This is a genomic window from Xenorhabdus innexi, assembly GCF_002632485.1.
GTDB lineage: Bacteria > Pseudomonadota > Gammaproteobacteria > Enterobacterales > Enterobacteriaceae > Xenorhabdus > Xenorhabdus innexi.
In genome coordinates this window covers 115,344-173,014 of record NZ_NIBU01000001.1, presented here as the reverse complement: position 1 = coordinate 173,014, position 57,671 = coordinate 115,344, and the positions used below count along the sequence as shown (strand labels likewise).

The following is a 57,671-nucleotide window of genomic DNA, read 5'->3' as shown; positions in this document are numbered from 1 at the left end:
ACACAACAAACTAAAAAACATTCATTATTAAAAACAAAAATTGATTTAAATCAATTTAATTTGTTCAGCATAGAGCCAATAATCGAAAATTCATTTATATCATTATTAAAATCACAAACAAAAAAACCTGTTCTTTTATTATATTTCTCTCTGGTTTTTTATATTTTACATCTATAGAGGTGCTCTAATGAATAAAGGATGTGTGTGGTTAGTCGGTGCAGGTCCCGGTGATGCGGGTTTAATTACAGTCAAAGGTTTGCAGTGTATTCAGGCTGCGGATGTCATTGTTCATGATCGGCTTGTCAATCCTGAACTTATTGCTCAGATACCGGATTGCTGTGAAATTATTAATGTCGGTAAAGAACACGATTATCACCCTATTCCACAAAACACCATTAACCAAATTCTGATAAAACAGGCACTGGCCGGAAAACAGGTTGTGCGTCTGAAAGGCGGCGATCCTTATGTTTTCGGCCGTGGGGGAGAAGAAGCAGAAGTACTGGCACAATATGGCATTAAATTTGAAATTGTTCCCGGGATCAGTTCCTCAATTGGCGGTTTAGCTTACGCTGGTATTCCAGTCACTCACCGCAATTACGCATCAGGCTTTCATATTGTGACCGGCCACACTTCTCAGGAAAACAAGCAACAAAACTGGAAAATACTCGCTCAGTTGGAAGGAACACTTATTATTTTGATGGGCATGACCCGACTGGCAGAGATCTGTCAACAATTAGTTCAGCATGGCAAACCCGCTACAACACCGGCAGCAGTGGTCATGTATGCCAGTCATGCCGAGCAAGAAAGCGTTATCGGGACATTGGAAACGCTGGCAGTAAAAACAGCAGAAAGAGAATTGCATGCTCCCGCACTGATTGTGATCGGCGATGTGGTTAATTTAAGTGAAAAACTTTGCTTTTCACCTTCTTACTGTGATCTCCCTTCACTTTTCCCTATGTCAGAGAATTACATTGATGGAGCAATATCATGAGTGAACATGGCGGCAATATTATTGGTATTTCTCAGCAATATGGTATTTCAGCCAGTGAGTTAATTGATTTCAGTGCCAATATTAATCCGCTGGGACCACCAGAACGCGTTAAGATTTTGATAAAAAATAGTCTGGCTGATATTGAAAAGTATCCCGATGTGGACTATCGCTATTTACATCGGGCAATTGCAAAAGCTCATCAATGTGATACGACACAGGTCATCGCAGGTAATGGTGCGACAGAGCTTATTTATGCTGTTGTCCGTTATCTTAAACCAAAACGCGCTTTGCTCCTTACGCCGGGGTTTGCCGAGTATCGACGGGCTTTGCAACAGTTCGGAACAAAAATTATCGATTATTCATTAACGGAGGAAAGCGGATTTCAACCTGATTTACGCCTGCTGGATGCACTTACTACGATTAAACCCGATTGTTTGTTTATCGCCACCCCCAATAATCCCACCGGATTAATGCCGGATAATCAATTTATGCAAGCGCTGGTGGAATATTGTGAGAAAAATAGAATTTCTCTGATTGTGGATGAATCTTTTATTGATTTTTTACCTGATAACCGGGGACTGATCCCTCAATGCTCCGCCACAAAACATCTTTATATACTGCGTTCCATGACTAAATTTTTTGCTATCGCCGGGTTACGTCTGGGTTATTTAATCAGTGGCAATACAACGGCCATTGCAGAAATGAAAAATCGACGTGAACCGTGGTCAATTAATACTTTCGCGGCGAGAGTTGGTGAGATTTTATTTGATGAACATGATTATATTGCTGCGACACATCAATGGCTGAAATCACAGCAACATTATTTATGGAGCCAACTTTCAGCCTTCCCTGAACTGGTGCTCTGGCAACCATCAGCCAATTTTTTATTCTTCCGTAACAATCAGCCTGATGTCGATTTATGGCACTCCTTGTTGAAACATAAGATATTAATCCGTCATTGTAAAAATTATGCCGGATTAGATGAACGCTACTATCGAATAGCTGTGCGCAGTGAGTGGGAAAATAAACGCCTAATTGCAGCTATGCAGCAAATTTTTGTTTATAAAGTTTTTTGATGTGCAACTATCTATAGCGAAAATTTTCCACGCAACCCTATCAGGTTTCCGAATGGGTCTTCTAACTGACACATTCCTAAACCATTTTCTATTATCATTGGCCCCCGATATAGCTTTGCACCTATTCCCTGAAATGTCTGGATAGCTGTTTTAAGGCAAGGAACTAACCAATACATAACCGTGCCATTTTTCCCCGCATAAACTTTTTCATCCGCCTGCACTATTTCCAGAATAAAACCTCCTATTTTTAGAATAGTGAAGTTAAATTCTTCTAAATAGATACTTTTTGCATCAGGAAATGCCTGTTTATACCATTCTAATCCTTGAGTAACATCAGGTACAGGAATCAAAAGTGTGGCTGGTTTTATCATGAGAATCCTATTATTAGTCATATAGTATTATTTTTAGATAATTAATCGCTAATTCGATATGGTTTCCATATACCATAAAAAATCTATCAATTTATCCATATTTTTTCTAAAGTATACCTCTCATGATTTACCTCAATCTCAAAATAACTCCTTATGATTAATTGTTGACATGCAGGAATAAATTCATGTGGATAAAATTTTCTTAAAATTATCTTTTTATCAAATTGTTAGACTCATTCTCAAAACTTAAACATCTCTCTTTTCATTATCACGATCAAAGAACTTCTTAATTTCTTGCTTGACTAAAGATAAATAACTTTCTCTAATTAATAGTTGAAAGGAAAAACTAGTTAACGATTGGTAAAAGGGGACGACTATGATTGTTTTTGTGACTGGAGCAACAGCTGGATTTGGTGAAGCAATTGCACGGAAATTTATTGAACATGGTTCCATCGTTATTGCTACCGGGCGTCGTAAAGAGCGTCTGGATAAACTAAAGGAGGAATTGGGTGAAAGCTTTTATCCTATACAACTGGATGTCAGGGATCGCACCGCAATTGAGAAAGTAATGCGGGAGCTGCCTGATAACTTACGTAATATTGATATTCTCGTGAATAATGCCGGTCTTGCATTGGGACTGGAGCCAGCTCATCAGGCTAACCTTGATGACTGGGAAACCATGATTGATACCAATACAAAAGGTTTAGTGAATATGACCCGTGCTTTATTGCCTAACATGGTGAAAATGAATCATGGTCATATTATTAATATTGGTTCAGTCGCCGCAAATTGGCCATATGCAGGTGGTAATGTCTACGGTGCCACTAAAGCATTTGTAAAGCAGTTCAGTCTGGGACTTAGAGCTGATTTACAAGGGAAAAAAGTCCGTGTTACCGATATTGAACCGGGTCTGGTCGGAGGAACAGAGTTTTCTCAGGTTCGCTTTAAAGGTGATGGGGAAAAAGTGAATAGAATTTATGAAGGTGCTGATGCTCTGACTGCTGATGATATTGCAGACGCCGTATTTTGGGTTGCTAACCTACCGGGGCGCGTCAATATTAATACATTAGAAATGATGCCGGTTTGCCAGACATTTGCGGGCCTTAGTATACATAGAGATTAAAAATTTAAGCTGTTAACCAATTAGTAATGCTATAAATGTTATTTTATACCCGAAATAAGACAGCTCCCTGAAAGAGGTATCAGTTATTTCGGGTATCATTCAGTGAATACTTTGTGAGTGAGGTCAAACATGAATATTCATCGTCTTTTAACAGCCATTACCCTTCCTGCTATTGCCCTTCTGTTACCCCTGTTCTGGCAGACTCCTGCGTTTTCCACCCCTTGTACATCTGATAACTGCGTCATTATCAATGGTGGCGGGGAAAATTCTATGACCAGAGAAACCGCAAGACAGGATAAGGAGATGTGGAACGAACAACGCTCTCTGCGTGAGAAGATGACTCAGCGCAGAGAAAAGAAATTTGAAGAACATGAAAATGACGTTGACAATAAGGATGCTTGTTTGAAAAACTCTAACCTGAATGCTTATTGGGAGCCAAGTACAAAGCGCTGTCTGGATGTTAATACAGGCCGCCCTATTAATCCTGAATAGGCTACACTCGTATCGATAAAACAAAGGAGACAAGGTGAGAAAATTCTTACTGACCGGAGCCATGTTAATTACTGCCGCTTCATCTTTCGCAGTTCAGGCATCACAAGATCAGACTCCACAGTCTAATGTAGTGACAAATAAAGTCGTGGCATGTGACGCACTGAAAGAACAAATAGCACAGAAAATCATTAACAACGGTGTTAAACAAGCCGACTTTAAACTTGAAGTTATCGATAATGATCAGGCAGTTAATGACGGTGAGAAAGTCGTTGGGAGCTGTAATCGTGGCAAACAGAAAATTATTTATACCCGCCTTTCTCACTCTAATGATGAAAGCCAATCCACTCAGTAATGCAATCACATCACAAGAAGGGAGTGAATACAGCAACTCCCTTCTTGCTCTTACAGATGATCCAATTTCGATATAACGTTGCTATCCAGATAATGAGATAACTCCCGCTCTTCTGGCCTTAAAAGATAAGGAATTTCTCCTAATTGAGGCGCCGGTATGTGACAACGTAACATTTCCAGCACTTCAGCGTAATGTGCTAATCCGGGATTGATACGATTGGCTATCCAACCAAGCAATGGTACGCCATCACTGATTATTGATTGTGCAGTCAAAATAGCATGATTAACACACCCGGCCTGAATACCCACAACTAAAATAACAGGCAGTTTTTCTTTCACAACCCAGTCAGAATAGAAAACATTATCTTGCAGTAACGCCCGCCAGCCACCCTTTCCGTCAACAATCACACGGTCTGCTTTATGACTTAGCTCATTGAGACAATCCGTCATCTGAGCAAAATCAATCAAAGTCCCTTCCCCTGTTATAGGTTCATACCCTACAGCAATGTTTTCTTCATGATTGAAAAATTGCAGTAATGCGCGGGTAACAACCGTTTTACCGATATTGGTATCCGTGCCTGTAACAAATAAGCGCGTTAACATAAATTTATTTCCGTGATAACAGATTAGACTGGTTACTCTTTGCTGTAACTAGAGAACTGAGTTGAAGTGTAGGGGATGTGCTTGAGGTAGGGATTGCGTTAGCTCAATGTTTTGCCTGATGTGCGCTATCCCTGCATAATTTCGAGCAGTAACTGACCACTGTACAGAGATTGCTTAATCAACGATGCCGCGGGCAAAGTTCCTGAGTTGGCAAATGCTGTCGCGGCTATATCCACTTTTTCGCTGTATCCGGGGAGAGAAAGTTGAGTTATTTTTTGTTGAATGACAGGGTAAAGAATATGTTTCGCTTCGTTCAACGGAGAACCTATCAGTATCTTATCGGGATTGAAGATATTGACCATAATCGCCATGATATGCCCTATTCTTTCCCCGACATCACGGATGATTTCTGTTGCCAGCAGATCACCCTGATTAGCAGCCTGACAAAAAAACTCCACTGTCAGAGATGTTGTTGTAGATATTAATGAATCGGGGTGTTGTCTGGCTGATTTTTGAGCTTTCAGCAAAATATTTTTAATACCAACAACAGTTTCCAGACAGCCTGTGTTACCACAATAGCAACGTTCACCATCAGGATCGACCTGAGTATGGCCTATTTCAACAACACTCTGATTTCCTGCATGAAGTATTTTTCCTGCGGTCATAATTCCGACACCAACATTGTCATCAATCACAACCTGAATGATGTTTTGACTTCCTTTCCCAGCACCATATAAAGATTCGGCAATTGTCCACGCGGTAATGCCATGCTGCAAAAAAATCGGCACACCGACTCGCTGGTATAGAAATGAACAGAGGGAAAGATTCTGGATATCGTAATATGGAGAGTGATGAATGATTCCATTAACGGGATCAATAATCGCATTCGTGGTAACGCTGACGGCAGTTAAACGTTCAAGAAGAGATTGATAGCGGAATAAAAAATTATCCACCAATTCAATGAGATAATCCAGAAAATGCTGATTTTCAGAAACCGGAAACAGTAACTCATCTTCAACAATAAGGTGATTGCTTAAATCCCTAAGCCCGAATACAACACTTCCTTTGTCAATACGTACACACAGGAATTGCCACCCTTTACTATCCAATTTCAGTCCGATGGCCGGACGACCACGAAACCCCAGTTCGGGGAATTCGACTTCTTTTACTAAATGAGCTTCGATCAATTCCCGCGTGATTTTAGTAATACTGGCAGGAGCCAACTGCGCTTTTTTAGAGAGTGCAATACGTGAAATAGGCCCATACTGATCAATCAGGCGGTAAACCAGACCAATATTAATCTGCTTAATCTGGTCAACATGGCTTGGTTGTACATCTACACTCACTTCGCCCTCACGATTTAATTTACCCCTCTAAATAATTAATAACGATTATGTCGCCGTTTAAATTAGAAGATATCCGTTTGAGGCAAAAATGTGATCTTTCACACGAAGTTCTCGTGATTGTTATTGTTGTTTAACAATTATTTGAGAGCAACAGTGTAATTAGACGCTCTGCTGCCGGACTGTTCTGGATATTTTTATGATTAACCAGCCATACTTCAGAATAAGCGGGCGCATTAGCTAACGGGATATACCGGACGCCATCAATTTTCATCGGTGTAAATGACTCAGTAACAATACTGATCCCTAAACCTGCGGCGACTAAACCAAGTATGGTCATCGCTTCTCCCGCTTCCTGTGAGATCATGGGAGATACGCCAGCACTGGCAAACAAGGCGATGATTTCATCGTATAAAGCAGTGCCCACATCCCGTTCAAAAAATACCAATGGATAATCAGACAACATTTCTACGGTTATTCCCTGATTGGTATACTCCAGCAACGGGTGCCCGTCATATACAGCAAGCATAAAACGTTCACGGAACAACAACCGATGTTCCAAATTATCAGGTAATAACGTGTTGCGCATAATTCCTATATCAATCCTGCCTGTCTGCAATGGTGCAATCTGTTTTTTGGTATTCATCTGATGCATGTGAACCAAAACATCAGGGTAAGACTCCCGGAATTGCCGCAAACTGAGAGCTACTTTATGCATAAAAGGCGTGGTAGATGTGAAACCGATAGAAATTTCACCTAATTCACCCTGCTGCATTCTGGCTGCTTTAGTTGCCGCAGCATCAACCTGAGACAATATTTGATATGCCTCCTTGAGAAACATATGACCTGCTGCGGTCAGGGCAACTGTACGATTATTACGAGCCAACAATCTGGCTTTAATATTTGTTTCCAGAGACTGAATCTGCTGGCTTAACGGAGGCTGTGAAATGTTCAATCGCTCTGCTGCACGCCCAAAATGCAGCTCTTCTGCGACTGCAATAAAATAACGTAAGTGCCTTAATTCTATGTTAATAGTCATCATTCACCATCAATTGATATTTTTAAAGTATTATTTATTATCATTAATATATTAGACAAAATATTTACAACTTCCTACTCTTGTTCCAGAACAAAATCTTAACGTTTTTTTAGCCTCTTTGTATAAATCCTGCCAAGCGGATTTTAAGGAAGTAAAATGGGTACAATCTCAGAGATCAGTGGAACTTCAGTGGGTGCTGGTGTTCCACGAGATACTGAAAAAAAAGTTCGTAATAGGGAATACACTGGCTACATACAGCGCAATGATCCTGCATACTTACGTGTTACTCTGTCATTTTTTACAGTCGGGTTAGCAACTTTTGCCCTGCTTTACTTCATCCAACCTATACTGCCTATCTTATCGAAAGAATTTTCAGTTTCACCTGCTAACAGTAGTTTAGCCCTATCCTTATCCACAGGTATGCTGTCATTGGGATTATTGATCACAGGCCCTTTATCTGACGCAATTGGCCGCAAAAATGTGATTGTTATCTCTCTGATTTTCGCTTCCTTACTGACGCTGTTGAGTAGTATTACTACCAGCTGGCATGGTTTTTTAATTATCCGGGCATTGGTCGGGTTGTCCTTAAGCGGCGTAGCCGCAGTTGCAATGACCTATCTGAGCGAAGAAATCCATCCTGGCTGTGTTGCCTTATCCATCGGGCTTTATATCAGTGGGAATTCATTTGGCGGAATGAGCGGGCGATTAATAACTGGCGTAATAGCAGATGATTATTCCTGGCATCTGGCGGTCATTTTATTAGGTTCATTTTCACTTATTGCCGCCCTCGTATTTTGGATGATGCTTCCTCCCTCCAAACATTTCAAATCATGCTCTCTCAAACCTAAGGCATTATTTATTAATCTGAAATTACATTTCCGTGATCAGGGGCTACCTCTTTTATTTGCTGAAGCTTTCTTGCTGATGGGAGGCTTTGTCACAATGTTTAACTACATTGGCTATCGATTATTAGATGCTCCCTATCATCTGAGCCAGACAGTTGTGGGGCTATTATCTGTTGTTTATCTGACCGGTGTTTACAGTGCTGCAAAAGCCGGAGCATCGATTAGTCATTATGGACGGGGAAAAGTATTATTAATTGCAATCAGTATGATGCTGATTGGTAATTTGATCATGATTTTCTCTTATCTCTGGGCTCTGTTCTTTGGTCTGACAATTTTGACAATGGGTTTCTTTGCTGCTCATACCGTAGCCAGTGGTTGGATAGGAGCGAGAACCAAACGAGCCAAAGCACAGGCTTCATCACTTTATCTGTTCTGTTATTATGCAGGCTCAAGTATATCTGGAACATTAGGTGGGATATTTTGGTCTTATTATCAATGGAACGGTGTCGCGGCTTTTATTTCATTATTAATGATTGCTGCTTTTTATATAGGTATAAAGCTTAATAAATTAACATAATAATAAAGTATATATATTCATAGATTTTGAGAGGCAGAAGCCTCTCATTAATCTTAAGAGTATAAATAATCGCATGTTGATAAAAGTAATCACCAAAATGGATGAATTACAGATAACAAAGAAGCAACTCAATACAGCAGGTATCATGATTAATAATAGGATTCTGTTGGTAAAGAAACAACTTTCACTAAATAACCATCAATAATTTCAATATCTTTGTTTTTTTTAAGAGAAGATAATATGCGCTGAATACAACTGCGAGATAGTGTACATCGCTGTTCTATGTATTTGATAGCTGATATATTTTCTCTGAATTCATCGGGTAATGTGATAAGACGGGATAATAAGCTACATACTATATCTTTAGCGCCATGGCGGAATATACTGATATCTCTGGCATATAAGAACGCCATTTTATATGAAATAACCCTCATCCACTCTCTATAAAGATCATTCTTTTTTATGGCATTCAACGCATTAATGCGAGGAAGTTGATACATCTTACAATCAGGTCCAAGTTCGATAGAGTAATAGGTTTCTGAACCTGAATAAAAAGATAACCCCAAGATATAGGGAGAAAAAACGGTGGCAATAATTAAATTATCTCCTATTCTGCGTATGTTTACATATCCTTTTACTAATAAAAAGAATTTAGCAAATTCATCTTCAATTTTAATTAATGAGCCTTGTGTTGGTAAATCTGGGAAAACGATTTCAGAATAAGGCAATAATGTATCGATAATTTTACTGAAAGAATTCACTGGTTTAATTAATTTATTCATACCAACCACCCATGAACAAAATTCACACTACCAAAAAATTTTCTCATTTGTTTACGAAATGAAGAAAGTTTTACTCTCCTGATAAAAAACACCCTTAAGAGAAAGGTTATCTTAAAGACAGTAGTTATCTGGTTTAGCTTTTATCATAACGTAAAAATAATTGGCAATAACTAATTTAAAATATAATGTGCTATGAACTCCCCTATCGGGCTTTATTTTCTTTTGTTCTCGATGTTTGCACTGGTTTTTTTGTTCTCTTATAAGTATGTTGTAACTAAAATAAAGAAAAGGCACTGAATGAAAAAGTGGGACTACAAAATATGAATAAATTATTTTCAATAGAGTCACTTACCTCTTGTTTTAAAAAACAGGAAGCTAAATTAGCTGAATTAGTTGAACTGTTAATGAAATACCCTCTTATTGATGCACGAGTATTTCAATTGCCGCAAATTGAAAAAGGTGAAGAGCATGAACAGGTTACTGAAATTGAGGTTAGTCCATTACAGGGAGAAGAAGCGCTTAACTTAGGGTTACGGTTTTATCAGAAGCTATTTATACACCATAACCATCCCAATATCAGCAGCAAAGCCGCAAGCCGATTACCGGGAGCATTGTGCTTTTCAGTCAGCCAGCAGCAATATAAAGCAGCAATGATTATTATTAGTGAAATCAACCAGTTAAAAACAGAACTGGAAAATATAGTTACTAAGGAATCTGGCGTCAGCAAAGAACAACGATTTGAGTTCGTTCATGATCATTTGCGTGGTTTAATTACCTTAAATGCCTACCGGACGATTACTCCACTCATAGATCCAGATACTATCAACTTTGGCTGGGCCAATAAAAACATCATCAATAAAGTAACAAAGCAACAAATTCTGGAAAGGCTGGAAAAAAGTTATAATGCCGGGCGGGCAGTCCCTCCCTACTCCAGTGAGCAGTGGACAACGCTTGTCGGATTGGAAATCACTGATATCAAGAAATTGCCGGATGATGTGATATTGAAAATTAAACGACCAGTAAAAGTACAACCTATTGCACGCGTCTGGTATTCAGAAATACAAAAACAGGTTCAATATGCCTGCCCTCTTCCTATCATCGCTTTTTATACAAACGATAGTGGTATAACTCCCAAGGTAGGTTCGCTGCCAAATTACAACGCTAATACAATTAAATACCGCCACAGACCCAAAGCTAAACCGCTTGAGTTGGTAATCCCTCGTTTACATCTTTATCGGGAAATATAAGAAGAAAACCGGAGGAAAAACCTCCGGTTCACATCAACCCATCAACTATTGAGAATGGGGAGTGTTACTTCATACTGCCAACCATATCTTCCGGGCGTACCCAAGCATCAAATTCAGCTTCCGTCAGGTAGCCCAACTGCATTGCTGACTGCTTCAGCGTCAGACCTTCTTTATGTGCTTTCTTAGCAATTTCTGCTGCTTTGTCATAACCAATATGGGTATTCAGAGCTGTAACCAGCATCAGAGATTCATTCAGCAATTGAGTAATACGATCACGATTAGGCTCAATTCCGATGGCACAATGTTCATTGAAGCTGCGCATACCATCAGCTAACAGACGGACGGACTGCAAGAAATTATGAATTACCATCGGACGGAATACGTTCAGCTCAAAGTTACCGGATGCCCCACCAATATTGACAGCAACATCGTTACCCATAACTTGAGCGCACAGCATAGTCATAGCTTCACACTGAGTCGGGTTTACTTTGCCCGGCATAATGGAGCTACCCGGCTCATTTTCAGGGATAGAAATTTCACCGATACCACAACGAGGGCCGGAAGCCAGCCAACGAACATCGTTCGCAATTTTCATCAGTGATGAAGCCAGACCTTTCAGTGCGCCATGGGAATGAACCAGTGCATCACAAGTGCCTAATGCTTCAAATTTGTTTGGTGAAGTGATAAAAGGCTGACCGGATAATTCAGCGATTTTTTTCGCAACGCGAACCGCATACTCAGGATGCGTATTCAGGCCGGTACCAACCGCCGTTCCGCCCAGAGCCAGTTCACAAACATGAGGGATGCTGTTTTCAATATGTTTCAGGTTATGAGCCAGCATTGCTGCCCAACCTGAAATTTCCTGACCTAAAGTCAGTGGAGTTGCATCCTGTAGGTGAGTACGGCCAATTTTTACGATATCTCTGAATGCTTCTGCTTTGTCTGCCAGTGTTTTTTGCAGTATTTTCAGCTCAGGCAACAGATGTTCACGTAATGCGATAACCGCCGCAACATGCATTGCTGTCGGGAAGACGTCATTCGAGCTTTGGCTCTTGTTAACATCATCATTAGGGTGGATCAGGCGTTCATTACCTCTTTGACCACCGAGGATCTCACTACCACGGTTCGCCAGCACTTCATTCATGTTCATATTGCTTTGAGTGCCTGAACCCGTCTGCCAGATAGCAAGAGGGAATTCTGTCGGGTGTTTATCTTCCAACACCTCTTTCGCCGCAGCGATAATTGCATCACCGCGTTCCTTAGGTAAAAGGCCCAGATCCATATTGACACTGGCCGCGGCCTGCTTGGTTAACGCAAGAGCATGAATCAATGCAACAGGCATTTTTTCCTGAGAAATGCGGAAATGCTCCAGTGAACGCTGAGTTTGCGCTCCCCATAATTGGTCAGCAGGTACTTCGATAGGTCCCATTGAGTCTTTTTCAATGCGAGTGGCTGCCATTACTATCTCCTTAGCACACAGAATAATTGAATACGCCGGATCCAACTGTTTTTAACTCACCCAACAGTGCAGATAAATTAATCGGCATCTCTTTATAATGCCATAAATTTATTATCGATAATGCGACCTAATCGTGTTTATTGTATTGTTGTCATATAAAGTTGTTGTATAACTACGTTTTTTTATTACAGGAAAATCCCGCCATGCTGAAAATGACCAACCAAATCCAACATTATGATTGGGGAAGTAAAACCGCACTGACCGATATTTATGGTATCGAGAATCCGGGTAATCAGCCTATGGCAGAGCTATGGATGGGCGCGCATCCCAAATGCAGTTCTCAGGTAATTGATCCTGAAACGGGCAACACGGTTGCCCTTAATCAGCTTATTGCTAAAAATCCAGAAAAATATCTGGGTCAAAAAGTTGCTACTCAGTTCGGACGGCTGCCATTTTTATTTAAGGTATTGTGTGCCGCTCAGCCGCTTTCTATTCAGGTTCATCCGGATAAATTATCGGCAGAAAAAGGTTTTGCCAGAGAAAATGCAGCGGGCATTCCACTGAATTCTCCACAACGTAATTATAAAGACGATAATCATAAACCTGAATTAGTCTATGCTCTGACACCTTTCCGAGCGATGAATGCTTTCAGGCCATTATCAGAAATTATCGAGCTACTTAGTTATGTTTCGAACGCACATCCCGATATTCAGCCATTTATTCAGAACGCTACCGAGCAGGGTTTGTCATTCCTTTTTTCTCAGTTGTTGAGTATGCAGGGTAAGCAAAAAAGTTTAGCTATTGCGGTATTAAAATCTGCATTGAATAGTCGGCAGGGAGAACCCTGGGATACTATTAAAAAAATGACCGAATTTTACCCTGAAGATAATGGTCTGTTTACCCCTCTCCTGCTTAATATTGTGGAACTACAGCCGGGTCAGGCTATGTTTCTCTATGCCCGTACTCCTCATGCTTATCTTGAAGGTGTTGCATTGGAAGTGATGGCAAATTCAGATAATGTCCTGCGTGCCGGATTAACCAGTAAACATATGGATGTGCCTGAATTAATGTCAAATCTGGAGTTTATCTCTAAACCAGCTACTACACTGCTGACTATCCCAACACAAGAAAAAGAAGCTCTGAATTACCCTGTTCCTGTCAACGATTTTAATTTTTCTATTTATGCTGTTTCAGAGCAGCCGATAACGCTGGAAAATGATTCAGCATCAGTTCTTTTTTGTTTTAACGGTCAGTTGACAATCAAATCTTCTGAACAGGAATTGAAACTGCACGCAGGTGAATCAATCTTTTTATCGGCGGTAGAGAAAACAGTAACTCTTTACGGTAATGGAAAATTTGCTGTAGTGTCTAATAAATAATTTATGATTCATATAGTTAAAATGTTAATCATCTATTACCAATCACACTTTTATTGAAAAATGATTAAAAGTTCGTTGGTTAATCTATACAATTAACAACTATTTTTTACACAAAGACATATCGTCTATGGCAATCAATAATGTCATCGACGTAAAAAAGGATAAATTCCCACATGAAAAAATCGCTAGTAGCTGTAGGTGTTATTGTTGCTTTAGGTGCTGTGTGGACAGGTGCATCCTGGTACACAGGGAAGCAGGTTGAAGTCCGTATGGATAAGTTGGTTAAAAACACAAACGAAATGCTTACAGATGCTTTCCCTAATAGTGGCCTTGTAGTACAAGTCAAAAATTTCCAGCGTGGAATTTTCAGTTCTGATGCCAACTTCACCCTGAGCACAAAAAATACTGAAGGCTCGAAAACAGACGACGAAATCATTTTCAAATCGCATATCGATCATGGGCCATTCCCGGCTTCTGCCCTGAAAGGCTTCAGTTTCATCCCTGCATTAGCTTCTGCGCATACAGAAATTGAACAAAACGATGCCACAAAAAAACTGTTTGAAATTACTGATGGTAAATCTCTGTTTAATATTGATGCCAGAATCGGTTATAGCGGTAACATATCTTCTGATATCGAGATTATCCCAGTTGAGCATACTGATAAAGACGGGGTTAAAGTTTCCTTCTCTGGCGCCCAAATCAACACTGATGTTAACCGTGATTTAAGTGTATTTTCTTTTACGGCCAAAAGTGATGACCTGACCGTAAATATACCTTCAGAGAAAAGAGAAATAACCCTAAAAGGGGTTGATTTTAAGGCAGATTATAGTAAGGGTAAATTCGGTGTTTATCTTGGGGATCACAACTATACCATTGGCGAAATAGCTTCCAGAAATGCAGGTCAAGATGATGTTCTGATCAAGAATATCAAAATGACCGCCAAAAGAAGTGAAAATAGTCAGGTTGTAAACGCGAACGAAACTTATGACATTGGTGCACTAAAACTGGGTAATATGGATTTCGGCTCTGGTCAGCTTGCTTTTAATGCAAATGATCTGGATGGTAAATCTGTTCATGAATTTTTGCAAACCACCGATACTATTTTAGCAAAATCATTATTCGGCAATAAACTGGCACAGTTGCCAGAAGATACTATGGCTGAGTTATACAGCAAACTGCCACTGTTGTTGAAAGGCAACCCTAAATTCAGTATCACGCCATTCAGCTGGAAAAACAGCCAAGGTGAAAGCAGCATAGACTTTAGTATTGCTCTACAGAATATACCAGAAGATCTGAGCAGTATTATCCATATGGGAACAGAAGAACAGATCCGCACTCTGCTTCAATCTCTGTCACTGAATGTTAATCTGTCTAAGCCAATGCTGATTGAACAGATCACTAAAACTGCTGAATATTCAGGTGAAGATAAAAACAACGCAGAAGCTACCGCAAAGATGCAGGTTCAGTTTTTCGGTGCTCAGGGTGCGGCACTTAACATCGTGACTAACACAGATGATGCCATTGACCTCCATCTTCACTACGCTGATGACAAAGTCAAATTTAACGGTAAGGAATCCAGCTTACATCAATTCCTGCTTGATAATCGCCTCATCGACTCCTATGATGGTGCAAATGAGCAAAGTCAGCATGATGAAACTGAACTTCCTGCTGCTGAGTAATCAAACAGAACCTATATGAAGAAAGTACATGCTGAGGTTAAAATAACCTAATAAGCAAAAACATCGTAAAAAACCGATCTATAGTGCTTTCATTGCCAGTCAATGCGTTGACTGGCTTTTTTGTATATTTTTTTGATAACTATATAAAATAAGAAGGATAAAAAATGATTGATACACAGCTTCCGCTGACCGATTTACACCGTCACCTTGATGGTAATATTCGCCCCGAAACCATTTTGGATCTTGGTCGTCAGCACAATATTGCCCTCCCCGCTTATGAACTGGAAGCACTGCGTCCTCATGTGCAAATCATTGAAAGTGAGCCAGACCTCATCAGTTTCCTGCAAAAACTGGATTGGGGTGTTGCTGTTCTGGCTGATTTGGATGCCTGCCGCAGGGTTGCTGTAGAAAACGTCGAAGATGTGGTTAACGCCGGGCTGGATTACGCTGAACTGCGTTTCTCACCTTATTATATGGCAATGAAACACCAGCTTCCTGTTGAGGGTGTTGTGGAAGCCGTCATTGATGGTATTCATTCCGCCAGCAAGCAGCACGATATCCAAATCCGCCTGATCGGTATTCTGAGCAGAACATTCGGAGAAAAAGCCTGTTCCGAGGAATTGGCGGGTCTGCTCGCTCATAAACAACATATTACTGCAATGGATTTAGCGGGTGATGAACTGGGCTTCCCCGGCCATTTGTTTGAACAGCACTTTATTCAGGCTCGTGATGCAGGCTGGAATATCAGTGTACACGCCGGAGAAGCCGCTGGCGCGGAAAGCATCTGGCACGCTATTCGTGAACTGGGAGCAACCCGTATCGGTCATGGTGTTAAAGCAATTACCGATCCGGCACTAATGGATTATTTGGCAGAGCACCGTATCGGTATTGAATCCTGCCTGACATCAAACCTGCAAACCAGTACTGTCAGCTCTTTATCAGCTCACCCACTGAAAAAGTTCCTTGAGCACGGCATTCTGGCATCCATCAACACTGATGACCCTGCCGTTGAAGGAATTGAAATCCGCAATGAGTACAATATTGCCGCGCCTGCCGCAGGTTTATCATCAGAGCAAATCCGACTGGCACAGATCAATGGACTGGAAACCGCATTCCTCAGCGAAGCAGAAAAACAGGCATTAAGAATTAAAGTTGCCAACCGTTAACAGGCAATTTCATCTTATAGCAACTTAAAATATAAGATTATGAAGGCAGAAATTACTCTGCCTTTTTTGAGCGTCTGGCATATCGATTCGCAAGCACAGCGCAAACCATCAGCTGGATTTGATGAAATATCATCAGCGGCAACAGCATAATGCCTACCATTGCAGCCGGAAATAAAACATTTGCCATCGGTACACCATTGGCAAGGCTTTTCTTCGAACCACAAAAAACTATCGTGATTTCGTCTTCTTTGCTGAATCCCAATAAGCGTGAGCTGTATATATTGATGGTTAATACCACTGCGAGCAGAATACAGCAGACAATACCTATCATTATTAATGAGTAAGCATCAATTTTATGCCAAATCCCTTCAACAACGGCTTCGCTGAATGCAACGTAAACCACCAGCAAAATAGATGAGCGATCAGTGGTATTAACGAGTTTTTTATGCTTTTCGACCCAATGAGCGATCAATGGACGTGACAGATGACCAACGATAAAAGGCACCATTAATTGCAGGATAATGTCTTTTATCGCCTGCCACGTATCAGGCTGGTTTCCGCCATCATGTGTCTGGATAAGGTAACCGACAAGTAGTGGTGAGAGAAATATCCCCAGTATGCTGGATGCAGAAGCACTGCATATAGCCGCAGCAACATTCCCTTTGGCGACAGAGGTAAAAGCAATGGCTGATTGAACGGTGGCTGGTAAAGCACAAAGATACAGAAACCCCATATAAACAGATGGTGACATCCATTCCGGTACAATAAAATGTAACCCCATTCCCAATACAGGAAATAAAACAAAAGTACTCAGAAAGATAACCAGATGCAAACGCCAGTGCCCCATTCCCGCCAGAATCGCATCACGAGAAAGTTTGGCTCCATGCATAAAAAATAACAGTGCAATAGCGGCTGTAGTCAGGTACTGAAACCCTGTTTTCACTTCCCCTTCACAGGGAAAAAACGATGCAATCATGACGACAGTAAGCAATGTCAGCAGAAAAGGATCTATTTTTAATTTTTGCCACCAACTCATCAGTACCATTCCTCTTACCTTTGGATTAATTCATCACCAAGTCAGTCAATAACGACAGTGCGTTGCTCTTTCGCTGACTTTTCACCTGCTTCAATCAGCTTCATAACCAAGATAGCTTCCTCCGCAGTCACTGGATTTGGTTTCCCCGCCAGAATCGCATCACGGACAGCAGCATAATACGCACCATAGTTACCCGGTAAATTAGGAATAGCCTGCGTAACCAGATTATCGCCTTGTGACACTGTCACATGACCATCACGTGCGTCATATCCCCAATCCTTCTGTGTCAGGCTTTCCCCTGCTTTCAGCCGCTCTTCCTGTGTATCCAAACCATATTTTACATAACTGCCGGACATACCATGTAAGGTATAAATAGGCGATTCTGTAGCGACAAGCATTGATGCATGTAATACAACTTTTAACGCAGGGTATTTGAGCTGAGTATGGAAATAATCCGCTGTTTCAGCATTTGGGCGTATTATTCCCAAATCTGTTGTAATGGCCTGAGGTTTCCCGAACAACTGCAATGCCTGATCCAGCAAATGAGGGCCTAAATCATACCAAATCCCGCTACCTGCTCCTGCGGCTTCTCTCCAGCGTTGACGCACAGCCGGACGATAACGGTCAAAATGAGATTCGTAATACTTTAATTCACCCAATACATTTTCTTTAAGTAGTGACTGAACTGTCAGAAAACCAGAATCCCAGCGACGATTATGAAATACCGATAATAATAAATTAGCCTCTTCTGCCTGCTGCTTGAGAGATTCAGCTTCTGCTACAGTAATTGTGAAAGGCTTATCAACCACAACATGTTTTCCGGCAGACAGGGCTTTTTGCGCTAATGGGAAATGCGTATCGTTAGGCGTCGGAATAACAATAAGGTCAATGTCAGAATCACTGAATAACGCATCTGGAGAAGAGACAACATTTATAGTCGGCCAGTCTTTCTTGACTTTTTCCGCATCGCTGCTGGAAATAGCAGCTAAATCGACATTCGGGGTTCCTGTAATTAATGGCGCATGAAACGTTTTACTGGCATAACCATAACCAACCAGACCAACTTTCAGAACACGACTCATAATGACCTCTCAACATTTACAAAAGGATAAGAAAATATCACCAGCACTGACTCATTAGCAAATAATCCTGCTTCCTGTGTTACTATCTTTTTATATCTGAATACCCATCATGGAGAGAATGTTTTTTATGTATCAATCCAATGATTATTATCGTATCAGTGGTTGGTTATTGGCACCTGCTGCTTATTTAATGATGACATTTATCGCTGCCAGTACAATGTTAGTTTTATATGGCATGACCTATTCCGAGAAAAGTATATTAATCCACCAAATAGGTGGTGATTTCGTAGCTCAGTGGTATATATCTGTATTAACCACGGCTATTATGTGGTGTTTCACGCTTTGGGTATTAAAATTACTTTTCATTCGTTCAAAAAGATTTCCACGTATTTTTATCATCTGGCTGACACTTTCTGTGCTTATTGCGGTCAAAACTTTTGCGTTCTCTCCCATTTCTGACGACCGTGCAGTCAGTTCATTACTTTGGTCACTATTAGCTGCTGCGATTTTTGTTCCTTATATTAAACGCTCTTATCGAGTAAAAATGACTTTCACACAAGATCGATAACATCCCCCACAATTGATTGTTATCATTGCCCCCGCTTGCCTCACCGTAAAGTGGGGAATTTCTGTCACTTTCATGACTATATTATTTCATCAAATAATCTTATTTTTCAGGTATAGCAATGACTGAATACCTCTTGTTATTTATTGGCACGGTTCTGGTCAATAACTTCGTTTTGGTGAAGTTTTTGGGCCTATGTCCGTTTATGGGTGTTTCCAAAAAGCTTGAAACCGCTATTGGTATGGGAATGGCGACCACATTTGTTCTGACGCTGGCTTCCATCAGTTCATGGCTGGTAAATTCTTATATTCTTATCCCGTTGGATTTGGTTTATTTACGCACGTTAAGTTTCATTCTTGTTATTGCTGTTGTCGTTCAGTTCACGGAGTTAGCCGTCCGTAAAACCAGCCCTTCACTCTACCGTCTATTAGGCATTTTTCTGCCTTTGATAACAACAAACTGTGCTGTACTCGGTGTGGCTCTGCTGAATGTCAATCAATCACATGATTTTTTACAGTCTGCTGTATATGGTTTCGGCGCTGCTGCCGGGTTTTCGCTTGTAATGGTACTGTTTGCTGCCATTCGTGAACGTCTGGCTGTTGCCAATATACCGGCCCCTTTTCGTGGTTCATCGATAGGGCTTATCACTGCGGGGTTAATGTCCCTTGCATTTATGGGCTTTAGTGGTTTGGTGAAATTCTGATGATATCTTTATGGATTGCTGTCGGAGTACTGGGTGTACTCGGGTTAATTTTTGGGTTAATTCTCGGTTTTGCAGCCCGTCGTTTTAAAGTGGAAGAAGACCCGATCGTTGAGAAGGTTGATAATCTACTGCCACAAAGCCAGTGCGGGCAATGTGGTTATCCGGGGTGCCGCCCTTATGCAGAGGCGGTTATCAACAATGGAGAGATGATCAACAAATGTGCCCCTGGCGGAGAGCAGGTAATGCTCAAAATGTCTGAATTACTGGGGGTTGATCCACAGCCGTTGGACGGTGATGAAAGCATACAAAATCCCGCCAGAAAAGTTGCTTTTATTGATGAAGAAAACTGCATCGGCTGTACGAAATGCATTCAGGCCTGCCCTGTTGATGCCATTATCGGTGCAAACCGGGCTATGCATACCGTCGTTGAAGATCTCTGCACTGGCTGCGACTTATGTGTCGCTCCGTGCCCGACTGATTGTATTACGATGATCCCTGTGGCAACGACGACAGCCAACTGGAAATGGGATTTGAATTCAATTCCGGTCAAAAATATTCCTGTTGAACCAAGCCCTCTGTTTATGTCATCGGCTAAGCCTGTTGAGGTTAAAGTCAATGTTTAACCTATTCAATTTGCTTACCAATAAAAACAAAATATGGGATTTTGATGGCGGCATTCATCCACCAGAAATGAAGCTGCAATCCAGTCAGACACCATTGCGCTATGCTCCGTTACCAGAAGAATTAATTATTCCGCTCCAGCAACATATTGGCCCGGAAGGCGAGCTACTGGTGAAAGCCGGAGACAAGGTACTGAAAGGCCAGCCACTGACGCGAGGTTCCGGTAGAACCGTTCCTGTCCATGCCTCGACTTCCGGTATGATTACAGCAATTGAGCCACACGTTACAGCTCACCCATCGGGTCTTAAAGAGCTGTGCATCCGCCTGCTGCCGGATGGCAAAGACCAATGGTGTGAACAGGTTAAAACCGCAGATTACTCATCCCTTGATGCTGACACTTTACTGCAACGTATTCATGCCGCAGGGATAGCAGGTCTTGGTGGTGCAGGTTTTCCGACAGCAGCAAAACTAAGAGGTGGCGGGCATATCAACACCTTGATCATCAATGCCGCTGAGTGTGAACCTTATATCACAGCAGATGACCGTCTGATGCAGGAACATGCCGGTGAGATCATTGAAGGCATCCGCATTCTGGTACATCTGCTCAAGCCGAAACAGGTTCTGATTGGTATCGAAGATAATAAACCAGAGGCGATCCAGGCTCTGAACCTTGCCTTGCTAGGTGATAAATCGATAACCGTGCGTGTCATCCCGACAAAGTACCCCTCAGGTGGTGCAAAACAGTTAACCAAGATACTGACGGGCAAAGAAGTCCCGTCTGGTGGGCGCTCTTCCGATATTGGTATCCTGATGCAGAATATCGGCACTGTGATGGCTATCAAACGGGCCATTATTGATGGGGAACCATTAATTGAACGCGTTGTTACCTTAACAGGAGAAGCCATTTCTTCACCCGGTAATTTCTGGGCACGTTTAGGGACACCCGTTAATTTTCTGTTGCAACAGGCTGGTTTTATTCCTCAGTCAGAACAGATGGTCGTTATGGGTGGCCCATTAATGGGCTTTACCCTGCCTGACTTGAATGTACCCATCGTCAAAATCAGCAACTGTATACTTGCTCCCTCCGTGCAGGAAATGGAACCAAAAACCGCTGAAGAAGCCTGTATCCGTTGTGGTCTATGTGTTGATGCCTGCCCTGCCGGGCTATTGCCTCAGCAACTTTACTGGTTCAGTCGGGGACAGGAACACGAAAAAGCCAGAAATCATAACTTATTTGACTGCATTGAATGCGGAGCCTGTGCTTATGTCTGTCCCAGTAATATTCCGCTTGTTCAATACTATCGGCAGGAAAAAGCCGAAATACGAACCATTGATGCTGAAAACCGTCGGGCTGCCGAAGCTAAGTTGAGGTTTGAAGCCAAACAAGCACGTATGGATCGCGAAAAACTGGCTCGCGAAGAGCGACATAAAAAAGCCGCCGTTCAGGTGGGCAGTGAGGATAAAAGTGCGGTACAGGCAGCTCTGGCTCGTGCGAAGGAAAAACAATCCTCCGCCGGAGAAACAATCACCGTACAAGCTGGTCAGTTACCTGATAATGCAGCGGCGATTGCGGCTCGTAAAGCAAGAAAAGAGCAATTACGCGCCCGTCAGGCAGAAAAACAGCCCGCGAATACCATTACTCCAGCAGACGCAACACCTGTAGAAAACGCAGAAGATCCGCGCAAAGCTGCTTTAGCCGCTGCCATTGCCCGGGCTAAAGCGAAAAAAGCCGCTCAGGCTCAGCCGGAACCTGCTCCTGTGCAAGAGGCACCGCCTGCGGTTTCGGAAGAGGCTGATCCGCGCAAAGCTGCTGTTGCCGCTGCGATTGCCCGTGTAAAGGCGAAGAAAGCGGCTCAGGAAAAACAAGAAACTCTAACAGAATAGTGACATTTATCGATGAAATTTAGGCCAGTCAACACTGACAACAACCTGTTAAAAGTCGCCAGTTCGCCTTTTACACACAGTAAAAAAAATACCAGCCAGATTATGTTATGGGTGGTTTTTGCTGCTATACCCGGCATCGCCTTACAAACTTACTTTTTCGGTTATGGAACCCTGTTCCAGATCTTATTGGCAGTCATTACAGCCCTGCTAGCAGAATCCGCAGCTATCACATTAAAAAAACAGTTGGTTATTCCTTATCTGAAAGATAACTCGGCATTAGTCACCGGATTACTGCTCGGGATTAGCCTGCCACCACTGGCACCGTGGTGGCTTATCGTGCTGGGTACGTTCTTCGCCATTATCATTGCCAAACATCTCTATGGCGGTCTGGGGCAAAACCCATTTAATCCGGCGATGGTCGGTTATGTGGTTCTGCTTATCTCATTTCCGGTACAAATGACCAGTTGGATGGCACCCGTTTCCTTACAGACCGTTACATTAGCGCCCTGGGATTGTCTGATGGTCATTTTCACAGGGCATACACCTGATGGCTCTACTCTGTTACAACTTCTACAGGGAGTTGACGGGTTAAGTCAGGCCACACCACTGGATAGCTTCAAAACCGGCAGACTGACGCACGATATAAGTGAAGTATTACAGCAGCCCATCTTACAAGGCACTCTGGCAGGCGTTGGCTGGCAGTGGATTAATGTGGCTTATCTGGTAGGCGGATTAATTATGCTGAACCGCAAAGTCATTAGCTGGCATATCCCGACTGCATTTCTTCTGGTACTGGGAAGCTGCGCCCTGATTAGCTGGCTACTTGATCCCGGTCGTTACTCGCCGCCTCTATTACAGCTTTTCTCTGGAGCAACGATGTTGGGTGCCTTTTTTATCGCAACCGATCCGGTCAGCGCATCCACAACACCAAAAGGACGTCTGATTTATGGTGCCATTATTGGTTTGCTAATTTGGGTTATCCGCGTTTATGGCGGTTACCCGGATGCTGTGGCTTTTGCGGTTTTACTGGCAAATATTTGTGTACCACTGATCGACAATTACACACAGCCTCGTGCTTACGGTCATAAATAAGGGAGTGACTATGTTAGACACAATGCGGCGTCACGGTATTACCCTCGCCATTTTTGCCGCCTGCACGACAGGGTTAACTGCGGTTGTCTACTCTTTAACAAAAGACAGGATTGCAGAGCAGGCCGCATTACAACATAAAATATTACTGGATCAGGTTGTTCCACCAGCACTCTATAACAACGATATGCCCAATGAATGTTATCTGGTAACAGCCGATGCTCTGGGCAGCCAACAATCTCACCGCCTCTACCTCGCTCGTAAAAATGGCACTCCGGTTGCTGCCGCACTGGAAAGTACGGCTCCCGATGGCTATTCAGGGGCTATTCAATTGCTGATCGGAGCAGATTTTTCCGGCAAAGTTTTTGGTGTTCGTGTGACTGAACATCATGAAACACCGGGATTGGGAGATAAAATTGATACCCGTATTTCCAATTGGATTTATGCTTTTTCCGGCAAAAAAATTACCTCTCCCAGCGATCCTGACTGGGCAGTGAAAAAAGATGGCGGAGAATTTGACCAGTTTACCGGAGCGACCATTACCCCGCGTGCTGTTGTCAATGCGGTAAAACGCACCGCGCTTTATATGGAAACCATCCCGTCACAACTCTCTTCATTACCGACATGTGGAGCTAAATAAATGAGTGAAACCAAAAACCTATTTTTTCAGGGATTATGGAAAAACAACTCTGCATTAGTACAGCTTTTGGGGCTTTGCCCCCTTCTGGCGGTCTCTTCCACTGCCACTAACGCATTAGGGTTGGGGTTGGCAACAACGTTGGTACTGTTGAGTACCAATATTGCCGTCTCCGCCTTACGTCGCTGGGTTCCTCATGAAATCCGTATTCCAATTTATGTGATGATCATTGCATCTGTCGTCAGTGCCGTTCAGATGCTAATCAACGCTTTCGCATTCGGATTATATGAATCACTGGGTATTTTCATTCCACTTATTGTGACTAACTGTATCGTTATTGGTCGTGCAGAGGCCTACGCATCAAAAAACTCCGTTTATCACTCCGCAATGGATGGGGTTGCTATGGGATTAGGTGCAACGTTTGCCTTATTCGTACTTGGTGCGATGCGTGAAATTCTGGGTAATGGCACACTGTTTGATGGTGCCGATCTTTTATTAGGAAGTTGGGCAAAGTCACTGCGGATTGAAATTATTCATATGGATTCCCCATTCCTGCTCGCCATTCTGCCACCGGGAGCTTTTATTGGATTAGGTCTAATGCTGGCAGGAAAATATATCATTGATGAGCGTCTCAAAAATCGTACAGATAACAAAACACGTCATTATGAAGTGGATAAAGGCTGTGGCAGTCATATCACAAAAGGCTAAGAGGGGTGTAATCAGGTATGAATAAACAAAAACGGGTCGAGATCCTGACCCGCTTGCGGGATAACAACCCAAAGCCAACCACTGAATTAATCTTCAATTCACCTTTTGAATTACTGATCTCGGTATTACTGTCCGCTCAGGCGACAGATGTCAGCGTTAATAAGGCCACGGCGAAACTTTATCCTGTTGCCAATACGCCACAGACTATTCTCGACTTAGGCGTTGATGGTTTAAAAGAATACATAAAAACCATCGGGTTATATAACACCAAAGCGGAAAATGTGATCAAAACCTGCCGGATTTTGCTGGAAAAACATCAGGGTGAAGTACCGGAAGATCGCGCCGCACTGGAAGCATTACCGGGAGTAGGCCGTAAAACCGCCAATGTTGTTCTGAACACCGCTTTTGGCTGGCCGACGATCGCCGTTGATACGCATATCTTCCGGGTCAGCAACCGGACTCAGTTTGCGCCGGGAAAAAACGTTGATGAAGTGGAAAAAAAACTTCTAAAAGTTGTTCCTGATGAATTCAAGGTTGATTGCCATCACTGGCTGATTTTACACGGCCGCTATACCTGCATTGCCCGTAAACCGCGCTGTGGCTCCTGTATTATTGAGGATCTGTGTGAGTATACAGAAAAAACAGAGTAATCAATTCCTCCCGCCAGATAAGGCGGGAGATTTATTAATACAGGAGCAGATTACCAATCACTCATATACATATCTCTTAGTTAAAATTTCCTCACCTCCTGCTCTTAAGGGCAATTTTTCCCCCACTTCTCATGCTCGAACTTCACTTTCTCACCGTTAGAGTGATCATAATAAACCACTTTTCTTTCTAGGGATTTACTCACATCATATGTAGTAATATCTATTACTTTTTCTTTACCTCTCGTAGATGTAGTAATGCCATAATACATCCCCTTATGGAGTCCACCACCAGGGTGTACTTCAAGTTTAATGTTTCCTACACCTTTCCCCCCGTCAATTGTCATAAATGTAGCCTTCCCTGATCCACGCTTACCTGAGATAATATCAGACACCGTAACATCTGCTTCCTTTAATTCATCCTTTATTTCTTCGGCAGTCTTTCCCCATAAAGAACTTGGGTTATCTAAAATATCCTGAATAGCATGCTTTGCCTTTTCGCTTATTGGCTCTTGAGGGGCTAATCCGCTGGAATCAATCCAACTTATCGGATTATGCACATACCCGTACGGATTCAGCCCACCCAGCAGCCCTATCGGGTCTGGCGTCAGATATTGCCCTGTATCGCATTCATAATACCGGAACCGATTATAATATAACCCACTTTCCTCATCCTCATACTGCCCGGCGAACCGCAGATTGCAGCCAATGTGATAATCCTCATCATTGGCAGCCAATAGTGGCATTCGTTCGGCTTTGCCCCATGTCCTTAATCGGCTTGCCCATACCAGCTTACCGTTTTCACTGAGTATTTCCCGTGGTGTGCCCTGATGATCGCTGACAATATAGTGAAGTTTTCCTTTTTCATAACGGGCAGAAGGGGTTAATGCTCCCGGTTGATATAACCAGCAAATACTGTGATCACCAGCAGGTGTACCATCGGCATAGAGAGGAATTTCCTCAACCATCCGATCACCGCTCCACAGGTAGTCATAACCCATAACGGTATCGGGTTTTGCCGTTAAATCCGGTTTACCATCCAGCCAGCGTTGCAGGTTAGCGGCAGCCAGTTTGCCATCATGGACTTTCAGTTTGCGGATACGCCGCCCGAAAGCATCATAACGATAGTGCCAGCGTGAACCATCTGGTGTTTCGCAATGCGTAAGCTGGTTTTGACCATCCCAACGATAACGCCAGATTTGTGGCCGGAAACCGTCTCGATGTTCGGTTTTTTCCACCTGCCTGCCGTTATCATCGTAACGGTAAGTGACATTGCCACGCTTAACAACCCGCCCTGCCTGCTGGCGTTGTTCGATCTGTTCAATCGCCCCTTTTGCATCCACCAGCACATGTAGGTTTACATTGCCATTGAGGTCATAACCAAATTGCTCTTCATAGGGCAAGCGACCATTAAATGTAGCACTGATAATCTGGTCGTTCTGGTTATAACGGTAACGCGTCTGGCCCCAGATACCGTCATCGATCATTCTGACACTGTGGGCACGGTCATATTGCCAGCTCCGGTTAACCGCAGTGGCCTGAGGCGGAAAATGAGGATCATTTTGTGCCAGTGTTTCACGAAATAGTGCCGTAGCGCGTCCGGCGGATTGATGGGCCAGTAATCCGGTCGTGGTATAGCGGCTGGCAAGGATAAAACCTTCTGTACTTTCCCGTACAGTTTCCCGCCCTAAAGCATCATGACTCAAGATCAGCGGCGTATGCTGATTAAGCTGAAAATGGTTAACCGCGCCCATCAGGTTATAACCAAATTGCAGGGTATTCTCACCGATGGTTTCAGCGGTTATTTGTTCAAATTCGTTCCATTCACGGGTAACTTCCCGTCCATTAATACGTTCACAAACCGGCAGGCCAACGGCGTTATATTCATATTCCACCACGGCATCGTCATTGGTGGCCTTAATAAGCTGGCGGCGAGCGTTATATTCATAAGTGGTAACAGATTTCAGTTCTGCCTTATCTTTCGTCTGATGCCAGATTTCCTGTCGGGTTAACAGAGCGGCAGAAGAATAATGCCAGCGCAGTGTGTAATTATCGGGATAACTCGCCTGAATGCGACGCCCCAGCGCATCATACTGATACTCAATAATACGACCGGTAAAGTCTATTTCGCGGATAACCTGACCGGCAGCATCCCGTTCATAGCGATAGGTTTCTCCTGTGGAAGCAGTTACAGAACAAAAACGGGTCAGGCGATCATAACCAAAGTGTAATGTTGTACCATCCGGGCGGGTCATGTGAGTCAGCAGGTCATAAGCACCATAACGGTAGCGGGTTGTACGCCCTTCCCCGTCAGTCACCGCAGCAACACGTCGCTCACTGTCATATTCAAAATGCTGAGTGACACCATCGGGCAATTCAATTTCCGTCAGGCTGCCATTATCAACACTGGCATGAACAGAGCTATAGCGATAACGGGTTTCCTGTTTAAGGGCATCCGTTGTCCGGCGCAGACGCCCCAGTTCATCCAGTTCCAGACCGGTTGTCTGGCCATCGGGTGCCATAATGGCGGCAAGACGCTGATGCTCATCATAGGCATAATGCCATTGCCGACCATCCGGCAGCAGACGTTGCCGCAACTCCCCATGAAGACCGTACTGATACTCTTCTTTACGTCCGTGTGGATCAGTGATAGCCGTCAGACTACCCTGCTCATTATGATGAAACTGCCAGATATCCCCCGTAGGCAACGTCGCTTCAACTAATTGTCCGTATTCATCATAGTTATAATAAAACGTCTCCCCCGTTGGCAGTGTAATTTCGGTCAGCGCACCATCGTTGTTATAGTCAAACGTGGTATAACCGCCCAGCGGGTCAATTTCCCAGACTTTCTGGTTGTAGCGCCACTGCGTCCGTGTTTCACGCCCTAATGGATCAACCACACGGATCACCTGATTATTCTGGTTGTAATAGGAAAGGGTTTTCCCTCCTTCGGCATCAAGATAGGTAGTAACACGGTCATCATCGTTATAGATAAAACAATCTGTCCAATAACCGGCGGAAGAATGAGTAGATACAACCCGCCCGCGCTCATCGTAATCAATATAAAAATCTGTCTGATCCGTATCACGCCAGCGGGTCATATAACCTTGCGCGGTGTATTCATAGAACAGATGGTTTTGCTGAAAGACATTACATTCGGCCAGATAGCCATGCTGGTCGTAATTACATGTAACCAGACGCTGCTGAATCTGCTGAAAGTGGTAATCCACTGCCCGCAGTTGATGCTCCTGATAGTGCAGCGTTAAGCGGAAACCGTCATTGCGGACAATTTCAATTAACTGATGTTGGTCGTTATAGATAAACTGAAGAGTATTCTGATGGCGATCGGTGATAGCCGATAACCGACGCCGATTACCATCAATATGGTTAAAGTGGAAAGTCTGCTGACTTTGTTTATTAACCAGATACAGTTCACCATCAAGCTCCCCTTTCAGTAAACAGTGAAGAAGATGGAGATTACGTGCCAAAACCTGATTTTCCGGTGCAGAAAAATCATAAACCTGCCCGTCAGCATCGGTAAAATGAACTTTTTCACCGTTTATCACTAACTGACGTGACCAGTCATCAGCCCATTTCCGACCAAATAATCCGCTTCGGCAGGTGGTAGAACGATAAGTCCGGGTTAAGGTAATCGGCAATAAACCGGGGATGGCAATAACTGAGAAACTTTGTAGGTAATCACCTGAGGTGATATCGATAGGTTCACCTGCTGTACAATTTGAGCCATGACAGGAAGAAGGGTGATCTTGATCAGATTTTTGGGCTGGTTTTGCTTCTGTTTCTTTTTGGTTTTCTTTAGGTTTTTTAGAGTTAGTGGATTGGCTTTTTTTATTTCCTGCAACCCGGTTACTTTTTTGGGGGGGCTTAGTTGATAGCTTTCTTGCTTTAGTTACAGCGTTGGTTTCAATTTTGGGTAATATCGTCTCTGCTCTCCTAAAAAATGAAGCTCCGACACCTTTGGCCACACCGAAACTTGCTTTAAGTTCTCCTACTCCGACAAACAAAGTTCCAAGATCACCCACTTTCTCTGCGGGAGTATTTAGTTCAAAACGATAGGACTGGATAAAATCTGCTGCCTTTGTCATCCATTGACCAAATTTTGACACCCCACTCAAACCAATTTTGTCTCCCAACCAACTGAACTCTGCTCCCATAATAGAAGGCCCAAGACTTAACGTATCAGGTATTGTATTAGCTAATCCTTTCCCGAAACCTTTCCCTGCACCAATAAGGGTTTGTATATAGTGAACACCTGCTATCTCACCAGGGGAGCTAAGTTTATCGCCATTAAGATGCTTAATTATTCCATTCAGTGCGTCCTCAGGATGTTGTGATATGGTATAGATATCGTTGAAATTTCCACCAACCACTTCTTTAAATGCAGCAGCTCTATCCTTAATAACTTCCCAACCATCATTAATTATCCCTTTAGAGCTTTGCCATAACTTGCTAAAAAAACCTTGCTCTTCTTTCGTTTCTGCTTTAATAAGAGGATTCGCTGCTGACGGCCTTACTGCTGCCTGTGGTGCCTGACCAACAATAGTCCCCAGCGTATTCCCTGTTCCTGTCGGACTATCATTCTTTGCGCCTTTTGCCATATTCCTTTCCTTATGCTCCATTCATCCAGAATTTATCCGTATGGCGTAACGTTAATTTGCCATCCGCCCGCACTGTTTCTGAATGCTCTTTCGGATGACATTTCCCCCCTACTGTGCCACTTTTCATCCCCATTGCCGTTCCTGCCTCATCCCCCAGTGTCTGCGGGACAAAGCTCTGGGCAAATACCACCACCGGCTGCCCGTTTGCCCGTACTGATGAGACCGGAGCAGAGGAATCATCCAGTTTGGCGATAACGGGGTAAGGAATTGGCGGTGTAGCCGGGCCAATCGGGGTTTTGCAGACATCGGGAACCAGACTGATAATCAGCCATTGGCTGTCTTTTCGGGCAATATAGTTATCCGCCATGAGCCTGCTCCTGTTCAGGTGCAAATTTAAGCAGAGGTGATTTGGGGTTTATTTCAAACCGTGCTTCCGCCACCCGGATAGGGAAGTCAATGCTGAAATGCAGACGAAACGTCAACTCCAGTGTCATTGCATCGGTATCAATAATCAGGGTGTCAAGGTTCATCAGAACCGGAAACAGATCGCCACTCTCCATACGGAACAGGATAAAAGGCCGATGCCCCGGTAAGTGGGTTTGCAAAAAACCTTCCGGTGTAAGATTGGTCAGTTGCAGTGAAATATCGGTAGAAGGCCAGTCAATCTGTTGATCCTGCGGGGCGCAATTCCAGTAGCCGAAATCAAAATCCGCTGGCAGATAAGGATGGCGTTGTTCCAGCCATGTTTGATCATAAGTTCCCGCCAATGTTCGCCGTGGTAACCACGCCCGGCCGATAATTCCCATCCCTTGTGGCTGGCTGGCGGGTTCTGTGGCTGAAAGCGAGCCTGCCAGCATTGCAGCAAAATACTGTACAGTTATCGGATCATTGGGATGGGTAATGCGCGGTGCCGGATAACGGGGTAAGTTTTTGGCTCGTGCATACCACGGTAAAACAAACCCCGTTCCGATAGGATTATATTCCCAAACGGCGTGGGCAATGGGTGCTTTATCACCATCGGGATGTTGGCTGAGCTGTTCGGGAGTGAGTTTATCTTCTTCTGCCAGCGCTTCGGCTGCTTTCTTATCATCAGCTTCAATCCGGCATTCCCCGCCAAAGGTATAAGTGTGATCAAGGGATAAACGAGTAAATGGTTTGGGGTCTGAAAGATGCCACTGCCCATTATCGGTGCGGAAAAACTCCCGCTCGCCCGTGATATTCAGTGTTTTATCCAGCAGCGTCCCACCATTGGCATCAGTGACTGACAGGCGAACAGGAAAAGAGGTGCAAGGCTTACCTTCCGGCGCATAAGCCGTACCATTGACAATCACGTCACATTTAGGCTTAAACGGCGCCAGATCACTTTCCTGTAATACCTGCGAAACATTTAACTCTCCCCGGTATTGATCCTGCACACACAGAGATATTATCGGGAGCAGCTCAGCCAGATATTCGCCCTTACCCGCAGGCAGTAACTGATAGCCGACTTTCATAGCAATAACATCGTATTCCTGATCTCCGGTATCCAGCATCCGGTAGTTCATCACTGAAAAGGGCGTAAGATTTTTGAATTCCATCGTTCTGTCTCCTCAGTTCAAATCAATGTCTTTGCCACTAATTTGCACAGGGCCGCTGGCTTCGAACAGAAACTCTTTCCCTTTGATGGTAATTCTGCCTTTACTGTCCATACGCAAGGTGCTGTTACCGCATTTCAACTCAATAACTTTACCGGCTGAAATGGACAGGTTTTGCCCCACAGAAATTTTCTTCATCAGACCCACGCTTTCGTTTTGGTTAGCGGAAACAGAGGTATTCATATTGGCCCCGACAGAAATGGTATAAGTCGCCCCGACTTTCAGTACCCTGGCAAGCCCGACAGTTTTAACACTGCTGAGCAGTACCATTTCCTGTTTGCTCTTTTGCACGGTAACGGCTTTATTGCCATTAATCTTTTCGGTGTGATTACCCAGCACCTGCGTAGTGCGGTTATTCAGCACCTTGGTGTTCATATCCTTCTGCGCGTGGATAAATACTTCTTCACTGCCTTTGGCATCTTCAAAGCGCAGTTCGTTAAACCCTTCCCCTTTATGAGTGCGCGTTTTAAACGTGGTACGGGTTTTCTCTGCCGGTAAATTGAGCGGAGGCCGATTACGGCCGTTATAGTTGCAGCCGGTCACAATGGGACGGTCAATATCACCATTAAGGTAGGAAATAATTACTTCCTGACCGATGCGGGGGATCGCCATAAAACCGAACCCATTGCCGTTCCAGCCCTGAGCCACACGAACCCAGCAGGAGGAGTTATCTCCGGCTTCATCGTGCCGGTTCCAGTGGAAATGCACTTTAATGGCACCGTGTTCATTGACAAAAATTTCCTCGCCCGGCGGCCCTACCACCGTTGCCAATTCATCACCATCCGCCAACGGCTTATAACGGTATGGCGGACGCCAGTCGTCTTTTCCCGGAATAAAGGTAATATTATTGGTCAGGGTTGTGCCTTCGCCTGCAATACCTGCTGCCTGTGGCTGAGAGCCAGAATGCGTAACAGTAACCACCTGCCAGCGATTATTCATGGCCACAATCGGATGAGATTTCAGGGTAAAGATTTTACCGGGTCGCAACTGAATGCAGTTAGTCTGTGCTGAACCCTGTTTACTTTCGTTATTAAGCTGTTTAAGACGAATTTCGCCCAGTGGCTTCCCTTCTTTACTCCACGGGAAACGACCATAACTTTCAAATACGGAATGGCGCCCGCCCTGAGGCAATTGAGCCTCAGTCTGCAAAGGCTGAGAAGGCCGCAGCCAGTTGTAATCTTTGTGGATATATTCATCCGGGCAGAGGTACTCCCCGTACTGCCACTGCCATGCTGTGGTATCTTTGTCATCGGTATTGGGTTGGGCGTTGTAAGTCAGATTAAGATCCGCCGTCATGCCTAAATGGGAGTCACTAAAAAAGAGCTGCTCTTCTTCAAACCAGAACGCAATTCCCTCTTCCGCCGCCAATCGGCACCAAAAATCGTAGTCTGATTCACGCTTTTGTGTAGTGTATTCCCGTACCGGATGAAGATTACCGTCTTCATAGAATTTACTGTCCGACTTAACACGGTGCTCTTTCAGCAATTTTTTGAGAATATCCGGTACCGATTGACGCTGGAACAGGCGACTGTCCTGATGGAGTGTCATCCGCCACATTTCTGGCCGGATAATAAAGGTGTAATAAGTTTGTCTTCCGTTGGTATTGCCCTGCGCAGCACCTGCAACAATACCGTTAACTTTGCGCTCCATTTTTCCATTGCGGGTAACGGTTAAAGAGGCATACGTTCCCAACTGGTCATTAAGCACAACACTGTCGAGGGAGCTGACCACCGTCAGTGACAAGTGATAAAGCTGTGATAACCCTTCCTGCAAGTTGAAATTCACAACCTGAAAAGTTGTAACTGATAAAGCACCTATCTGACAGGTAAACACTAGCCCATCCATTTGCACCTCCTTACATAATTGGACGATATCCTTGCAGCGGACAAGGGGATAAAAGCCATCGGATGTTGGAGTTCTGCCCGATCACGGTCATGCGAATACGCATATCTTCACTAAGGCAAAACGGTAAGAACTGATACAGAGCATTAGCAAACCGGAATAGTTCTCCCCGACTGATGTAAGCTGATTCATCCAGTCTCAGTTCAACATGAACACAGCGATGAGGGATTCCACGAATAAGCCAGTCACCGGGAACAGATTGAATATCCAAAATACCCGCCGTCATACGTCGGGTATCACGGTGCGTATTGCGATCCAAATCCGCGTAAAAATCGTAATCCAACAGCAATTGTTTAAGGGCAGAGACTGAATTCAGCCAGAAACCATTGGCAGCATGGTGTGACAGCATTCCCCAGTATCGGGAGCAATCTGTCACAGGGGGGTAAGCAGAAGAGGCAGGTGTCAGGTTTCTGGCTTGCAATCCATCAGGAATATCTTCATCTGTGAGGCAAATATCCCCTGCCATAAGTGCCGGTAAAGCGGTATCAAATGTGACTAAATGACAGGTGAATTCTTCCTCTGGTGGCTGTTCCATCAAACGGGCGTAGCTGTCATAAAACACCAGTGCATACTCCAGACGCCCGAATGCATCACGGGTAACATCCAGTGCATAAAACCAGGTTTCTTCATCTGCACCACGAAAAAAATGGGTAAACTGGCCTATTGGTAAAAACTGAATTCGTTTTCCCCGCGCCTTACCCGGTTCATCTTTTAGTTGAAGTTCCGTTATATGTAAGATCCCCTGCCCTAATGACAAAGGCAGTGGGTAACGGGCGGTATCCGGCGCAAAAGGAAGTGTGATTTTCGATTCACGATCAAGGTTTACTACAGGGACACAATGGAGATGAAAAGAATCTGCCAATTGTGTTTCAGTCAGCGGCAATACCTCATCAAGCTTCAATGTGATGCTGAATTGCCGGGTTTCTTTCATGGATAACCGGCTGCACATCACGGTGGGCAGTGATAAGGTCAGAAAATGGTGAACATGTGGCAGGTAAAGTGATTCCATCAGCATTTGAGGTGCCCAATTTCCTGCTTTTAACTCTGGAGCTGGCAGTATCAGACGGGAAGTACCAGACAAAGGTTCAAACCAAAGCGGTTCAACCGGATAACTCAACCCATTATGGTTTAGTACCGCACTACGTAAATTGCGACACAGAGTAAGCATCAAGGTGTCAGCAACAGCTTCATCAGGACTGAGAAATAAATTAATCGGACGAATAGGCCAGTAATCATCTTTGCCAGTATATTGGAAAGTCAGGGTAATACTGCTGGTTTCAGCCTGATAGTTAATATCCCGCGCCACCAATATTAAAGGCTCGATATTACATTTCCTGCCTGTCACAAATGTTACGCCTGAGTTTGATAAGACCTTTACACCTCGAGGTAATATACAGGTAGGTTCAATACCTTCTATTCCACAGAACTGGACAACACTGGTTGCAGGAATACCTTTTACCGGTAATATTTTTAATTGCTGTAGCAAAGGTAACGTAATTTCAGGAAAAGCATCATCTACTTTTTGGTGTAAACGAGCCATTAATACAGCAAAACCCTGATTCAGTCTCTCAATATCAGGATCGTATCCATTAATAACTTCTGCCAAATGCGGCTTTTCATTACTGGCTAATTTTTCAATTTGCTGTAAATAATCCAATTCCCACTGATAATAAAATTGAAAAGTATCCATGCCTGTCTCTTTTTAAAGCCCCATCAATTTAAGTGCTATATTTATTTTAATCGCATATTACTAACGATTGTTTTTATATAAAAAATAAAAAAATCAACACATTGAAGAAGACACCAGATGTGATAAAAAAAGAAATATACTTTCGTTTATTATCAACCATGAATTTACACGACAATATAATCCAACCAAATAACATTTATAAACATTTAATTAACAATATTTGATTGAATCTAATGAAATATTTAAATAAACAACTATATTCATCCGATATTAAATATATGGCTAACCTTTAGGTGAACATCCAGAACCTAATCTTATATTATTATTGTTACTGGATGATTTTCCTTAATCTGTATAAATATCACTCTCCCCTGATACTTTTTCGTGTTTTGATAAGATGTTACTTGCTCGATACCGTCGATTCGCGTAAAACTATTACCCAAATTATCGATAATAACTCCATAACTCGCCTGATTATTATGTTTCAAAACAATCCGCTGCTTGCTCAGCTAAAACAGCAACTTCATTCTCAAACCTTGCGTGTAGAAGGTTTAGTCAAAGGAACCGAAAAAGGCTTCGGCTTTTTAGAAGTCGATGGTCAAAAAAGTTACTTTATTCCTCCTCCCTATATGAAAAAAGTGATGCATGGCGATCGTGTCACTGCCGCTATTCATACCGATAAAGAAAAAGAGGTCGCTGAACCGGAAGAACTGATTGAACCATTCCTGACCCGCTTTGTTGGTCGGGTTCAGAGAAAAGAAAATGACAACCGGATGTGGATTATTCCCGACCATCCATTGTTAAAAGATACCATTCCATGCCGACCAACCAGCCAAGTAACCCACAATTTTGAACACGGCGACTGGGCCGTTGCGGAAATGCGCCGTCATCCATTGAAAGGTGATCGCGGATTCCATGCTGAAATCACCGGCTATATTACGCGAGGTGATGATCATTTTGCTCCGTGGTGGGTTACTCTTACGCGCCATAGTCTGGAACGTGAAGCTCCATCAATGACAGATTGCCAGATGGATGATAGCTCTCTCGAACGTATCGATCTGACCTCCCTTGACTTTGTCACTATTGACAGTGCAACGACTGAAGATATGGATGATGCGTTGCATATTGTCAAGAATGATGACGGCAGTCTGAAACTGTCTATTGCCATTGCCGATCCGACCGCTTATATCAAGGCTGGCAGCGATCTGGACAAAATTGCTTACCAGCGCAGTTTTACCAACTATCTGCCGGGCTTCAATATTCCGATGCTGCCCCGCGAACTTTCTGATGATTTATGTTCATTGCGCCCGAATGCCCGCCGCCCTGCGCTGGTTTGTCAGGTTTCCATTCTGGAAGACGGGCAGCTAGGTGATGACATTCAATTTTTTGCCGCTTGGGTCGAATCGAAATTCAAACTGGTTTATGACGAAATTTCTGACTGGCTGGAAGGTCAGGAAGGCTGGAAACCGGGTTCAGACGCTGTTACCGAACAGATTACGTTGTTGAAAGAGATGTGTGAACGCCGTAATAACTGGCGCCAAGAGCACGCTCTGGTATTTAAAGATCGCCCTGATTATCGCTTCATTCTGGATGAAGGTGGGAATGTCACTGATATTGTCACTGAACAGCGCCGCACTGCAAACCGCATTGTTGAAGAAGCAATGATTGCAGCTAACCTCTGTGCAGCGAAAATTCTTCGCGATAAATTAGGCTTCGGTATTTATAACGTTCATACCGGCTTTGAACCAACACAGATTGAACAGGTTGTAGAAGTACTCAAGGAACACAATATTGAAACCTGCCCGGAAGCACTTGTTGGGCTGGAAGGATTTTGTGAGTTACGCCGTGAGCTGGATAATCAACCAACTCAGTTCTTAGATAGCCGCATCCGTCGTTTCCAGACCTTTGCAGAAATCAAATCTGAACCGGGCCCACACTTTGGCTTAGGCTTTGATGCTTATGCCACATGGACATCCCCTATCCGTAAGTACAGCGATATTATCAATCACCGTTTATTGAAAGCTGTCATTGAACAAACTGAAGCAGAAAAACCGGCTGAAGAAGTCTGTCTGCAATTATCCGAGCGCCGTCGCGCAAACCGGATGGCTGAACGCGATGTTGGTGACTGGCTTTATGCCCGTTATCTTAAGCCTCATGCCGGTACAGATAAAATCTTTGCCGCTGAGATTATTGATATCACTCGTGGTGGCCTGCGTGTTCGTCTGGTTGACAATGGTGCAATTGCGTTTGTTCCGGGGCCATTCCTGCATTCCGTTCGTGATGAACTTCAATGCAGTCAGGAAACCGGTTCTGTCCTGATTAAAGGTGAAGCTGTTTACCGTCTGAACGATATTATCGACGTGCGCCTTGAAGAAGTCAGAATGGAAACCCGTAATATTGTAGCGCGCCCTGTTAGCTAATAGTTTCAACACAACAGGATGTACTCAATACAACGGGGATTTCCAGAACAATAAACACACTGCCGCTATTATACGCGGCAGTTTCAAAACAAAGATTAAATCACCGTTCAATTCTTATATGAAATTCCCTACACAAAAGCTCATACCCAAGTTCATGCCTAAATTCATTCATAGTACAGTCACATTTTTACCTTTGCTGACTACCCTGATAGCATTCCCTTCTCAGGCATCAGCCAGTGACATTCAGCAGGAACAAATGGTTCATCAGCTTACTGCTTTAGAAAAAAGTGCCAATGGGCATCTCGGGGTAGCCTTGATCAATACCGCAGACCATTCAATTATCGGCTATCGTGCCAATGAGCGCTTTCCATTATGTAGCACCAGTAAATTAATGGCCGTTTCTGCTCTATTGAAAAAAAGCGAAACAGATGAAAAATTATTAAACCAACGTGTTCATTACAAACAAGCCGATTTAGTTGAATATAGCCCGATCACTGAGAAACATATTGAAGATGGTATGACACTGACAGAACTGAGTGCCGCAACTTTGCAATACAGTGATAATACTGCCATGAACCTACTGCTTAACCAGCTAGATGGCCCTGAAAGTGTAACGACTTTTGCCCGAACTCTCGGTGACAATATATTTCGGCTGGATCGTAAAGAACCAGAGTTAAATCTGGTTCAGCCGGGTGATAAACGTGATACATCTTCACCTCAGGCTATGGCAGAAAGTCTATACAAACTGGCTTTAGGTGATGCCTTAGCAACAAATCAACGGGCACAATTGGTGGAGTGGCTGCAAGGAAATACCACAGGTAATGCCAGTATTCGGGCCGGTTTGCCAAAAAACTGGGTAGTCGGGGATAAAACCGGTCGTTGTGATTATGGCTCAACTAACGATATTGCCGTCATCTGGCCGACAGAAAATAGAGCACCATTCGTACTGGTAACTTATTTCACTCAACCCGGCGATAAAAATGCCAAAGCCCGGCCTGATATACTGGCAGAAGCAACCCGCATAATGATTCAGGCTGAATAAAATCCTGCGACAAGTATTATTTATAATCAGAAAATTATGATCACAAGCTATGCTATGAGTCTGCTGTATTGCATAGCTTGTGAAGATAGATAAAGAGAAAGGAGATCTAAATCAGCCACCAGCCAGTTTGACTTTCATGCCCTTAGCTTCCAGCAACTGTTTCAGCAGGTCCCGTTTATCGCCCTGAATTTCAATCTCTCCATCCTTGACTGAACCACCACAACCACATTTTTTCTTCAATTCGGCGGCCAGTTTAGCAATAGTCTGGTCATCAGCATCAATTCCTGTGATAACACAAACTCCCTTGCCTTTGCGTCCGCTGGTCTGACGTTGGATACGCACAATACCATCACCTTTAGGGCGAGCCGGTGGTGCTTTTTCCTCATGAATGCGGCCCATATCTGTCGAATAAACCAGACGCGAATTATTACCCATGAACGATCCCGATAGATTGATTAATTTGTTGTAATGCCAATGCCGGATTTTCTGCACGCGTAATCGGACGCCCGATCACCATATAATCCACACCAGCCTGAATTGCCTGCGGTGGCGTCATGATACGGCGCTGATCCCCTGCATCCGAACCTTCAGGGCGGATACCCGGTGTAATAAGTTTGAATTCCTGACCACACACTGCTTTCAGTTGTTGTGCTTCATGAGCCGAACAAACCACACCATCCAAACCACACTGTTTGGTCAGTTTCGCCAGACGCTCAGCGTATTGAGCCGGTGTCAGATCAATTCCAATACCTGACAAATCTGACTGTTCCATGCTGGTCAGAACAGTTACTGCAATCAACAATGGGGCATCATTACCATAAGGTAATAAAATTTCTTTAGCGGCGGTCATCATTCTTTCTCCGCCACTGGCATGAACATTGACCATCCAGACACCCAACTCTGCCGCTGCGGCTACAGCTCTTGCTGTTGTGTTAGGAATATCATGAAATTTAAGATCCAAAAATACGTCAAAACCACGCTGGTGCAACACACGGATAAATTGTGGGCCATTCAATGTAAACATCTCTTTACCCACTTTCAGGCGACAAGATTGCGGGTCAATCTTATCGACAAATGCCAGTGCTGCATCTTGGTTGTCATAATCCAACGCAACCACAATGGGTGATTTAATTTGTTTACTTAAAACTTGACCTGTATGGGATGTCATTTTTCGGCCTTTAATTTAATAGTGAATTTATTTCGAGAATGAAAATGTGATAAATGAAAATATGCCACCAATAACGTGACGTTGTCACTGCCCATCTAAGCCACGAATAGGTTTAATGGTGTCCCATGAACGACATGAAGGACAATGCCAATAAATTGAACGAGAAGTAAAGCCACACTTATGGCATCTATAATCTGGCTTAGTTCGGATTTGTTCACCCACCATGTTGCGTAAAAGGAGCAAACTTTCTTTGGCCCGCCCTTCTTCTGCGTCAGCCAGATGGTAATTCATCAGGCGATAAAAAAGACGCATCGTAGGATGGCGTTCCAGTTGTCGGTTAATGTAAATCTGGGCTGTATCGCGCCCTTCTTTTTGCTCAACAATATCGGCCAGATGGATCTCTGCAATTGAGCCACAATTTTCTTCTACACAACGCCGGATAAATGCTTCCCACTCTTCTGGCTGAGCCAGTTCCAGATAGCATTCCTGTAACATCGGCAAGACTTCGCTGACCAGTTGTTTATCCTGCTCAAGAATACGCTTCAGCACCTCAGTTGCTTTGATATATTCTTTTTGCGCCATATAAATACGGCCAAACATAATCGATACACGGGCGCAATTTTTATTGGCCTGAGCGGCCTTGTTCAAATGCCCTATAGCATCACTGAAATCGTCTTCTCCCATGCCCTGTAGCGCTAACTCACAATAAAAATGGGCGATTTCTTGCCGAAACTGTTGCTTACCCAGCTTGACCAGTTTTTCCGCCACATCAATGGCCTTACTCCAGTCACTGGTTGATTGATAGATGGTCAACAAAGAATTAAGTGCACTCTCGCGAAAATCCTTTTCACTCACTAACTGAACAAACATGTTTTCTGCCCGATCATACAACCCGGCTGCCATGTAATCTCTGCCGAGCTGCTGGGTCGCCAGTAGACGCTGTTCAAATGTCAGGGAGGCACTTTCCATGAGGGATTGGTGAATACGAATAGCTCTTTCAACTTCGCCACGGGAGCGGAACAAATTTCCCAGCGTTAAATGTGCTTCAAATGCGGAACTATCCTCTTTTAACATATCGAGAAACAGATCGACAGCCTTGTCCTGTTGATTAGAAAGTAAAAAATTAACCCCATCAACATATTCACGCGACAGACGATCTGCCGATTGTTGCTTATCTTGTTGAGCACTTCTGCGCCCCATATACCAGCCATACGCGGCGGCAATAGGAAGTAACAGAAACAACAGCTCTAACATGGAGGATTATTCCTTGTCCAGAATCACTGAGGCTGGAGATGCAGTTTTTGTAGATAGTTCAACTGGCTGCTCCAACTGGGTCTCTAAACGCGTAATTTTACGTTTCGCGCGTTTTAACGACATGCTGGCACGCAAATAGAACCCTCCACAAATTCCCCACCCAAGTGCAAAACCGATAGCAAACAACGATGCCAGCAAAGTGGATATAGAATAATCACCTTTAGCAATCAAATAATTGAAGGTTACTACTTGATTATTATTTGCTCCCAGTGTCACTGAGATAACAAAAACAACCAATGCCAGCAATAAGATCAGAAAATATTTCACATTGTTTCCTGTTATCAATGGGTTGTTGCTGATTGATATGCCAAATAACAGATATGGCGGCTTGCTAAATTAGCATTTCTCATCCACGCAAAGGAAGTATTTTATTGTACTAAACCAATATTTCACCCTTTTTGTGACAATATTCTACTTTGTTGCCTGTAATTCAGTCATTGTTTTCAGTTGAACAAGTATTCTGAATAAAGCAAATAACTATATGTATCACTATATATGGGTTTTTACCGGTATACAGACACCCGATATGTCTACAAAAATATGTTTACAGTTTAGCATGTTAATATTATTGCAAACGGGAACACTCTCTCCTGTGCTTTATCCGAAAATCCGGTATATCTTTATCTACGGACGTAAGCATAATTTCTGTTATACTCGCGATGCGTACATGCGCTGTAATCAGAGAAAATTTTTGCGTAGTTTTAGCTGATTTCCAAACTGGTATTGTTCTGAGTATCACAATATTGTCATTGTAACGAGCTAAATCAACATATGAATACAAACATACAGCTAACACGAATAGCTGAAGCCAAACTGCCTACTCCCTGGGGCGAGTTTCTGATGATCGGATTTGAAGAGATAGAAACAGGCCGTGACCATGTTGCCCTTGTGTATGGTGACATTTCAGGTAATGAGCCGGTTTTATCCCGTATCCATTCAGAGTGCCTGACCGGAGATGCTTTATTTAGCTTAAGGTGCGACTGTGGTTTTCAGCTCGAAGCTGCTCTGTCACAAATCAGTCAGGAAGGCCGGGGGGTTCTGCTGTATCACCGCCAGGAAGGCCGCAATATTGGTCTGCTGAATAAAATTCGAGCTTATGCATTACAGGATCAAGGTGTTGATACTGTCGAAGCGAACCACCAGTTAGGTTTTGCTGCCGATGAGCGAGATTTCACTCTGTGTTCAGACATGTATAAATTATTGGGTGTGCATGCTATCCGTCTTCTGACAAATAATCCGCAAAAAGTGGAAATTATGGCCGGAGCGGGTATTAACATTGTCGAGCGAGTACCGCTGATTGTAGGACGTAATCCTAATAATGCTTATTATCTCGATACAAAAGCACGCCTGATGGGGCATCTGCTGTCCAAATCCAGCTAATATCTTTTTTACAGAAAAGAAAATAAAAACTGCGTCGGTGTGGGCGCAGTTTTTCATTTCAGTTTCGTTTATTTTTAACGCGTTTACTTCAACATATTGCGGATAACATAATGCAATATGCCACCATTATAGAAATAGGCCAGCTCGGTATTGGTATCAATACGGCAATGAGCATTAACCAGCGTTTCTTCCCCATTGGCGTAAGTGATTTTCACTACAATAATCTGCCCGGGTTTGATATCACTTAATCCGCGAATATCAATGGATTCATCCCCTTTCAGGTTAAGGATTTTACGAGTGATTCCCTGTGGAAATTCCAGCGGTAATACTCCCATGCCGATCAGGTTAGAGCGGTGAATTCGCTCAAAAGATTCCGCAATAACCACCCTCACTCCCAATAAACTGGTTCCTTTGGCTGCCCAGTCACGACTGGAGCCGGAGCCATATTCTTTACCGGCAATAATGGCCAGCGGCTTTTTCTCTTCCTGATAACGCATGGCGGCATCATAAATAGCCAGTTGGTTTTGTGACGGGATATGACGCGTATATCCCCCTTCAATACCGGGCACCATTTCATTACGAATACGGATATTCGCAAATGTGCCACGCATCATAACTTCGTGATTTCCCCGTCTTGAACCATACGAGTTAAAATCTTTCGGAGCAACTCCGTGTTCCTGTAAATATCGCCCAGCCGGACTGTCTGCCTTGATATTCCCAGCGGGAGAAATGTGGTCTGTTGTTACTGAATCACCCAGAATGGCCAGAATATTTGCCTGATGGATATCAGTCACCGGCTCGGGTTCTGGTGTCATATGGCTGAAGAAAGGCGGAAGACGAATATAGGTTGAATCCGGCTGCCAGAGGTACGTTGCCGAACTTTCAACTTCCAGCGCCTGCCAGTTTTCATCACCATCAAAAACTGCACTATATTCTTTATGGAACATCTCTGTTCTGACTTTTTCCACGGCTTCCGCAACTTCCCGACTACTCGGCCAGATATCTTTCAGATAGATATCACCCCCTTGTTGATCCTGCCCTATCGGCTCACTGGTCAGATCCCGCTTCATACTGCCAGAAAGCGCATAAGCGACTACCAATGGCGGGGAAGCAAGCCAGTTAGTTTTGACCAGTGGATGAATTCGACCTTCAAAGTTCCGGTTACCGGAAAGTACGGCTCCGACAGTCAAATCAGACTGTTTAATCGCAGCCTCAATTTCTTCCTGCAACGGCCCGGAGTTGCCAATGCAAGTGGTACAGCCGTATCCCACCAGATTAAAACCTAATTCTTCAAGATAGGGCATGAACCCCGCCAGCTTCAGGTATTCCGTTACCACTTTAGAACCCGGAGCCAGTGATGTTTTAACCCACGGTTGTCTCTGTAACCCCTTTTCAACCGCTTTTTTGGCAAGTAAACCTGCTGTCATCAATACACTGGGGTTTGAAGTATTGGTACAGGAGGTAATAGCAGCAATGACTACGGCTCCTTCCTGTAAAGAAAACGTATCATTGCCTATAGTGATAGGGGGAGAAGGTTTCAAACTCTGCTTTCTGTTGATATCCAGTTCCATCGCGGACTGGAAAGCATGCGGAACATCACCTAATGTGACTCTGTCCTGTGGCCGTTTTGGTCCTGCCAGACTGGCTTCTACCGTAAACATATCCAGTTCAAGATTGCTGGTGAAAATGGGTTCATCCCCGGCATGGCGCCACAACCCTTGCTGTTTACTATAAGCCTCAACCAGTGCAATTTCATCTTCACTGCGTCCGGTTAACCGCATATAACTCAGGGTAATATCATCGACAGGGAAGAAACCACAGGTTGCCCCATATTCCGGTGACATATTGGCAATCGTTGCCCTATCAGCCAATGGTAAATCAGCCAGACCATCACCGTAGAATTCAACAAATTTGCCGACAACACCGTGTTTACGCAGCATTTGTGTGACAGTCAGAACGAGGTCAGTCGCGGTAATCCCTTCGCGCAATTTTCCTGTCAGCTTAAAACCAACCACATCCGGGATCAGCATAGAAATTGGCTGCCCCAGCATCGCGGCTTCAGCTTCGATTCCACCGACGCCCCACCCAAGCACACCTAGGCCATTAATCATCGTGGTATGGGAATCGGTGCCAACCAATGTGTCCGGGTAGGCAAAATCCCTTCCGTCACGATTTTCATACCAAACCGTCTTACCTAAATATTCAAGGTTAACCTGATGGCAGATACCCGTTCCGGGAGGAACAACACGGAAACGATTGAAGGCTTTCTGCCCCCAGCGTAAGAATAAATAGCGTTCATAGTTACGTTCCATCTCGATCTGAACATTCTCTTCAAACGCCTGTTCAGTGCCGAATTTATCCACCATGACAGAGTGGTCAATCACCAGATCGACCGGTGATAAAGGGTTCACCTGCTCTGCATTTCCGCCAAGCCTTAAAACTGCCTCTCTCATTGCAGCAAGATCCACAACAGCAGGCACACCGGTAAAATCCTGCATTAATACACGGGCGGGACGATAGGCAATTTCCCGCTCAGCATGACCACTTTTTTGCCACGCTACCAGTGCTTTCAGGTCATCTTCAACAACAGAATCACCATCGATATTACGCAGAAGGTTTTCAAGCAGGACTTTCAGGGATTTCGGAAGGCGGGATATTTCACCCAGTTGCTCGGATAACAGAGGCAAACTGTAATAATGGTAGGTCTTACTGCCAGAAGATGTACTGCTAATGGAAAGTGTTGAAGCACAGTCCGTTTTTAATCTAGACGACATAACTCCTCCATTTTTATATTTATGACCAGCTATACCCTATGAATTTCAATTTGAAAAACAACGGATATTTATAATTAAACATAACATACTAGTCGATAATTGTTACCCGGCTTTCACATATCTTGCCAACCCGCTGTAATTCCTCACTTATTGATAAATTTTAGTGATGACACCCACAAAATAGATATGTTCTATTGATTGCCGGAACTGATATTCAGTGCCTCAAATAACACCATTACCCTATTATTGTTTATTAACTATTGGAAGGTGAATTATGGATAATGAAATAATTATTAAGCGTGAAAATTATTTAAATCAGATCAAGCAGGCTGAACAATTTTTCTATCATGATATTGAAGATCGTTTCATGCTCTCTGATCACAAATTCAGCGACACTGATGGCTTGGTTCAATTTGTTATTGCATCTCAACTAAATGATAAATCAAGAATTATAGGAAAAATGGATGAAATAAAGAAAATTCAGATAGCGCTTTCCTCCATTGCTACTGATTATATCATCAGATATTCCGATACCCGTGGCCGACAGTACAGAACAGATGTCCAATTCTGGGGCGATATTATGGGAAAATTGCCATTAATAAGTGTCAGAAATATTGAGAATCAAACATATCAACATGTTATGAAAGGGTTTTCTATCGCAACCAATTTATTGCAGTTGATTATGGATATTGTTGTGAATGCCAATTCTCCGGGCATGAAGAGTTTTTCTCAATTTCTGCAAAAACAAGGCGATGCGATCAGGCTCGGTCTGAAAAAAAATAATGACCGTTATTCAACAATTACGCTGGCAAGCGTCATTGAAGCTGTCGGAAACGAAAATCAGGTAATGTATATTCCAAAATTGAAACTATATAAACTGGATTTTGACAGAACAAACTCAGAAGTAACATCAAATTGCGCTTCCAATGAAACAATCAATGTTGAATTTAATTATTCTTCCTGTGTGTCATTATTCGATTATCAGGCATTGGAAGATTCAGAAATAAAAGCGGCTTTTGAACGCTTTCTTCTTAAAAACAAACGTAAATCAATAGAAAAATCAGATAACTTTTTTAGCGGAGAATTCTAAATTTTAGTTTGAATAATAAAATTACGCACTATTGTTATATCCTTATCTCAGCGTTATTCTGAAACCAGTTAAATTTATTGTTATCGGAGTGATAAACATGCATACACCTCGTAAAATGCAAATGAAAGACAGAGAAGATATTACTCAGTTTATTTCTGCTTATAGCTTTGGATTGCTGGTTTCACCCTCTTTAACCGGAACACATCTTCCCTTAGTGCTCAATCCCGATGAAGGGGAACATGGTACGCTGTACGGTCATATATCTAAAGCTAATTCACACTGGAAAGAACTGGATAACCAGCGAGTTCTGGTCGTTTTTACCGGGCCACATGCCTACATTTCGCCTACTTGGTATGAATCTGAGCAGGCTGTGCCAACCTGGAATTACACCGCAGTTCATTGTTACGGTGTCACAAAATTTTTAAACAATCTTGAAACTCAATCAGCCTTAGAAGATTTAGTTAATAAATACGAACCGGGGTTAATGAATAATACTGAGTTAATGCCGGAGGAGTATGTTAATAAACAACGTCAGGCAATTGTCGGATTCAAAATCGTTATCACAGAAATACATGCAAAGGAAAAGCTCGGTCAGCATAAAAATCAGGGCGATCAAAAAGGCGTGTTTACAGCTCTGAGTAAAAGTAAAATGCCAGACAATAAAGAACTTGCTGATTATATGGAAAAGCATAATATCGGCACAGGGAAATAACAATCCGTCTTCTATGACCTCATATAAAACAAATCAACAGGTGATTTTATTAATGATACTGCCAGAATATGAGATCGCAAATAAAAACCATCGCAAGTAAAATAATCCATCAACCAAATGTAAAAAACCGAGGAAATAACTTCAGTTATTCCCTCGGTTTCTCTTGCTTATGTTCTTATATCACAATTAAACAATTGGTAATTCAATATCTTTAAACATCTCTTCAATCTCTTCATTAGACCGTAGAGCAATCGCCTGATCCACTACATTACGGGTTAGATGAGGCGCAAAACGCCAGATGAAATCATACATATAACTACGCAAGAAGCTACTGCGACGGAAGCCAATCTTAGTTGTGCTATAGCTGAACTTATCACGCATATCGATTCGAACCAGATCACTATCCTGAACCGGCTCTACCGCCATGCTTGCAATAACCCCGACCCCCAGTCCCAAACGCACATAGGTCTTAATCACATCGGCATCTGTCGCGGTGAATACAATTTTAGGCTTAAGCCCGGCACGGTCAAAAGCGACATCCAGCTCTGAACGTCCTGTGAAACCAAATGTGTAGGTCACAATCGGGTATTCTGCCAATTCTTCAATTGTTACATTCTGCCTTGCCGCCAATGGATGATCTTTAGTGACAACAACTGAGCGATTCCAGTGATAGCAAGGCAGCATGATAAGATCACTATAAAGATGAAGCGCTTCAGTGGCTATTGCAAAATCACTGTTCCCTTTACAGACTTCTTCTGCAATTTGAGTTGGTGACCCCTGATGCATATGAAGGGAAACATTAGGATAACGTTCAATAAACCCTTTAATGACCGGCGGTAAAGCATACCTTGCCTGTGTGTGTGTTGTAGCAATATACAAAGACCCACGATCCGGGTAGGTGTGTTCACTGGCAACTGAGCGAATCGAATCAATTTTTGACAGGACTTCACGTGAAATACGAACGATTTCCTCACCAGCCGGTGTAACGTGTGTCAGATGTTTACCACTGCGTGCAAATATTTGAATACCCAGCTCATCTTCAAGCATCCTTACCTGTTTGCTGATCCCTGGTTGAGAGGTATACAATCCTTCGGCCGTAGAAGAGACATTCAGGTTGTGATTAACCACTTCTACGATATAACGTAATTGCTGTAGTTTCATATCAGCACTGTCCCTAAATTGTAATTTATATACGAATGTTTTTTGTAGTTTGTATCAGCTCTATATTGCTAATAGTTATTCTCTTATAACTATATAGAATATATTTACGTGGATATATAACTACTATAACACTTGCTGTATATATATTTAACAAATAATTAGGGTAAATAACGATTATAAATTAAGTTTCATAAAAATATTATGTTTAGATCCTGCATAAGAACAAAAAAAGCCAGTTCAGAGAACTGGCTTTCCAGAAAAAAATTTCATCTTTTAAGTCAAAAATAAAATATTTGTCTGATTGCATTTCAATAGATTGATTGGCAACCCATGCTCATAACCATTATTTTTCTTTGACCGTCCATTTACCATCAACAAAAAATGCTGTCCAACCTGTCGCTTTGCCATTCTTCTCTGAAGAGACATATTGTTGTTTCGTCTTACGGCTAAAACGTACAACTGTTTTGTTACCTTCAGGGTCTTCAATCGGTGCTTCCGCCAGATAACGCAACTTCTCCGGTAAACGTTCCTTGAACTGAGCAAGCTCTTCCACTAAAGGTGCACGTGTTTCCCGCGATTTAGGGAATGTGCTGGCAGCCAGAAATACACCGGCGGCTCCATCACGCAGAACGAAGTAAGCATCTGACTTTTCGCATAGCAACTCAGGCAGTGGAACAGGATCTTCTTTTGGTGGGGCAACTTCCCCGCTACGCAGGATCTTACGGGTATTTTTACACCCTTCGTTTGTACATCCCATATACTTACCAAAACGCCCCATTTTCAGGTGCATTTCCGATCCACACTTATCACATTCAACGATAGGGCCGTCATAGCCTTTGATACGGAACTCACCATTCTCTACTTCGTAACCATCACAGGCGGGATTATTACCGCAGACATGTAATTTACGTTGAGTATCAATCAAATAGCTGTCCATTGCTGTGCCACATTTAGAACAGCGACGGCGGGCGCGCAATGCATTAGTCTCTGCGTCATCCCCTTCAAGAATGTTCAGTATTTCATTTTCCGGGATCAGATTAATGGTTTGTTTACAGCGCTCTTTTGGCGATAGCGCATAACCTGAACAACCTAAAAATACCCCTGTCGTTGCAGTACGAATTCCCATCGGGCGGCTACAGGTCGGGCATTCAATAGAAGTAATGACCATTGGATTCGGGCGCATTCCGCCTTCTTCCGGATCTTTGCTGGCGGTATCCAATTGCTCACTGAAGTTGACGAAAAACTCATCCAATACGCCTTTCCAGTTTGCTTCATTGTTTGCAACATGATCGAGCTGATTTTCCATTCTTGCCGTAAAATCATAGCTCATCAATTCGTTAAAGTTTTCCTCTAAACGATCGTTGACAATTTCGCCCATTTTTTCCGCATAGAAACGACGGTTTTCAACCCGTACATACCCGCGATCCTGAATGGTGGAAATGATTGAAGCATAAGTCGATGGACGCCCAATACCACGTTTTTCCAGTTCCCTAACCAGCGAAGCCTCACTAAAACGCGCCGGTGGCTTAGTAAAGTGTTGGCTTGGAAGCAATTTTTGTAAATCAAGACTTGTCCCGACTTCCACCACAGGTAAAGTACGGTCGTCATCGCCTTTACGTAAAGCGGGCATCACTTTTGTCCAGCCATCAAAACGTAAAGTACGGCCTTTTGCCCGTAGTTCAAAATCCCCGGCCCGAACAGTCAGTGTTGTTGAATCATATTTTGCCGGAGTCATCTGACAGGCAATAAACTGACGCCAGATAAGCTGATACAACTTTTGGGCATCAGTTTCCATATCCTTCAGGGCTTCAGCCATAATCTCAACATTAGACGGCCGGATGGCTTCATGAGCTTCCTGAGAATTCTCTTTGCTGCTGTAAATATTGGCTTCTTTAGGCAGGTATTTGTCACCAAAGTTGTCACTGATATAACCGCGCACCATGCTCAACGCATCCTGACTCAGGTTAGTCGAATCAGTACGCATATAAGTAATGTGGCCTGCTTCATATAATTTCTGAGCCATCATCATGGTTTTCTTAACGCCAAAACCCAGACGGGTACTGGCAGCCTGTTGCAACGTTGAAGTAATAAATGGTGCATTCGGCTTACTTGACGTTGGACGATCTTCCCGGTCGGTGATCTTATAGCTGGCTTTTTCAAGTAAAGATACGGCTGCCTGAGTCTGTTGCGCATTAACTGGCTTAAATGGTTTCCCCTCTTTATGGGTAACTTCCATATGAAGCTCAATGCCCTCATTAGCCATGAGATCCGCATATATCTGCCAGTATTCCTCTGGAACAAAGGCTTTGATTTCCCGTTCACGCTCAACAACAAGGCGAACCGCTACAGATTGAACACGACCAGCAGACAGCCCTCTGGCAACTTTTTTCCACAATAGTGGTGAAACCATGTAGCCCACTACGCGATCCATAAAACGGCGCGCCTGTTGTGCATTAACACGGTCAAGGTTCAACTCACCCGGCTTATCAAAAGCCTGAGTGATAGCGTTTTTGGTAATCTCATTAAAAACAACGCGGCTGAAACGTGTCTCGTCTCCGCCAATTACTTCCCGCAAATGCCAGGCAATGGCTTCCCCTTCGCGATCAAGGTCCGTTGCCAGATAAATATGCTGTGCTTTTTCAGCCAGTGTTTTCAGCTCTGCTACCACTTTTTCTTTGCCGGGTAAGATTTGATAATTTGCTTCCCAGCCATGGTAGGGATCAATTCCCATTCGGTTAACCAGCGCTGTTTTCTCATCCTTTTTAGTTTTCTTTTTATTCTTATCGGTAGATGAGTTCGAGCTCTTTTGACTCGTTGTACCACTAGTCGGCAAATCACGGATATGACCAACGCTGGATTTCACAACGTAGTCATTTCCCAGATATTTATTGATTGTTTTGGCTTTTGCCGGGGACTCCACTATAACAAGAGCTTTACCCATAGTTACCTTTACCTAATTATCTTCTTTTCAGATGGCGAAAATTACGAAGTTATGTTGCGGTATATAAAATAGATCTCTTTTTATATTGCGATAGATTCGCAAGATATCAACTAATTTTTATCCCAGACTTTCGTTCAAACACCAAACCCTTTGAAATACATGAGATATTTTATACACAAACGCATACCATGCAATTACATGGTTTAACAGTTGTAAACAAAATCTTCCATCTGCATGACGAAAAGCCCACACTCTACCTGATAAAAAACGATGCGCAACAACTTATTTTTCGGAAAAGCAGAATAGGTACAAATGAGAACATTTCCAGTCAAACGATAATTGCTGTTATAAAAACCAAATGAAATAATTAGGAAAAGCGTGATTTTTCCACAGAATAAACCATCACCCAAGGCAGGCCGGATAGTGTGAGGCAGAAGGCGAACACACTTATTTTATGAGGCGGATAATATAACTGTCATATTGTCTGTCATACTATCCGCCATTGTGCCGCTATTAATGGAGCTTACAATTTACTCCATGTACCGCCAGATTTACTGTCAGAGCAATGGCTTCTGGCCTCTTTGCCACCAGCGCATCAACAATTTATCAGCACTTTCCATCACACCTCCCATAAAACGTTCTACTACACGCTTACGGCGGGAATAACTGACCCCAATCACTTCACGATGCTCAATTTGAGCAATCAGAAAATCATCACTGACACCGATTTCATCAATCAACCCATGTTCTTGTGCCTGTGTGCCATACCAATGCTCGCCTGTTGCTACTTTCTCTACATCCAGTCCCGGACGATGATCATGAATAAACGATTTGAATAAAGTATGTGTTTCATTCAATTCTTCCTGAAATTTCTGTCGCCCCTGTTCGGTATTTTCCCCAAGCATAGTCAGAGTACGCTTATATTCGCCTGCGGTATGAAGTTCGATATCGACATCATTTTTCTTCAGTAACCGATGAATATTCGGCAACTGAGCAACTACACCAATTGAACCAATAATGGCAAAAGGTGCGGCAATAATACGATCGGCCACACATGCCATCATATAACCACCACTGGCTGCTACCTTATCTACCGCAACTGTCAGCCGGATACCTTTTTGTTTCAGACGGGCTAATTGGGATGCAGCAAGCCCGTAACCATGCACCACACCGCCGGGGCTTTCCAAGCGCACCAAAACTTCATCTTTCTGATCAGCGACAGCCAGAACAGCGCTGATCTCTTCGCGCAGAGAGTCCACTTCATGAGCATCCATACTGCCTTTGAAGTCAAGAACGTAAAGGCTGGTTTTCTGTGTACTTTTCAGACCGCTTTTCGCCTCAGCCTTTTTCTGCTTTGCTTCACTTTTTTGCTGTTTTTTCTGCTCTTTCTGCCAGATTTTCTGCTCGGCCTCACTCATTCGAGCCTGCTGCATCTGACGTTGTTTTTCCTTATAAGACTCACCAAGATTGGTCAGGCGTAATTCACCTTTTTGCATTGTTTTACGCATACCAACCCCAATGCTAAATACCACCAGAACGACGACTGCCAGGACGATAGTGACTACTTTTGCCAAAAACAGCCCGTATAGAGAAACATACTCCACAGATCCACCTTTCTTTATTTATGATGAACAATATTTATTTCATTTTAACCAAAAACCTGAAACAGTGCTCTAACAGTTTATCTTGCTTCTGTTCCGCCAAATCTCCCGACCAATAAATCATTAATATTATTTGTTTATTTGCGCAGAAAAAGTAGATGAGATTTTGCCAATTTGACGATAACACGAAGTTTTGTTCTGATGAGCCGTTATATGCTACATATATCCATCCCATCCGCCAGATTTAAAAACAGTTTATAGAAGAGAATCAGATGTCAGACTACCAACCAAAAAATGACCTGCTGCAACAAAAAATCATTTTAGTTACTGGTGCCGGTGATGGTATTGGTCGTGAAGCCGCATTAACTTATGCCCGCCATGGCGCTCAGGTTATTTTGCTTGGGCGTACAACGGCAAAATTGGAAGCGGTTAAACAGATAATCGAAAATGAAGGCGGCTTACCTGCGGCTGTTTATACAATGGATCTTTTAACTGTGACGGCTGATGAATGCCTGAACTTTGCTGATGAACTGGCACAGCATTATCCGCGTCTGGATGGTGTATTACATAACGCTGGGTTATTGGGGGTTGTCGCTCCCATCACAGAACAACCTGTTCAACTTTGGCATGATGTGATGCAGGTGAATGTCAATGCCACATTTATGCTGACTCAGGTACTGATCCCACTGTTAATGAAATCCCCCGCAGGTTCTTTGGTATTTACCAGTTCCAGTGTTGGGCGCGAAGGAAGAAGTGGCTGGGGGGTCTATTCCGTTTCCAAATTCGCCACAGAAGGTCTGATGCAAGTTTTAGCACAGGAATATCAGGGAACTTCACTGCGGGTTAATTGTATTAATCCGGGCGGAACCCGCACCAGTATGCGTGCCAGTGCATTCCCTGATGAAAATTCAGCCAAATTAAAAACGCCAGCGGATATTATGCCGGTTTATCTTTACCTGATGGGAGATGACAGCCTGCATGATTCAGGTATCAGTTTTGATGCACAACCGGGCCGCAAAGCGGGGCCAGCCGAATAATGACAAGAGATAACAGCCAGTACCAGAAAAGACAACAGCGCCTGAAAGAAAAAGTCGATGCGCGTATTGCTGCCGCACAGCAAGAACGCGGTATCGTTATGGTTTTTACCGGCAATGGAAAAGGGAAAACAACCGCCGCATTCGGTACTGTCACCCGTGCCGTTGGTCATGGTCAACGTGCTGGCGTGATCCAGTTCATCAAAGGTACATGGGAAAACGGAGAAAAAAATCTGCTGGAAAAGAATGGGGTTGAGTTTCATGTGATGGGAACCGGATTTACCTGGGAAACCCAAAATCGGGAAACAGATACTCAGGCCTGCCTGTCTGTGTGGCAGTATGCCCTAAAATTGCTATCCGATCCTACACTCCAGCTTGTTGTACTTGATGAACTGACGTATATGGTGAGTTACGGTTATCTCGAACTCAACGATGTGCTTACCGCACTGAAACAACGCCCTACCAGCCAGTCCGTTATTATTACCGGGCGAGGCTGTCACCGTGAACTACTTGAGTTTGCTGATACTGTTACCGAAATGCGACCAGTCAAACATGCTTTTGATGCAGGAATTAAAGCCCAGAAAGGCATTGATTGGTAAGAAATAATTCCCGCTGTTTCAATATCTGCTGAGCATTGAAACAGCGGTCAGAGAAGAGTATTAACGGCCTTTAAGCGGGGCTTTTCTTCCTGCATTCTGGCGGGAGCTGCTGCTTGAAGAGCGCTTTCCTGCCGGGCGGGATGCGACCTGAGAATGTCTCCTTACTGCGCGGCGGATCTGATTGGCTTTTAGACGGCGCTGGTCGCGTTCAACGGCAACTTTGGATACAATTTCTTCATTCAGCTCAACCAACTGGCGTAAATAGTTAGTCTGCTCCAGCCCTAACTCAGTCCAGCCGCCACGAGGCAGACCTTTCGGCAGATCAATGTCACCGTAACGAACTCGGATCAAACGACTCACCTGCACACCAACGGCTTCCCACAAACGTCTGACTTCACGGTTACGCCCTTCCGTTAACGTGACGTTGTACCACTGGTTAATTCCTTCCCCGCCTTTAAACGAGATAGTTTTAAATGAAGCCGGGCCATCTTCCAGTTGTACACCCTGTGTCAGTTGGCGCAGTTTTGCATTATCTACTTCACCAAAAACGCGAACCGCATATTCACGTTCAACCTCACGGCTTGGATGCATCAGACGGTTTGCCAGTTCACCATCGGTTGTAAACAGCAGCAGCCCGCAGGTATTAATATCCAGACGTCCAACCGCAATCCAGCGCGCACCCTGCATTTTCGGCAGGCGATCAAAAACTGTCGGGCGGCCTTCCGGGTCGTGTCGGGTACACAGTTCACCTTCTGGCTTATAGTAAGCCAGAACACGACAAACTGTTTTTTGTGGCTCTTTGATATTTAAGATACGACCGTCAAAACGGATTTTTGTACCGGGTTTTACTTCGATGCGATCACCCAACGTTGCGATCTTGCCATCAATGCTAATGCGCCCCTGTTGAATATACCCTTCAATTTCACGGCGTGAACCATGACCAGAACGCGCAAGAATTTTTTGTAACTTTTCTGTTTTATCGCTCATTGAGCAACCTCTGCTGTCGCCTTCACAGGCGTCGTATAATAAAAAATAATAACGTGGTTATCTTATAAAAAAGGCGTTACATCGCCTTCACCTTCGCGGAGAACCACAGGTGAATCTTCGGTTAAATCTATTACTGTTGTTGGTTGCTGCCCAAGATAGCCACCGTGGATAATTAAATCAACTTGTTTACCCAGCGTATCCTTAATCTCTTCCGGATCAGATTCAGCAAAATCATTTCCGGGTAAAATCAGGCTACATGACATCAACGGCTCACGCATTGCCTCGAGCAGCGCTAAAGCTATAGGGTTAGATGGCACACGCAGACCGATAGTCTTACGTTTCTCGTTCATTAAACGGCGCGGCACTTCTTTTGTCGCCTGTAGAATAAATGTGTAATTTCCGGGAGTATTATTTTTGATTAACCGGAATGCCTGATTACTCACATGGGCATAAGTCGCAATTTCTGATAAATCACGACACATCAGCGTAAAATTGTGCCGCCCATCTAATTGACGAATGCGGCATATGCGGGTCATTGCGTCCTTATTTTCGAGACAGCAGCCAATGGCATAACCTGAATCAGTAGGATAGATGACAACTCCGCCCTTTTTCAGCACTTCCACACTCTGGTCAATAAGACGTGTCTGTGGATTGTCAGGATGGATATAAAAAAACTGGCTCATACAATAACCTCTACTTCTATGCAGCCTCGCCGCCTTAAGTTTTATGCAGCCCCGCGTTGTGACCAGTCGTGCCATATCGGTACAACATCACCCGGTAACCACAAATTACGACCAAGTTCTATCCATGAACAAGGCTGGTGAAAATCCGACCCTAATGATACTTTCAGCCCATATTCTCTTGCCAGTTGACCAAGTTGTTGCCTTTCATTAGGTGCCTGCTGGCATTGCGCAACTTCCATTGCATCACCACCATGCTGCTTAAACCAGTCAATTAAGCGCTTCAGCCATTTCATTGACAAACCATATCTGCCGGGGTGAGCGATCACCGCCTGCCCTCCGGCCTGATGAATGGCTTCAACAGCCTGCTCGATTGTACACCATTGAGGCGGAACATAACCGATTTTTCCTCTCGCCAGATATTTTTTGAAAACTTTCTGGATTGTCGGTTCAATTCCCGCTTCAATCAGATAACGGGCAAAGTGCCCACGAGTGACCTGTCCGCCATTAGCTAACCGGGATGCACCTTCCCAGGCATCGGGAATGCCTGCTTTAGCTAACCGCTTCCCGATTTCAATCCCGCGTTCTTTTCTTAAATTAACCTGCTTCGCCAGAAATGTTTTTAAAGCAACGGAGTTGATATCAATATTTAAGCCGACGATATGAATTTCCATATTTTGCCATAACGTTGAAATTTCAACGCCGGATATTAAGGTCAGAGGGAGCTGATTTTGGCTGATATGGTTTAAAGCCGCCGGAATACCGGCCGTCGTATCGTGGTCAGTAATTGCCAGTATATTGATGCCCGTGGAAATGGCCCTGTCCACTAATTGCTCAGGTGATAAAACGCCATCTGAAGCCGTCGTATGGCTATGTAGATCATAACGTTTTGTCATTTCACTGATGGCATCAGTCATTGTTCTTTACCTGTGTGTTGGATGAAAAGCAGGAGCACTGTCTATCAGCTATCAGGTGATATGACGTACAAAACAGGGATGATACCACAGTGATTAGAGTTACAGGGGCTAAATACCGAATAGGCTATATTATTGAATAAAAGAAACCCTATCGCATCATGATTAAGTATCAATTAAATGATTATGACCCCAAAAAACGGTTGACAAGCAAACCAAGAATCAGTTTACTAGTACGCAGGATTTATTCGGATACATGTTACTAACACTCTACTAACAAGGCACTTATGATGATCACACTTATGAAAATTATGAGAACAGCTCAAACCATGCGTTGGTGGCTCTACTTCCCTCTCAGGGCGGTTGAATGACGCACATAAGTGAGATCCAAAGTGCCAATGACCCGCTCTGAAAAGCGGGTTTTTTTATGCCATTTTTTGTAGGTAAAAACTGTAAATAACGATAATAAAAGAGGTGGGGTATGACAGATAAGGACTTCAATATTTCGGTAAAT

Annotated in this window: 50 protein-coding genes and 1 other annotated feature (1 of these 51 only partly in view); of the genes, 26 read left to right on the top strand and 24 right to left on the bottom strand. The window is 43.5% G+C overall.

The features are described from left to right. Nucleotides 1-187: 187 nt before the first annotated feature. On the top strand, nucleotides 188-991 hold the full coding sequence (gene cobA, locus Xinn_RS00610) for a uroporphyrinogen-III C-methyltransferase (RefSeq protein WP_086953205.1): 804 nt from the start codon (nucleotides 188-190) through the stop codon (nucleotides 989-991). Beyond that, nucleotides 988-2,067 carry a threonine-phosphate decarboxylase CobD gene (gene cobD, locus Xinn_RS00605; RefSeq protein ID WP_086953206.1) on the top strand — a complete coding sequence of 360 codons (1,080 nt, stop codon included), beginning with the start codon at nucleotides 988-990 and terminating at the stop codon, nucleotides 2,065-2,067. The genes cobA and cobD overlap by 4 nt, the downstream gene beginning before the upstream one ends. An 11-nt stretch (nucleotides 2,068-2,078) precedes the next feature. Here cobD and Xinn_RS00600 read toward each other — a convergent pair whose 3' ends face one another. Continuing rightward, on the bottom strand, nucleotides 2,079-2,438 hold the full coding sequence (locus tag Xinn_RS00600; RefSeq protein ID WP_244590103.1) for a VOC family protein: 360 nt from the start codon (nucleotides 2,436-2,438) through the stop codon (nucleotides 2,079-2,081). Nucleotides 2,439-2,814: 376 nt separating this feature from the next. On the opposite strand from Xinn_RS00600, the gene ydfG reads away from it, so the two are divergent. The 3 genes from ydfG (at nucleotide 2,815) to Xinn_RS00585 (ending at nucleotide 4,405) form a co-directional block, all read left to right on the top strand. Then, nucleotides 2,815-3,561, top strand: a complete 747-nt coding sequence (ydfG, locus tag Xinn_RS00595) for a bifunctional NADP-dependent 3-hydroxy acid dehydrogenase/3-hydroxypropionate dehydrogenase YdfG (protein WP_086953207.1) — start codon at nucleotides 2,815-2,817, stop codon at nucleotides 3,559-3,561. A gap of 129 nt (nucleotides 3,562-3,690) precedes the next feature. Beyond that, complete coding sequence (locus tag Xinn_RS00590; RefSeq protein ID WP_086953208.1) at nucleotides 3,691-4,053, top strand: DUF1283 family protein; 363 nt, start codon at nucleotides 3,691-3,693, stop codon at nucleotides 4,051-4,053. Nucleotides 4,054-4,087: 34 nt separating this feature from the next. Further along, a complete protein-coding gene (locus tag Xinn_RS00585; RefSeq protein WP_086953209.1) occupies nucleotides 4,088-4,405 on the top strand; it encodes a DUF1161 domain-containing protein in 318 nt (105 codons plus the stop codon). Between the two features lie 50 nt (nucleotides 4,406-4,455). On the opposite strand, the gene bioD is transcribed toward Xinn_RS00585, so the two are convergent. From bioD to Xinn_RS00570, 3 genes are all read right to left on the bottom strand, one after another. Beyond that, entirely contained in the window at nucleotides 4,456-5,007 is a 552-nt protein-coding gene (gene bioD, locus Xinn_RS00580) for an ATP-dependent dethiobiotin synthetase BioD (protein ID WP_086953210.1), read from the bottom strand. Nucleotides 5,008-5,132: 125 nt separating this feature from the next. Next, nucleotides 5,133-6,353 (bottom strand): sugar metabolism global transcriptional regulator Mlc, encoded by a 1,221-nt coding sequence (gene mlc, locus Xinn_RS00575; protein ID WP_086953211.1) that lies wholly within the window; start codon nucleotides 6,351-6,353, stop codon nucleotides 5,133-5,135. A gap of 130 nt (nucleotides 6,354-6,483) precedes the next feature. Beyond that, on the bottom strand, nucleotides 6,484-7,383 hold the full coding sequence (locus tag Xinn_RS00570; protein WP_086956416.1) for a LysR family transcriptional regulator: 900 nt from the start codon (nucleotides 7,381-7,383) through the stop codon (nucleotides 6,484-6,486). A 162-nt stretch (nucleotides 7,384-7,545) separates the two neighbouring features. Here Xinn_RS00570 and Xinn_RS00565 point away from each other — a divergent pair, with 162 nt between their 5' ends. Continuing rightward, a complete protein-coding gene (locus Xinn_RS00565; RefSeq protein WP_086953212.1) occupies nucleotides 7,546-8,811 on the top strand; it encodes an MFS transporter in 1,266 nt (421 codons plus the stop codon). A 149-nt stretch (nucleotides 8,812-8,960) separates the two neighbouring features. Here the strand turns inward: Xinn_RS00565 and Xinn_RS00560 are convergent, their stop codons facing one another. After that, nucleotides 8,961-9,593: a winged helix-turn-helix transcriptional regulator gene (locus Xinn_RS00560; protein WP_086953213.1), complete on the bottom strand. Its 633-nt coding sequence runs from the start codon at nucleotides 9,591-9,593 to the stop codon at nucleotides 8,961-8,963. A gap of 320 nt (nucleotides 9,594-9,913) precedes the next feature. Here Xinn_RS00560 and tus point away from each other — a divergent pair, with 320 nt between their 5' ends. Then, on the top strand, nucleotides 9,914-10,840 hold the full coding sequence (gene tus / locus Xinn_RS00555; RefSeq protein ID WP_086953214.1) for a DNA replication terminus site-binding protein: 927 nt from the start codon (nucleotides 9,914-9,916) through the stop codon (nucleotides 10,838-10,840). A 64-nt stretch (nucleotides 10,841-10,904) separates the two neighbouring features. Here tus and fumC read toward each other — a convergent pair whose 3' ends face one another. Beyond that, nucleotides 10,905-12,299, bottom strand: coding sequence for a class II fumarate hydratase (gene fumC / locus Xinn_RS00550; RefSeq protein WP_086953215.1), 1,395 nt, complete (start codon nucleotides 12,297-12,299; stop codon nucleotides 10,905-10,907). A gap of 203 nt (nucleotides 12,300-12,502) precedes the next feature. On the opposite strand from fumC, the gene manA reads away from it, so the two are divergent. From manA to add, 3 genes are all read left to right on the top strand, one after another. Then, nucleotides 12,503-13,678 carry a mannose-6-phosphate isomerase gene (gene manA, locus Xinn_RS00545; protein ID WP_086953216.1) on the top strand — a complete coding sequence of 392 codons (1,176 nt, stop codon included), beginning with the start codon at nucleotides 12,503-12,505 and terminating at the stop codon, nucleotides 13,676-13,678. Between the two features lie 173 nt (nucleotides 13,679-13,851). Beyond that, nucleotides 13,852-15,357 carry a YdgA family protein gene (locus Xinn_RS00540; protein ID WP_086953217.1) on the top strand — a complete coding sequence of 502 codons (1,506 nt, stop codon included), beginning with the start codon at nucleotides 13,852-13,854 and terminating at the stop codon, nucleotides 15,355-15,357. Between the two features lie 164 nt (nucleotides 15,358-15,521). Then, nucleotides 15,522-16,523, top strand: coding sequence for an adenosine deaminase (gene add, locus Xinn_RS00535; RefSeq protein WP_086953218.1), 1,002 nt, complete (start codon nucleotides 15,522-15,524; stop codon nucleotides 16,521-16,523). Between the two features lie 52 nt (nucleotides 16,524-16,575). Here add and Xinn_RS00530 read toward each other — a convergent pair whose 3' ends face one another. Both Xinn_RS00530 and Xinn_RS00525 read right to left on the bottom strand, forming a co-directional pair. Further along, entirely contained in the window at nucleotides 16,576-17,559 is a 984-nt protein-coding gene (locus tag Xinn_RS00530) for a bile acid:sodium symporter family protein (RefSeq protein ID WP_086956417.1), read from the bottom strand. A gap of 41 nt (nucleotides 17,560-17,600) precedes the next feature. Then, on the bottom strand, nucleotides 17,601-18,641 hold the full coding sequence (locus Xinn_RS00525; protein ID WP_086953219.1) for an oxidoreductase: 1,041 nt from the start codon (nucleotides 18,639-18,641) through the stop codon (nucleotides 17,601-17,603). 127 nt (nucleotides 18,642-18,768) lie between these two features. On the opposite strand from Xinn_RS00525, the gene Xinn_RS00520 reads away from it, so the two are divergent. From Xinn_RS00520 to nth, 8 genes are all read left to right on the top strand, one after another. Further along, complete coding sequence (locus tag Xinn_RS00520; RefSeq protein WP_086956418.1) at nucleotides 18,769-19,209, top strand: DUF2569 domain-containing protein; 441 nt, start codon at nucleotides 18,769-18,771, stop codon at nucleotides 19,207-19,209. A 118-nt stretch (nucleotides 19,210-19,327) separates the two neighbouring features. Further along, on the top strand, nucleotides 19,328-19,909 hold the full coding sequence (gene rsxA, locus Xinn_RS00515; protein WP_086953220.1) for an electron transport complex subunit RsxA: 582 nt from the start codon (nucleotides 19,328-19,330) through the stop codon (nucleotides 19,907-19,909). Further along, complete coding sequence (rsxB, locus tag Xinn_RS00510; RefSeq protein ID WP_086953221.1) at nucleotides 19,909-20,532, top strand: electron transport complex subunit RsxB; 624 nt, start codon at nucleotides 19,909-19,911, stop codon at nucleotides 20,530-20,532. The genes rsxA and rsxB overlap by 1 nt, the downstream gene beginning before the upstream one ends. Continuing rightward, nucleotides 20,525-22,414, top strand: a complete 1,890-nt coding sequence (gene rsxC / locus Xinn_RS00505) for an electron transport complex subunit RsxC (protein ID WP_086953222.1) — start codon at nucleotides 20,525-20,527, stop codon at nucleotides 22,412-22,414. Before rsxB ends, rsxC begins: the two co-directional genes overlap by 8 nt. A 12-nt stretch (nucleotides 22,415-22,426) precedes the next feature. After that, the gene (gene rsxD, locus Xinn_RS00500) at nucleotides 22,427-23,506 is read left to right on the top strand and encodes an electron transport complex subunit RsxD (RefSeq protein ID WP_086953223.1); all 1,080 of its coding nucleotides are present in this window, start codon (nucleotides 22,427-22,429) and stop codon (nucleotides 23,504-23,506) included. A 10-nt stretch (nucleotides 23,507-23,516) separates the two neighbouring features. Then, entirely contained in the window at nucleotides 23,517-24,143 is a 627-nt protein-coding gene (gene rsxG, locus Xinn_RS00495) for an electron transport complex subunit RsxG (RefSeq protein WP_086953224.1), read from the top strand. Continuing rightward, entirely contained in the window at nucleotides 24,144-24,848 is a 705-nt protein-coding gene (locus tag Xinn_RS00490; RefSeq protein WP_086953225.1) for an electron transport complex subunit E, read from the top strand. 17 nt (nucleotides 24,849-24,865) lie between these two features. Then, nucleotides 24,866-25,498, top strand: a complete 633-nt coding sequence (gene nth / locus Xinn_RS00485; protein WP_086953226.1) for an endonuclease III — start codon at nucleotides 24,866-24,868, stop codon at nucleotides 25,496-25,498. A gap of 104 nt (nucleotides 25,499-25,602) precedes the next feature. On the opposite strand, the gene Xinn_RS00480 is transcribed toward nth, so the two are convergent. The 5 genes from Xinn_RS00480 to Xinn_RS00460 are packed head-to-tail and all read right to left on the bottom strand — an operon-like array spanning nucleotide 25,603 to nucleotide 35,340. Further along, nucleotides 25,603-30,114, bottom strand: a complete 4,512-nt coding sequence (locus Xinn_RS00480) for an RHS repeat-associated core domain-containing protein (protein ID WP_244590102.1) — start codon at nucleotides 30,112-30,114, stop codon at nucleotides 25,603-25,605. 10 nt (nucleotides 30,115-30,124) lie between these two features. Beyond that, nucleotides 30,125-30,481: a DUF4150 domain-containing protein gene (locus Xinn_RS00475; protein WP_086953228.1), complete on the bottom strand. Its 357-nt coding sequence runs from the start codon at nucleotides 30,479-30,481 to the stop codon at nucleotides 30,125-30,127. Then, nucleotides 30,471-31,691: a DUF2169 family type VI secretion system accessory protein gene (locus Xinn_RS00470; protein ID WP_086953229.1), complete on the bottom strand. Its 1,221-nt coding sequence runs from the start codon at nucleotides 31,689-31,691 to the stop codon at nucleotides 30,471-30,473. Before Xinn_RS00470 ends, Xinn_RS00475 begins: the two co-directional genes overlap by 11 nt. 12 nt (nucleotides 31,692-31,703) lie before the next feature. Beyond that, entirely contained in the window at nucleotides 31,704-33,593 is a 1,890-nt protein-coding gene (gene tssI, locus Xinn_RS00465; protein WP_086953230.1) for a type VI secretion system tip protein TssI/VgrG, read from the bottom strand. 10 nt (nucleotides 33,594-33,603) lie between these two features. Beyond that, nucleotides 33,604-35,340 (bottom strand): type VI secretion system baseplate subunit TssF, encoded by a 1,737-nt coding sequence (locus tag Xinn_RS00460; RefSeq protein ID WP_086953231.1) that lies wholly within the window; start codon nucleotides 35,338-35,340, stop codon nucleotides 33,604-33,606. A gap of 479 nt (nucleotides 35,341-35,819) precedes the next feature. Here Xinn_RS00460 and Xinn_RS00455 point away from each other — a divergent pair, with 479 nt between their 5' ends. Both Xinn_RS00455 and bla read left to right on the top strand, forming a co-directional pair. Beyond that, a complete protein-coding gene (locus Xinn_RS00455; RefSeq protein WP_086956419.1) occupies nucleotides 35,820-37,760 on the top strand; it encodes an exoribonuclease II in 1,941 nt (646 codons plus the stop codon). Nucleotides 37,761-37,914: 154 nt separating this feature from the next. Next, entirely contained in the window at nucleotides 37,915-38,802 is an 888-nt protein-coding gene (gene bla / locus Xinn_RS00450; RefSeq protein WP_086953232.1) for a class A beta-lactamase, read from the top strand. A gap of 111 nt (nucleotides 38,803-38,913) precedes the next feature. On the opposite strand, the gene yciH is transcribed toward bla, so the two are convergent. The 4 genes from yciH to Xinn_RS00430 all read right to left on the bottom strand — a co-directional run bounded on the left by yciH (nucleotide 38,914) and on the right by Xinn_RS00430 (nucleotide 41,551). Further along, nucleotides 38,914-39,237 carry a stress response translation initiation inhibitor YciH gene (gene yciH / locus Xinn_RS00445; RefSeq protein WP_086953233.1) on the bottom strand — a complete coding sequence of 108 codons (324 nt, stop codon included), beginning with the start codon at nucleotides 39,235-39,237 and terminating at the stop codon, nucleotides 38,914-38,916. Then, the gene (gene pyrF / locus Xinn_RS00440; protein WP_086953234.1) at nucleotides 39,230-39,970 is read right to left on the bottom strand and encodes an orotidine-5'-phosphate decarboxylase; all 741 of its coding nucleotides are present in this window, start codon (nucleotides 39,968-39,970) and stop codon (nucleotides 39,230-39,232) included. The genes yciH and pyrF overlap by 8 nt, the downstream gene beginning before the upstream one ends. Before the next feature lie 84 nt (nucleotides 39,971-40,054). Further along, nucleotides 40,055-41,224, bottom strand: a complete 1,170-nt coding sequence (gene lapB / locus Xinn_RS00435) for a lipopolysaccharide assembly protein LapB (RefSeq protein ID WP_086953235.1) — start codon at nucleotides 41,222-41,224, stop codon at nucleotides 40,055-40,057. A 6-nt stretch (nucleotides 41,225-41,230) separates the two neighbouring features. Further along, a complete protein-coding gene (locus Xinn_RS00430; protein WP_086953236.1) occupies nucleotides 41,231-41,551 on the bottom strand; it encodes a LapA family protein in 321 nt (106 codons plus the stop codon). A 516-nt stretch (nucleotides 41,552-42,067) separates the two neighbouring features. Here Xinn_RS00430 and ribA point away from each other — a divergent pair. Beyond that, nucleotides 42,068-42,664 (top strand): GTP cyclohydrolase II, encoded by a 597-nt coding sequence (ribA, locus tag Xinn_RS00425; RefSeq protein WP_086956420.1) that lies wholly within the window; start codon nucleotides 42,068-42,070, stop codon nucleotides 42,662-42,664. Between the two features lie 83 nt (nucleotides 42,665-42,747). Here the strand turns inward: ribA and acnA are convergent, their stop codons facing one another. Continuing rightward, nucleotides 42,748-45,438 carry an aconitate hydratase AcnA gene (gene acnA / locus Xinn_RS00420; protein WP_086953237.1) on the bottom strand — a complete coding sequence of 897 codons (2,691 nt, stop codon included), beginning with the start codon at nucleotides 45,436-45,438 and terminating at the stop codon, nucleotides 42,748-42,750. A gap of 274 nt (nucleotides 45,439-45,712) precedes the next feature. On the opposite strand from acnA, the gene Xinn_RS00415 reads away from it, so the two are divergent. Together Xinn_RS00415 and Xinn_RS00410 are read left to right on the top strand one after the other, a co-directional pair. After that, nucleotides 45,713-46,528 (top strand): hypothetical protein, encoded by an 816-nt coding sequence (locus Xinn_RS00415; RefSeq protein WP_086953238.1) that lies wholly within the window; start codon nucleotides 45,713-45,715, stop codon nucleotides 46,526-46,528. 97 nt (nucleotides 46,529-46,625) lie between these two features. Then, a complete protein-coding gene (locus Xinn_RS00410; RefSeq protein WP_086953239.1) occupies nucleotides 46,626-47,240 on the top strand; it encodes an FMN-binding negative transcriptional regulator in 615 nt (204 codons plus the stop codon). 186 nt (nucleotides 47,241-47,426) lie between these two features. On the opposite strand, the gene cysB is transcribed toward Xinn_RS00410, so the two are convergent. From cysB to sohB, 3 genes are all read right to left on the bottom strand, one after another. Next, nucleotides 47,427-48,401, bottom strand: coding sequence for an HTH-type transcriptional regulator CysB (gene cysB, locus Xinn_RS00405; RefSeq protein ID WP_086953240.1), 975 nt, complete (start codon nucleotides 48,399-48,401; stop codon nucleotides 47,427-47,429). Between the two features lie 343 nt (nucleotides 48,402-48,744). After that, nucleotides 48,745-51,342 (bottom strand): type I DNA topoisomerase, encoded by a 2,598-nt coding sequence (gene topA, locus Xinn_RS00400; protein ID WP_086953241.1) that lies wholly within the window; start codon nucleotides 51,340-51,342, stop codon nucleotides 48,745-48,747. 557 nt (nucleotides 51,343-51,899) lie between these two features. After that, nucleotides 51,900-52,946, bottom strand: coding sequence for a protease SohB (gene sohB, locus Xinn_RS00390; protein WP_086953243.1), 1,047 nt, complete (start codon nucleotides 52,944-52,946; stop codon nucleotides 51,900-51,902). 269 nt (nucleotides 52,947-53,215) lie between these two features. On the opposite strand from sohB, the gene Xinn_RS00385 reads away from it, so the two are divergent. Both Xinn_RS00385 and cobO read left to right on the top strand, forming a co-directional pair. Then, complete coding sequence (locus tag Xinn_RS00385; protein ID WP_086953244.1) at nucleotides 53,216-53,980, top strand: YciK family oxidoreductase; 765 nt, start codon at nucleotides 53,216-53,218, stop codon at nucleotides 53,978-53,980. Beyond that, nucleotides 53,980-54,576: a cob(I)yrinic acid a,c-diamide adenosyltransferase gene (gene cobO, locus Xinn_RS00380; protein ID WP_086953245.1), complete on the top strand. Its 597-nt coding sequence runs from the start codon at nucleotides 53,980-53,982 to the stop codon at nucleotides 54,574-54,576. Before Xinn_RS00385 ends, cobO begins: the two co-directional genes overlap by 1 nt. A gap of 60 nt (nucleotides 54,577-54,636) precedes the next feature. On the opposite strand, the gene rluB is transcribed toward cobO, so the two are convergent. The 3 genes from rluB to rnm all read right to left on the bottom strand — a co-directional run bounded on the left by rluB (nucleotide 54,637) and on the right by rnm (nucleotide 57,160). Further along, entirely contained in the window at nucleotides 54,637-55,563 is a 927-nt protein-coding gene (gene rluB / locus Xinn_RS00375; protein WP_086953246.1) for a 23S rRNA pseudouridine(2605) synthase RluB, read from the bottom strand. A gap of 62 nt (nucleotides 55,564-55,625) precedes the next feature. Next, nucleotides 55,626-56,246 (bottom strand): L-threonylcarbamoyladenylate synthase, encoded by a 621-nt coding sequence (locus Xinn_RS00370; RefSeq protein WP_086953247.1) that lies wholly within the window; start codon nucleotides 56,244-56,246, stop codon nucleotides 55,626-55,628. 41 nt (nucleotides 56,247-56,287) lie between these two features. Continuing rightward, entirely contained in the window at nucleotides 56,288-57,160 is an 873-nt protein-coding gene (rnm, locus tag Xinn_RS00365; protein WP_086953248.1) for an RNase RNM, read from the bottom strand. Nucleotides 57,161-57,486: 326 nt separating this feature from the next. After that, nucleotides 57,487-57,586: a sequence feature (Trp leader region), on the top strand. A 52-nt stretch (nucleotides 57,587-57,638) separates the two neighbouring features. On the opposite strand from rnm, the gene Xinn_RS00360 reads away from it, so the two are divergent. Beyond that, a protein-coding gene (locus Xinn_RS00360; protein ID WP_086953249.1) for an anthranilate synthase component 1 crosses the window boundary here: on the top strand, nucleotides 57,639-57,671 show its 5' end (the start). The gene runs 1,527 nt beyond the window's last position; the window shows 33 of its 1,560 coding nt (coding positions 1-33); it begins with the start codon at nucleotides 57,639-57,641; the stop codon falls past the right edge of the window.

Excerpts from the sequence above, each read along its gene's own strand:
- Xinn_RS00410 (WP_086953239.1), top strand. The coding sequence starts at position 46,626 with ATGCATACACCTCGTAAAATGCAAATGAAAGACAGAGAAGATATTACT.
- tus (WP_086953214.1), top strand. The coding sequence starts at position 9,914 with ATGAATAAATTATTTTCAATAGAGTCACTTACCTCTTGTTTTAAAAAA.
- Xinn_RS00600 (WP_244590103.1), bottom strand. The coding sequence starts at position 2,438 with ATGATAAAACCAGCCACACTTTTGATTCCTGTACCTGATGTTACTCAA.
- Xinn_RS00560 (WP_086953213.1), bottom strand. The coding sequence starts at position 9,593 with ATGAATAAATTAATTAAACCAGTGAATTCTTTCAGTAAAATTATCGAT.
- Xinn_RS00370 (WP_086953247.1), bottom strand. The coding sequence starts at position 56,246 with ATGAGCCAGTTTTTTTATATCCATCCTGACAATCCACAGACACGTCTT.
- cysB (WP_086953240.1), bottom strand. The coding sequence starts at position 48,401 with ATGAAACTACAGCAATTACGTTATATCGTAGAAGTGGTTAATCACAAC.
- lapB (WP_086953235.1), bottom strand. The coding sequence starts at position 41,224 with ATGTTAGAGCTGTTGTTTCTGTTACTTCCTATTGCCGCCGCGTATGGC.
- Xinn_RS00530 (WP_086956417.1), bottom strand. The coding sequence starts at position 17,559 with ATGAGTTGGTGGCAAAAATTAAAAATAGATCCTTTTCTGCTGACATTG.
- topA (WP_086953241.1), bottom strand. The coding sequence starts at position 51,342 with ATGGGTAAAGCTCTTGTTATAGTGGAGTCCCCGGCAAAAGCCAAAACA.
- Xinn_RS00590 (WP_086953208.1), top strand. The coding sequence starts at position 3,691 with ATGAATATTCATCGTCTTTTAACAGCCATTACCCTTCCTGCTATTGCC.
- acnA (WP_086953237.1), bottom strand. The coding sequence starts at position 45,438 with ATGTCGTCTAGATTAAAAACGGACTGTGCTTCAACACTTTCCATTAGC.
- manA (WP_086953216.1), top strand. The coding sequence starts at position 12,503 with ATGCTGAAAATGACCAACCAAATCCAACATTATGATTGGGGAAGTAAA.
- Xinn_RS00490 (WP_086953225.1), top strand. The coding sequence starts at position 24,144 with ATGAGTGAAACCAAAAACCTATTTTTTCAGGGATTATGGAAAAACAAC.
- Xinn_RS00480 (WP_244590102.1), bottom strand. The coding sequence starts at position 30,114 with ATGGCAAAAGGCGCAAAGAATGATAGTCCGACAGGAACAGGGAATACG.
- Xinn_RS00520 (WP_086956418.1), top strand. The coding sequence starts at position 18,769 with ATGTATCAATCCAATGATTATTATCGTATCAGTGGTTGGTTATTGGCA.
- Xinn_RS00525 (WP_086953219.1), bottom strand. The coding sequence starts at position 18,641 with ATGAGTCGTGTTCTGAAAGTTGGTCTGGTTGGTTATGGTTATGCCAGT.
- Xinn_RS00455 (WP_086956419.1), top strand. The coding sequence starts at position 35,820 with ATGTTTCAAAACAATCCGCTGCTTGCTCAGCTAAAACAGCAACTTCAT.
- cobD (WP_086953206.1), top strand. The coding sequence starts at position 988 with ATGAGTGAACATGGCGGCAATATTATTGGTATTTCTCAGCAATATGGT.
- pyrF (WP_086953234.1), bottom strand. The coding sequence starts at position 39,970 with ATGACATCCCATACAGGTCAAGTTTTAAGTAAACAAATTAAATCACCC.
- rluB (WP_086953246.1), bottom strand. The coding sequence starts at position 55,563 with ATGAGCGATAAAACAGAAAAGTTACAAAAAATTCTTGCGCGTTCTGGT.
- add (WP_086953218.1), top strand. The coding sequence starts at position 15,522 with ATGATTGATACACAGCTTCCGCTGACCGATTTACACCGTCACCTTGAT.
- Xinn_RS00475 (WP_086953228.1), bottom strand. The coding sequence starts at position 30,481 with ATGGCGGATAACTATATTGCCCGAAAAGACAGCCAATGGCTGATTATC.
- rnm (WP_086953248.1), bottom strand. The coding sequence starts at position 57,160 with ATGACTGATGCCATCAGTGAAATGACAAAACGTTATGATCTACATAGC.
- Xinn_RS00385 (WP_086953244.1), top strand. The coding sequence starts at position 53,216 with ATGTCAGACTACCAACCAAAAAATGACCTGCTGCAACAAAAAATCATT.
- tssI (WP_086953230.1), bottom strand. The coding sequence starts at position 33,593 with ATGGATGGGCTAGTGTTTACCTGTCAGATAGGTGCTTTATCAGTTACA.
- rsxB (WP_086953221.1), top strand. The coding sequence starts at position 19,909 with ATGATATCTTTATGGATTGCTGTCGGAGTACTGGGTGTACTCGGGTTA.
- rsxC (WP_086953222.1), top strand. The coding sequence starts at position 20,525 with ATGTTTAACCTATTCAATTTGCTTACCAATAAAAACAAAATATGGGAT.
- cobA (WP_086953205.1), top strand. The coding sequence starts at position 188 with ATGAATAAAGGATGTGTGTGGTTAGTCGGTGCAGGTCCCGGTGATGCG.
- Xinn_RS00460 (WP_086953231.1), bottom strand. The coding sequence starts at position 35,340 with ATGGATACTTTTCAATTTTATTATCAGTGGGAATTGGATTATTTACAG.
- bla (WP_086953232.1), top strand. The coding sequence starts at position 37,915 with ATGCCTAAATTCATTCATAGTACAGTCACATTTTTACCTTTGCTGACT.
- fumC (WP_086953215.1), bottom strand. The coding sequence starts at position 12,299 with ATGGCAGCCACTCGCATTGAAAAAGACTCAATGGGACCTATCGAAGTA.
- Xinn_RS00470 (WP_086953229.1), bottom strand. The coding sequence starts at position 31,691 with ATGGAATTCAAAAATCTTACGCCCTTTTCAGTGATGAACTACCGGATG.
- Xinn_RS00540 (WP_086953217.1), top strand. The coding sequence starts at position 13,852 with ATGAAAAAATCGCTAGTAGCTGTAGGTGTTATTGTTGCTTTAGGTGCT.
- rsxA (WP_086953220.1), top strand. The coding sequence starts at position 19,328 with ATGACTGAATACCTCTTGTTATTTATTGGCACGGTTCTGGTCAATAAC.
- Xinn_RS00565 (WP_086953212.1), top strand. The coding sequence starts at position 7,546 with ATGGGTACAATCTCAGAGATCAGTGGAACTTCAGTGGGTGCTGGTGTT.
- nth (WP_086953226.1), top strand. The coding sequence starts at position 24,866 with ATGAATAAACAAAAACGGGTCGAGATCCTGACCCGCTTGCGGGATAAC.
- ydfG (WP_086953207.1), top strand. The coding sequence starts at position 2,815 with ATGATTGTTTTTGTGACTGGAGCAACAGCTGGATTTGGTGAAGCAATT.
- yciH (WP_086953233.1), bottom strand. The coding sequence starts at position 39,237 with ATGGGTAATAATTCGCGTCTGGTTTATTCGACAGATATGGGCCGCATT.
- Xinn_RS00415 (WP_086953238.1), top strand. The coding sequence starts at position 45,713 with ATGGATAATGAAATAATTATTAAGCGTGAAAATTATTTAAATCAGATC.
- rsxG (WP_086953224.1), top strand. The coding sequence starts at position 23,517 with ATGTTAGACACAATGCGGCGTCACGGTATTACCCTCGCCATTTTTGCC.
- rsxD (WP_086953223.1), top strand. The coding sequence starts at position 22,427 with ATGAAATTTAGGCCAGTCAACACTGACAACAACCTGTTAAAAGTCGCC.
- cobO (WP_086953245.1), top strand. The coding sequence starts at position 53,980 with ATGACAAGAGATAACAGCCAGTACCAGAAAAGACAACAGCGCCTGAAA.
- bioD (WP_086953210.1), bottom strand. The coding sequence starts at position 5,007 with ATGTTAACGCGCTTATTTGTTACAGGCACGGATACCAATATCGGTAAA.